Source organism: Streptomyces camponoticapitis (assembly GCF_014646115.1).
GTDB classification, from domain to species: Bacteria; Actinomycetota; Actinomycetes; order Streptomycetales; family Streptomycetaceae; genus Streptomyces; species Streptomyces camponoticapitis.
Map to the genome: position 1 here is coordinate 114,847 of NZ_BMMV01000002.1, position 56,642 is coordinate 171,488.

A 56,642-nucleotide genomic window follows, 5' to 3' on the forward strand; every position below is an offset into this window, starting at 1 on the left:
GGTGACGGTGCGGGAGACGCGTACGTCGTCGAACGACGCGGTGACCGTCACGCGCTGCTCGGCCGTGTCGGCGTTGCGCACCGGGACGACGATCGTCACCTCGGCGGTGCCGGTGTCCGGCAGACCGGGCAGGGTGGTGTCCACGCGCGGATCGCCGATGACGGCGTGACCGGTCGAGCGCAGCCGTACGTGGTTCCAGATGCCGGAGACCCGGTCGCGTACGGCCGGCATCCAGTCCCACCCCGAAGCGGCCAGATACGTGGGCGAGTTGCGGTTCATCATGTTGGCGCCGGCGTCCACGAAGGCGAGGCCCGCCTCGCTCTTGTCACCGGGGCTGCCGGGGAAGGGCATGGGCGTGATGCGTACGGCCAGCGTCTGATCGCCGTCGGCCGCCAGCAGGGGCGTGATGTCGTGCGAGGACCGCGCGAAGGGGTACGTCACCCCGCCGACCCGCTCGCCGTTGAGCCAGATGTCCGCCTGGTGGTTCACACCGTCGAACTCCAGCCAGACATGGCGCCCGGAGCCGGTGCGCAGACCCTGCGGCAGCCGGAAACCGCGCCGGTACCACCAGGAGTGGCGCGACAGCGCCTCCGGGATGTGCAGGTTGTTCATTCCCGAGACGGGGTCGGGCAGATGACCCTGTTCCACCAGTGAGCCGAGAACGGTGCCGGGGACGGTCGCGGGCAGCCAGCGGCTGGTGTCGACCTCCGGCCGGGACAGTTCGGCGCCCTCCGCTCCCGCCCAGTCGTCCATGGTCAGCGTCCAGCCGGACTCCAGCGGTACGGTGCCGTCGTCGGCGACCTTCAGCGCGGGGGCCTTGTGGTCGTGGGTGCCCCAGTCGGTCCATCCGGTGGCGGCCGGGCGGTGGCCCTTGGCCGTGCCGTACACCTCGAAACCGTTGAGACCCAGGGGGTTGGCGTTCGAGCGCTTCGTCACGGTCATCCGCACCCAGCGCGCGGTGGTCGCCTTGTCCAGCTTGATCTCGGCGACTCCGCCGGTGCCGTCCGTGGTGCGGTGGACGGTGGTCCACGTACGGCGGTCCCGGGAGGTCTCGATGGTGAAGGCCACCGCGCAGCTGGAGAGGATCTCCTGCCCGGTGGTGTTGTCACGGGGACTGCCGGTGGGGGACGGGGTGAAGACGGGGTCGTCCGCGGTGGCCTCGAAGGTGAGCCGGACGGAGTCGACGGTGCACTCCGCCTGGAGATCGACGGAGATCCACTGCGGGTCGCCGGCGGCGGCGCGCCAGCCGCTGCCCTTCACGCCGGGGGAGTTGAGCTTGTCGACCACGAACTCGGCCGGGTTGGGCGCGTAGTCGACGGACGACACTTGGACGGGGCGGTACGCGGCGAGTTCGCCCCGGCCGCGGGCGGCGTCAGCGGTGAGCGCGGTTCCGGCGGCGTGGCCCGTTCCGGGGAGCGCGACCCCGAGGCCGAAGCCCGCGAGCAAGGTCGAGCCGGTTGCGACAACTGCCCTGCGGGAAGGGCGGGATGACTGGTTCGGCATGAGTGACGTGATCCATTTCAGGCGAGCCCTCAAGAGCAAACGGCCTGCACAGACCGTCTGACAACGTTGCCATAGGCTGTAATCCCGGACCGGTTCTGTCAAGAGCCGGGGCATTTCCCGCAGTCGGGAGGCGGTCGCGAGCGGCGGCGTCGGCGGGGACGGCGGTCGGCTTTCGCCGCCGCCGATCCGCCGCCGATCCGCCGCCGATTCAAGGTGACCCGCTGACCCGCCTCCCTCACCCGCTGACCCGCTGACCGCTGGACCACGGACGCCCGGGTCCACACCGCCGGGGCGGAGCGGGCCGGTCTCGCCGGCGCTGCTCAGTAGCGCGCGTCGTTCGCCCGAAGCAGCGGGGACACCACCGACGGGCGCCCGTCCACGGTGGCTCCCGCGAACTGGAGCATGGGTGCGAGGGTCCTGTTGTTCACGGCGGGGAAGTTCAGGGCCGGGGCGGACACCTCGTCCAGCGTGGTGCGCTGGGCGTCGGTGAGCGTGAGGTCGAGGGCGCGCAGGTTGGCCTCGAACTGGTCCATGCGGCGCGCGCCGACCAGCGTCGATGTGACACCCGGACGGCCCTGCACCCAGGCGAGCGCCACGGCCGCCGGACTGGCGTCCGCCTCACGCGCGACGGCGTTGAGCGCGTCGATCACGACGTAGTCCGCCTCGCTCGGCGCTCCGACCAGCTGCGCGCGGGTGGTGTCGACCGGGCCGGTGGCCGAGCTGGCGTACTTGCCCGACAGGAAGCCGCTCTTGAGCGGACCCCACGGCATCACGCCCATCCCCATCGCCTGGGCCATGGGGATCAGCTCGCCCTCCGAGGTCCTTTCCAGCAGGGAGTACTCCAGCTGGAGCGCGATGATCGGAGCCCACCCGCGCATACGGGCGACGGTCGCCGCCTCGGCCGTCGCCCACGCCGGTACGTCGGAGAATCCGACGTAGCGCACCTTGCCGTCGCGGACCAGATCGTCCAGCGCGCGCAGGGTCTCCTCGGCCGGTGTGGTCGGGTCGAAGTTGTGGAGCCAGTAGATGTCGACGTAATCGGTCCGGAGGCGTCGCAGCGAGTTCTCCAGCTGTTGCACGATCGCCTTACGGCCGGGACCGCCGCCGTTGGGGTCGTTCGCGTACAGGTTGGCGAAGAACTTCGTACCGATCACGACCCGGTCGCGCAGCGCCCCCCGGTCGGCGAAGTAGTCCCCGATGATCTTCTCGGAGTGGCCGTTGGTGTAGATGTTCGCGGTGTCGATCGCGTTGCCGCCGCGGTCGAGGTAGGCCGAGAGGATGTTCCTGGCCTCCTCCGGGCTGCTGCCCCACCCGTGATCCTCGCCGAAGGTCATGGTCCCCAGCGTGAACGGGCTGATGCGCAGGCCCGAGCGGCCCAGCGTGACGTAGGAAGTGAGCGACATGGTTCGAATCCTCGGTTCTATGGCGTTCGGGACCCTGTGTGAGGTGGTCCCGCTGCTCCGTCCACTCAAGTGCACGGGGTCGGGATCTCCTAGACCGATGCGCGCGGATCAGTGCACGATCCGCTCAATTTCCAGTCGGCTGCGTTCGGCTCGGGCGCCCACCCGTGGTTCACTGGAACGATGGACCGATCGGACGAACTGCGCAGCCGGATCGCACGGCTCGCCGCCGGCAGCCCGCGGCCGGTGTGGATCGACGGAATGAACGTGTTCGCGACCGACCGTGTGACCGAACCGCTGGGCTCGACCACGGAGCCGGTGTTCGCCCTGGTCGTGCAGGGGGCGAAGCGATCGGCTCTCGGCGAGCACATCTTCGACTACCACGCGGGCCAGTTCCTCGTCGTCGCGGTCGACCTCCCCCTGACCTCGCAGATCACCCGTGCCACGCCCGCCGAGCCGTTTCTCGCCTTCGGTCTGCCGCTCCAACCCGCGCTCATCGCGCAGCTGTCCCTCGAAGAAGGACCCACCGAGGTCCGCCCCCACGACGGACCGGGCATCGCGACCAGCGACGCCGACGACAGGCTTCTCGACGCGGTCCTGCGGCTCCTGCGGCTGCGTGACGACCCGCGAGAGGCATCGATGCTGGCGGCCGGTGTACGGCGTGAGATTCACTGGCGCCTGCTGAGCGGACCACAGGGTGCCCTGGTCAGACAGATCGGGCAGGCCGGGAGCCGTCTCGCGCTGGTCACGAAGGCCGTCGAGTGGATCAAGACCCACTTCGACCGGGTGATCCGTATCGCCGACCTCGCCGACGAGGTCGGCGTGAGCGTCGCCTCGCTCAACCGGCACTTCCGCGCGGTGACCGCCATGAGTCCGCTCCAGTACCAGAAACAGCTACGGCTCCAGGAGGCCCGTGTCCGGCTGATGGCGGCGCCGTCCGACGTGGCGGCGGTCGGCCATGCCGTGGGCTACGACAGCGCGTCCCAGTTCAGCCGGGAGTACCGGCGCATGTTCGGCGCCCCGCCGGGGCAGGACGCGGTACGCCTCCAGACCGTCCCGACGGTGGAGGAGTAGCCGGCCCCGGAGTACCCGTGCGGCGGCGAGATCCAGGTCGCATCCGGCCGTGACACACGATCCGGCGCGGGGTGACCGGCGCCGGGGGGCGGCGGGCCGCGAAGTCCCGCCCGGCCCGTGACGCCCGGCCCGTGACGCCCGGCCCGTGACGCCCGGCACGCGGGCTCTCCGTAGCCCTTCGGGCACGGGAGGTGCCCCCTTCGTCGTCGGGTTGCCCGAAGACGTCGGGTCCGAGACCGATCCTCCGCCGTGCGCGCCCACGCACCACCGCCCCCGCCACCGGGTCGGCGTCCGCCACCGCGCGAGCCCCGCCACCGGCGGCCCGGCGGCTTTGCCATTCCTTTACAACCCGCCGCGCCCCCGCCTCGTCTCTCCTCCCGATCTGTAGCCCCGCCCGCCGAGTCCCCGGGCAGGCGGACGACGAAAGAGAGCGACACATGCGCCGAACTGTCCTCAGCGCCATGGCACTCGCGAGCACCGCCGTGCTCGCGACCACGGTGCCCGCGTTCGCCGACGACGCGACCCCGACCCCGGTCCCCAGCACCCGCCCGACCGAGGAAGCCGCCCCCGCCCCCGCCGAGCCCTCGCAGGCGACCCGGACTCCGAGTTCCGCCCCCGCCCCGGCCAGGACCCCCGGCCAGGTCGCCGTCGTACCGGAGGGCGCGCCCGACACCGGAGTTGCCCCCGCGGCCTCCCGGTCCGGTACCGGCGGCATGCTGATCGGAACCGGCGCCGCGGCCCTCGCCGCGAGCGGTGCGGCGGTCTTCGTCGTACGCCGCCGGCGAGTGACCGGGGCGTGACCCCGCCCTCCAGGCGCGCCTTCGCCGCCGCCGCGCTGGCCTCGCTGCTCGTGGGCTGCGGCGGCCCCGCCGCCGACCGGGCCACGAACGAGGGCCGCTCCAGCCGTACGCCACCTCCCGCCGCGAAGGCGAACGGGGAGCGGGCGGCCGAGGCTCTCGGGCGCTCCGTTCCGGCCCGGCTGCTGATCCCCGCCATCGGGGTCGACACCCCGGTCATGGGGCTGGGGCTGGCCTCGGACGGCACCATGCAGGTGCCCCCGATCACGCCGGACGACCGCGCGGGCTGGTACCGGCACTCGCCGACGCCCGGTCAGGTCGGCCCGTCGGTGATCATCGGCCATGTCACGGTCGGTTCCTACGGAGACGGCGTCTTCCGGGACCTCGCCCGTCTGCGTCGGGGCGACACGGTCACGGCGCGCCTGGAGAACGGAGCCGCGGCGGAGTTCGCCGTCAGCTCCGTGCGGAAGGTCGCCAAGGCGGACTTCCCGGCGGACGACGTGTACGGGGACGTGGACCGCGCGGAGCTGCGGCTCATCACGTGCGGTGGGACCCGTACCGGTGACGGTTACCTCGACAACGTGATCGTCTTCGCCACGATGACGTCCGCGCGTGGCGCCTGACGCGCCACCGGATCCGGACCGAGGGAACGTACGCCCTCGGTCCGGACTCCTTCCCTGTGGGCCGGGCCGGTGAGCCCTGCCGACCCCCCACTGCGGCCACGACCATGGAGAGCGTTGAAACGGTCCCGCGACAAGGCAGCGTCCGAGCTGTTCGCCGCCCTCTACCCGCGCCTCGCCGGCTGGTGCCGTCGACTTGTCGACGACGACGAGACGGCGCACGAGATCGCCTCCGAGGCGTTCACGCGGCTCTGGGCGCGGTGGACATCCGTGCAGGAGCCGCGCGGCTTTCTCTATGTCACCGCCGCCAATCTCGTACGGGACCACTGGCGCGGACTGGAGCGCGAACGCAAGGCCATGCGCCGGGTCACCTCCGAAGCCGCGGTCAGCCCGCACACCGAGCAGGCGGACCCTTCGGTACGTCTGCTCGTACAGTCACTGCCGGAACGGTTGCGCGTCCCGATCCTGTTGCACTATTACGCCGACATGCCGATCCGGGAGGTGTCCGTGCTGACCGGGCGCAAGGAGGGAACCGTCAAGGCCGATCTCCACGCGGCCCGCGAACTGCTCCGCGCCCATCTGAGGAGAAGCCTTGACCACACGCGCTGACGACCGGCCGGAGTTCGACCCCGACGACCCCATCGCCGTCATCCTGCGGCCCACGTCCGACCTCCTCGGCCCGCCGCCCCGCCGGTACGAGGCGATCCGCCGCACCGCCGCCCGCCGCCGGCTGCTCCGGGCCGCCGCCGGAGTCGGCCTCTCGTGCGCCGCCCTCGCCCTCGTCGCGCTGCCGTTCCACCTCGCGACGACGTCCGACGGCCCCGCATCCCCGGCGACCCCTCTCGCCCCACCGTCGGCGACCCACCCGTCCCCGGACCCGGATCCTGCCCCCCGCCCCGGCGGGACCGCCACCCCGGAGAGCTCGCCCACCCCGAGTGCCCGCGTCCCCGAGACCGTCCCCACCCCCCGCGCCCCGTCGGTACCCGGCCAGGCCCCCGACGAACGCACCCCGCTCCGCGACGGGTCGGCCCCCGGGCCGGACACCCCGCTCCGGCAGTAGGCGGGAACCTCGGAGGGGCGCGCGGAAGCGCGACGAGAAGGCCGCGCACGGAGGCGGGCGGCGGCTCGCGGCTGCACACCGGTTCAGCGCGCGCTCAGCAGCGTGCGCGTCTCCTTGTCGATCTGGCGGGCCTCGCCGGTCGGTACGACGACCACCGGGACCTCCGCCTCCGCCGCGCTGACCGGGTAGGCAGCCGCGTCCTCGTCCTCCGTGGGCATCCGCAGACCGCCCCTGACGCCCAGGATGCCCAGCCCCGCGCAGATCTCCTCGCGCACCTCCGGCTGGTCCTCGCCGATCTCGCCCGTGAACACCAGCGCGTCGAGGCGGTCCAGAGACGCGGCCATCGCCGCGATGCCGCTGCGGCAGTGGTGGGTGAAGACGTCCATCGCCAGAGCCGCCCGTTCGTCGCCCGCCGCGCGGGCGCGGACCAGGTCGCGGGTGTCGCCCGACGTACCGGACAGGGCCAGCAGCCCCGAGCGGTGGTCGAGGGCGTCGTCGATGTCCCGTGCGGAGAGACCGTGCCGGGTCTGGAGCCAGGTCAGGGCCCCCGGGTCGACGGCGCCGCTGCGACGGCTCATCACCAGGCCGTCCAGCGGAGTGAAACCCATGGTGGTGTCCACGCTCGTGCCGTCACGCACCGCGCAGGCCGAGCAGCCGCCGCCGAGGTGGGCGATGACGATCCGCAGGCTCTCCGGCCGCCGCCCGAGCAGCTCGGCCGTGCGGGCCAGCGCCCACGCGTAGGACAGGCCGTGGAAGCCGTAGCGCCGCACACCGAACTCGCCGCGCCATGTCTCGGGTACGGCGAACTCCCGGGCCGCCGCGGGCAGACCGGTGTGGAAGACGGTGTCGAAGCAGGCGATGTGCGGCACGTTGGGCAGCAGCTCGCGGGCCGCGTCGAGTACGCGCAGAGCGGGCGGGACATGCGAGGGCGCCAGGTCGGACATGCGCTGGAGGGCGTCCCTGACCTCGTCGTCGACCAGGGTGTGGTGCCGTAGCTCGGGGCCGCCGTGCACGATCCGGTGCCCGACCGCGGTGGGCGCCGGCGCGTAACGGAGCAGATCGCGGAGCTGCCCGGCCGTGTTGTCGCCGGGCGCCGACGTGTCGTCGTACGAGGCGATCGCCGAGCCGTCGTTCGCGAAGACGGTCAGGTGCACGCTGGAGGACCCGGCGTCCGCCACCAGCACGGGTTCACGCTCGCGATCGGCCACGACATGCCCTTCCTTTCGGGACTCTCTCCGGGTACGCCTCAGCCCGGGTCACCGGTGGTGCGCCCGGTCGGCAGCAGCGAGCCGATGTCCACAGGCAGCGCGGCGGCGATCTTGTTCATCAGCTCGGGGGCGAGTGCGGCGTCGAGCACCTCCAGCACGGCGGCCGCCTCCCGGAGAGCCGCGTCCTCCGTGGTCCCCGCCCGGTCCGCGATCCGGCCCGTGAACGCGACCAGGTCGAACCGTTCGCCCGAGCCCGCGTCCCGGCCCTCCGCGAGAGCGAATTCCGCCGGCCGCCGCAGATCGGCCGCGAGCTCCGGCGAAAGCTGCGCCGCCACGTGGTCGGCGAGCCCCGCCGGCAACCGTTCGCCCAGCGTCCGCAGCACCGCCTGTGTCGCCCGCTCGGTGGATCCACGGTCCGGCAGTTGGGCGAGTGCCTGAATCTTGCCGATCATCTCGTCGTGGTGCATGGCGTGATCCTCTCCGGACGTCACGGGTCCCGGCGCCTGCCCCCGGACCCACGGGCGGGTCGCGTACGAGGGTGTCGACCGGGCCCCGCGCGGCGGCCGCACACGGGCGGTCTCCTTCGGCGTCGGGTGTGGCCCGCAGCCTCAGGGTGAGTCCGGGCCCGCGTTCCGGCAAGTTTGGGGCGGCGCCATTCGGCTACCCATGGAGGCGACCCGTACGAGCGGGACCACGGGCCCACGACCCCGCAGGCAGGAGAGGCACCATGCGTATCGGAATCATCGGAGCGGGCCGTATCGGCTCCACCCTGGCCCGGCACTTCGCCGGCATCGGCCACGAGGTGGCCCTCGCGAACTCGCGCGGCCCCGAGACTCTGGCGGAGCTGGTCGCGAGCATCGACGGTCCTGTCCGGGCGGTCACGGCCGCGGAAGCGGCCCGCTTCGGCCAGGTGGTCGTCGTGGCGATCCCGTACGGGCACATCGGCGATCTGCCCCTCGCCGAGCTGCGCGACAAGGTCGTCATCGACACGGGCAACTACTCCCCGGGACGTGACGAGCACGAGCCGGACCTGGACGACGACTCCACCACCTCCAGCGAGAAGCTGCGGAACGCGACGGACTCGAATCTGGTCAAGGCGTTCAACTCCATCTTCTGGGAGGTCCTGCGCGACCGCGGCCGCCCCAAGGGCGACCCCGAACGACTGGCCATCCCGATCTCCGGCGACGACGAGGAGGCCGTCGCCGTCGTGGCCGGACTGATCCGCGACATCGGCTTCGACCCGGTGAACGCCGGCCACCTCGGCGGCGGAGGCCGCAAGCACCAGCCCGGCACCGACGTCTACGCCGCGAAGCTGTCCGCCACCGAGCTGGACGCGCGGCTGCACAGCGCGTGACCCGCTGTCGCCGGGAGCGATGCCCCGTCCCCGTCCCCGTCCCAGGCGCCTCCGTCCACGTCGGAGCAGTACCGTGTGTGGCAGAGGAGGGACTAAAAAATGGCTACGGATACGGCTACAGAGAAGGCAATCCTCGCGGGCGGCTGCTTCTGGGGCATGCAGGATCTGATTCGCGGTCTGCCGGGGGTGATCTCCACCCGGGTCGGTTACACCGGTGGTGACGTGCCGAACGCGACGTACCGCAATCACGGAACGCACGCCGAGGGCATCGAGATCATCTTCGACCCCGAGAAGACCAGCTACCGGCAGATCCTGGAGTACTTCTTCCAGATCCACGACCCCACGACGCTCAACCGCCAGGGCAACGACATCGGCCTCAGCTACCGGTCGGCCATCTACTTCGTCGACGACGAGCAGAAGCGCGTCGCCGAGGACACCATCGCCGACGTGGAGGCCTCCGGTCTCTGGCCCGGGAAGGTCGTCACCGAGGTGGCCGAGGCCGGGGCCTTCTGGGAGGCCGAGCCCGAGCACCAGGACTATCTGGTCCGCTACCCCGAGGGGTACACGTGCCACTTCGTCCGGCCGAACTGGAAGCTGCCTGTACGCAGTGAGCGGTAAGCGGCGCCCGGCGCTCTGATCGTTCGTCCTCGATCGCGGGAAGGGCCGATGGCGGCCCGGCCGGCGATCGAGGACAGCGGCGGCGGGTGCCGTTGCCCACCGGCCGGACTCAGCCGGCGAACACCTGCGCGTCGTCGGCGAACGCCTTGAACTCCAGCGCGTTGCCCGCCGGATCGAGCAGGAACATCGTCCACTGCTCCCCGGGCCGCCCCTCGAAACGCAGGTAGGGCTCGATGACGAACGTCGTCCCCGCCGCACGGAGCCGGTCGGCCAAGTCGTGGAACTCCGGCGGGGTCAGCAGCAGCCCGAAGTGCGGTACGGGCACGTCGTGCCCGTCGACCTCGTTGTGTGCGTCATCGCCCCGCCGCGGGGCCAGATGCGTCACGAACTGGTGGCCGTGCAGATTCCAGTCCACCCAGGTGTCGGAGCTGCGGCCCTCCGCCAGACCGAGTACGTCGCCGTAGAAGCGGCGCGCGGCGGCGAGGTCGTCGACGGGCACGGCGAGATGGAAGCGCGGTATGCGGGGGCCGGGGGTCGTCATGGGGGTGGATCCGCCCTTCGTCACGGTCACTGGTCGCGTCGCTGTTCTTCTGCGCGGGACTCTCACGGGCACTGTACGGATGGCCCATACGGTCGTCACGTGGGTCTCTCCCGCACCACGTCCGCCGGCTTCTTGTCATCCCGCAGCCCCAGGAAACGCGGGTGGCGAAGCATCCCGTCCCGTGTCCACTCGGTGAAGGCGATCTGGGCGACGAGCCGGGGCTCCGACCAGTGCGGGGCCCGCTCCTTGACCACATCGGCGAACGGGGAGCGGGGCATCGGGGCCTCGTCGAGCCGGTGGCGGAGGTCCAGGAGTGTCGCGCGGTCGTAGCCCGTCCCCACCTTGCCCGCGTACCGGAGCCGCCCGTCCTCGTAATGGCCGAGGAGCAGCGCGCCGAAACCGACGCGGGAGCGGGACGGTTCCGTGTAACCGCCGATCACGAACTCCTGCCCCTGCTCGCACTTGAGCTTCAGCCAGCCCGTTGAGCGCCGGGCCTCGTACCGGCCCGCCGCCCGCTTCGCGATCAGCCCCTCCCAGCCGTTGGCGCAGGCCCGGTCCAGCAGCTCCTGACCGCCCGCGTTGCGGTGCGGGGTGAAGCGCAGCGGCGCCCGGTAGGTCAGGGCCCTGCGCAGCAGCGACTTGCGCGAGCGCAGCGAGATCGCGGTGAGATCGGCGCCGTCGAGCCGCAGCAGATCGAACAGGTAGTAGGTGACGGCCACCCCGCTGGCGCGCGCCCGGCGGGCGTCGCTGATGCCCATCCGCTGCTGGAGCCGGGCGAAGTCGGTACGGCCGTGGGAGTACGCGACGATCTCCCCGTCCACCGTGAAGTCGCCGCGTTCCTGGGCGGCGAGGGCGTCGACGATCTCCGGATAGGTCGAGTCGAGCCGGCGCCCGGTGCGCGACAGCAGCCGTACGCCCGACTCGTCGCGCACCGCGAGCACCCGGACGCCGTCCAGTTTGCGCTCGAAGATCCAGCCGTCGCCGAACATCCGCCGGTCGGTCAAGGTGGCGAGCATCGGCGCGGACGCAAGCAGGGCACCGGACCGGGCGGAGCGCACTCTGCGCCGCTCGTCGGTGGGCAGTGTGTCCAGGAGGCTGCTCATCGGCCTCGCCTCTCTCCGTGTCAGGGGCTACGGGTGGAGGCTCCCCGGGAAGAGGTGCGGGGTGCGCCTGCGGGCGCGGCTGATCACCCGTTAGGGGCGGACGGGGCAGCCGGACGAGCGGCCCGGCCGCCTTGCGGTGCGGCGAGCGGGTGTACGCCGGGCGCGGCCGGGGCCGCGCCCGGTACCGTCACCGTCCGCGGGAGCGCGATCTGTCCGGTGACGAACGAGCTGTCCCGCGGAGGCGCGGCGGACACCGGCGGGATCTCGTCGAGCGCCCACTCGCAGCCGCGCTCGCGGTACCCGGGAGTGACACGCTCCCAGGTCAGCTCCAGGAGCGCGTCCGAGTCGGGGTCGCGCGACGGACGGCTCCGTGCGACGCAGGGCCATCTGTTCGACAACCCCGGGGCCCAGGCGCGGGTCGCCGTGGTCGACCTCGACGACGAGCTGACGAGCGGACGCCTTGTGACCGGCCTGGTGCGGCCGGAGGGGTCCCGGCACCCGAACGCGATCGACGACTCGGCCGGCCGGGGCGGCGCGCGGGGAAGAGGAGCCGACTCCTCGTGGTCGACGGCCGGTTCAACCGCTGGGAGGCCGGACCGCCGCCGTTCACGATCGCCGCTGGGCCGCCCCCCGAGAAGTAGCCGGCCCCGAACGGGTCGTACCGACACCCGAACGGTCGCGGACACCGACGGCCTCAGCGGGCCGGCGGTGACACCAGCCCCAACTCGTACGCCATGATGACGAGTTGGACCCGGTCACGGGCGTCGAGCTTGCTGAACAGCCGCGCCACATGCGCCTTGGCCGTCGCCACGCTGATGAAGAGCTGGTCCGCGATCTCCCTGTTGGACATGCCGCGTCCGACGAGGACGAGCACCTCGCGCTCCCGCCCGGTGATACCGGCCACCGCCCTGGCGGGCGGGGCCGGTTCGGGCCGGGCCGCGAACTCCTCGATCAGCCGCCGGGTGACGCTCGGGGCGAGGAGGGCCTCGCCGGCGGCCACCACCCGGATCGCCGACAGGATGCCTTCGAGGGCCATGTCCTTGATGAGGAAGCCGCTCGCCCCGGCGCGCAGCGCCGCGTACACGTACTCGTCGTCGTCGAACGTCGTGAGGACCACGACCCGCGCCGCCCCGGGACCGGCGGTGATCAGCCCCGTCGCCTCGATACCGTCCATGCCGGGCATCCGGATGTCCATCACGACGACGTCCGGCCGCAGTTCCCGGACCAGCCGCACCGCCTGGGCGCCGGTCCCGGCCTCACCGACGACGTCCAGGTCCGGGTGGTCCGCGATCAGCACGCGCAGTCCCGAGCGGATCAGCGGCTGGTCGTCGACGAGTACGACACGGACCGGAGCCGTGGCCGCCGGGCTCCCGTCCGCCGACTCCGCCGTCATCGGGCCGCGTCCGGCCGCGCGGGGGCACCGGCCCGCGGCGCGGGTCCCGGCAGCGGCAGTCGCACCGCCACGCGGAAACCGCCCTCCGGACGCGGTCCCGCCTCCAGCCGCCCGCCCAGCAGACCGACCCGCTCACGCATCCCCACAAGGCCCCAGCCCCCGGCCCGGTCGATGTCGGCCGGCTCGCACCCCCGCCCGTCGTCGACGACCTCGACGGACACCTCCTCGTGCCCGTACTCGACACTCACCCGGCAGGACAGGGTCCCCGCGTGCCGTACGACATTGGTGACCGCCTCCTGGACGACGCGGTACGCGGACAGGTCGATGTCCGCCGGAATCGCCCGGCGCCGGCCACGCCACCGCAGCTCGACCCGGACTCCCGCGCCCGCCACGGTCGACGCCGCCAGCCGCTCGACATCCGCGAGCCCCGGTGCCGGATCGAGGGATACGGGCTCCGCGCCGGGAACCGGTTCCGTACGCCGCAGGGTCCCGAGCGTCCGCCGCAGCCCGGCGAGCGTCTCCCTGCTGGTGGCCTCGATGCTCACCAGCGCCTTGCGGGCCTCGTCCGGCTGGGTGCCGATGACCCGGCTGCCCACCCCCGCCTGGATGGCGATCACCCCGACGCTGTGGGCGATCATGTCGTGCAACTCCCGTGCGATCCGCAGCCGTTCGGCGGCGACAGCCCGGGCCGCCACTTGGCTCCGCTGCTCCACGGCGTGTTCGCGGCGCTCCCGGACCGACATCCCGATCATCCAGGCGGCCACCAGAGCGAGGAAGAGGATGACGAGCGTCCGCACGTAGACGTCGGAACCGGACGTGAAGTAGGTGGCGGACGCGATGTGCACGAGGAGCGTCGGGACGGCGACGGCGAGCGCGACACGGCGGGTGCGGGAGGCCACGACGGACAGGACGGTGAGATCGTTCGCCAGCACCAGCAGATAAACGACCTCCCACGAAGGCCGCTGCGCCGAGACGGCGAACGTGCCGACGAGCATCACCGCCGTACCGGGCAGCGGGTGGCGCCGCAACAGAGCGAGCGGCAGCACGGTGACCAGCGCGAGGAGCGCGAACCGCGCGCCGGCGGCGTTGTCCGGACCGCCCCACACCGCGAACCACAGCGCGAACGGATAGGCCGTGCCACCGCACCAGGCCGCCAACGCCGAGGCGGTACGACGCGCCCGTCCCGCTTCTGAGCCCGTCCGGGACAAACGCCTGAGCTGCGGAAAGAGTGGAGTGGCCGACATGCGCCGATCGTAACGGTCCCCTCTCCGCCGGGGTATTGGCCGAGAGGTGTACGCCCGCGGGCCACCCTCACCACCACCGGTGTGGCCGACCGCCCGATGCCGAACGGGCAGGTGCCCGGCCACTGTTGGCCGCGTGATCGAAGTCAACGAACTGACCAAGCGCTACGGCGGGACCACCGCCGTCAAGGACCTCAGCTTCACCGTCCGCCCCGGCCGGGTCACCGGGTTCCTCGGCCCCAACGGGGCCGGCAAGAGCACCACCCTCAGGCTGCTGATCGGACTGAACCGGCCCACCGGCGGCACCGCCACCATCGACGGCCGGCCCTTCCGGGACCTCCCGCGCGGACTGCGGCACGTCGGCGCGCTGCTCGACGCGCACGACATCCACGGCGGGCGCACCGCGCGCGCCCATCTCTCCGCGCTCGCACGGAGCAACGGTCTGCCCGGGAGCCGGGTGGACCATGTCCTGGACGAGGTGGGACTGGCCGCCGCCGCCCGGCGCCGTATCGGCGGATTCTCGCTCGGGATGAAGCAGCGGCTCGGGATCGCCACCGCGCTGCTCGGCGATCCGCCGGTGCTCCTCTTCGACGAGCCGATCAACGGCCTCGACCCGGAGGGAGTGCTGTGGGTACGCGGGTTGTTCCGGCGGCTCGCCGCCGAGGGCCGCACGGTGTTCGTCTCCAGCCATCTCATGAGCGAGATGGAGAACACCGCGGACGATCTCGTCGTCATCGGCCGCGGCCAGCTGATCGCCGCCGAGAGCGTGACGGAGTTCGCGGCCCGTGGCACCCGGTCGAACGTGACCGTACGGACACCGGACCCCGCGGCGCTCACCGATCTGCTGACCGCCGAAGGCGCCGACGTGACGACGCGGCCGCCGGCCGGAGACCTGCTCGTGGTGACCGGCCTCGGCGCGACCCGCATCGGTGAGGTCGCCCATCAGCACCGCATCAGGATCAACGAGTTGACGACAGGCTCCGCCTCGCTCGAAGAGGCGTTCATGGAACTGACCGCCGACAGCGTCGAATACGGCACAGGAGACCCGCGATGACCGCACCGGCCGAACCCCGCGCCCGCTTCCGCGATCTGGTCGCGGCCGAGTGGATCAAGATGTGGTCGCTCCGCTCGCCCCCCTGGGCCCTCGCGGTGAGCGCGCTGCTCGTCGTCGCGATCAACACGAACGCCGCCGTGGCCGACCACAACAACTGGCCCGGCTACCCCGAGGGCATCCGGGAGCTGTTCGTCCCGATCTGGGCCATGCGCGACGCCTTCACCATCGGCGGGGCGATGGTCCTGATGCTCGCCGCCGCGAGCATCGGCGCGCTGACGCTGGTGGGGGAGTACAGCACCGGCCAGATCCGTACGACGTTCGCCGCCGTCCCGGCCCGCCGCTCGGTACTGGCGGCCAAGACGGTCGTGGTCACGGCGGTCACCGCGGTCCTCGGCGCCGTCGCCGCCGTGACGTCGTTCGCGGTGACCCAGGCGGTCCTGTCCGGCCGGCGCATCGGTCTGCCCTTCGACTATCCGGGCGCCACGCGCGTCCTCCTGGCGTCGGCGCTGCTCGCGCCGGTGTGCGCGCTCGTCGGCATGGCCCTCGCGGCCCTGATCCGGCACACCGCGACGACGATCGTCACCCTCACCCTCCTGCTTCTCGTCCTGCCGTCCCTCGTCACCGAGCGCGACCACGCGACGGCCTCGCTCCTGCACGCCCTGCCCCAGGGCGCCTGGGCCGAGCTGGTGACGGTGGGCGACTCACCGGTCCCCGTGACCTACCCGACGACGATCGCCGGCTCGTGGATCGTGTACGGGCTCTGGTCGCTCGCCGCGGTGGTGGTCGCCGTCGTCGCCGTCCACCACCGTGACCCCGCGCCCTGATCCGTCCGGTCCGCCGGCCCCTGGGGCGCGTTTCAGAAGTCCCCTCTGGCCCCCTGCGGGCGGACGACGTCACTTCTCGAACACCCCCTAGGACGCGCGGTGCGCGGGCTGCAGCCCCGCGTACACCCCGCCCCGTGTCATCAGGGACTCGTGCGTGCCGACCTCGGCGATCCGGCCGTGCTCCATCACCACGATGCTGTCCGCGCCCCGGATCGTGGACAGCCGGTGGGCGACGACGAAGACGGTACGGCCGTCGACCAGCCGTGCCAAAGCCTCCTGCACCAGCGCCTCCGAGCGGGTGTCGAGGGCGGACGTCGCCTCGTCCAGGACGAGCACCCGCGGGTCGCGTATCAGCGCGCGGGCGATCGCGAGCCGCTGCTTCTGCCCACCGGACAGGCGCGCGCCGCGCTGTCCGACGACGGTGTCGAGGCCGTCCGGCAGCCGGTCGACGAATTCGATGGCGTTCGCGTCTTGGAGCGCCCGCCGCACGGTCGTCTCGTCCATGCCGTCGAGACCGTAGGTGACGTTCTCCCGGATCGTTCCCTCGAACAGGATCGACTCCTGAGGCACGACCGACAGGAACCGGCGGTAGCTGCGCAGATCGAGGCAGGCCATGTCCGCGCCGTCCAGCAGGATGCGGCCGGAGGTGGGACGGATGAAGCCGATGAGGAGGTTGAGTACGGTCGACTTGCCCGCGCCGGACGCGCCGACCAGGGCGACGGTCTGACCGGGCCGGGCGGAGAGGGTGAAGCCCGCCACGGCGGTGTCGGGCGAACCGTCGTACTGGAAACCGACGTCCTCGAAGTCGATCCGTCCGGCCACCGACCCGACCCGCTCCTTGCCCGCGTTGCTCTCCAGGTCGGGAGCCTGGAGCACCTCGCCGGCCGACCGCACGGACTCAAGTCCCTTGCTGATGACGGGCGCCAGCCCGAGCAGGGTCACCATCGAACTGGTCAGGATGGTGAAGAAGGCGCTCAGCATGACGACGTCGCCCGCCGTGATGGGCAGCAGACCGTGGTACGCGACGAGCGCGGAGCCCGCGAGACAGGCGACGCCAAGGGAGTTGAGCAGGATCCACGCGAGCGCGCCGAAGCGCCCGTTGAGCAGATCGAGCCGCACCCCGGCCGCGAGCACCTGGCGCAGCGAGCCGTCGATACGGACCATGGCCGCGCCTTCGAGGCCGTGGGCGCGGGTGATCGGGATCAGCGACGTCATCTCGCTGACGCGCGACGACATGCGCTCCACCTCGTGGCGGAACGCCGCGTTGTGGCTGTGGAGGCGCCCGCGCAGCCGCACGATCAGGAAACCGGCGGCCGGGACGACGAGCAGGAAGACGGGGAGGAACGACGGTACGCGCACACCGATCACGACGAGACCGCCGACGAGCGTGATGACGGCGGCCAGCCCCATGTCCGAGGACTGCTGCACCATCTGCTCCACCGTCTCCACGTCCCTGACCACCTTGGCCTGGAGGACGCCGGCGCTCACCCGCGAGTGGTAGCCGATCGAGAGCTGCTGCATACGTCGGCAGAGCGCGTCGCGCAGCGCCATGCCCACCCGCCGTACGCTCCCGGCCAGACAGCGCACATAGAGCAGATGCAGGGGGAAGTTGAGCAGCAGGACCACGAGCAGCACGCCCGCGTTGATCCAGATGTCGGAGACCGGACCGTGCCGCACGACGGTGTCGATGATGTTGGCGGTGATGAGGGGAAGCAGCCAGATCGGGCTGTGCTTGCCGATGAACGCGAGGACGGCGAGCGCCAGACGAGGGCGGTCGGGACGGAAGAGATAGCCGAGGGTCCGAACGGGATGTTCACCCCGGTAGCGGTGGTCGAGCGCCGCGGATGACGGGATGGAGGAGACCGGTCGCTGCATGGGCCAAGCAAATCCCGCCCCCCGCGGGCGTGCAACCCCCTTCTTACCTGCGGGTTTACGGTCGCCGGGCCGATGTACCGAGGCCGAGTGGCCGGCCCGGGTGCCCGGTCCGGGCGACCGGCCGCGTAGCGGACGTCTCAGCCGGCGAACGGCGTGTCCGGGACACCCTGCCCCGCGTCCGGCAGGACGAGCAGCGAGCCGGTGAGGGGGTGCGGGCCGACGACTCCGACGCGGGCGGTGGTGATGTAGAGGTCGCGCAGCCCGGGGCCGCCGAAGGCGCAGGACGTGGGGCGGAGTACGGGCAGTTCGACCGTGCGGTCCAGCTCGCCGTCCGGCGTGTAGCGGCGGATCGCCGCGCCGTCCCACAGCGCCACCCAGACGCACCCGTCCGCGTCGACGGTCAGTCCGTCCGGGTACCCGGTGCCGGGTTCGATCGTCGCCAACGGGCCCTGGTCGACGAGCGGTTCGCCGGGGGAGTGCCTGTCGGCGCGGAACCGGTCGATACGGCCGGTGGGGGTGTCGATGTAGTACATCGTGCGCCCGTCCGGACTCCACCCGGTTCCGTTGCCGACGGTGACGGCGCGCGTGTCGGTCACGGCCGCCGACCCGCCCGAGGGATCGCGTACCACCCGGATCAGTGTCCCGCCGCCCGGCGCCTCGTCGTACCTCATGCTGCCCGCCCACAGCGCGCCGTCGGGCGCGACGGCCGCGTCGTTGCCCCGCCGGCCGGGCACCGGGTCGTGCACCAGCCACGAGAAGTCGCCACCGGGGCCGTACAGACCGATGCCGTCCCGGAGGTTGACCACCAGCCCGCCTCCGGCCCGGGGGAGCGCCGCGCCGACGTGCTGCTCGGTGGCCATGACCGTACGGCGGCCGTCGGCCGGGTCGAAGGTGTGAATCCGTGCGGAGAGGATGTCCACCCAGACCATCCGGCCGGTCGCCGGATCCCACGTGGGCCCCTCACCCAGCTTCGCCCGCTCCCGTACGGCGACCTCGATCCGCCGCCCGGTCCGGGTACTCGCCGCCGTCGGGCTCATCGCTCCCCGCCTTTCGCCGAAAGACTCTGCCAGGTTCCGGTGGGCGGACGCTGCCCCTGACCACTCCTGCTCCAGTCGCAGACCCCGCTCGGGAACGCCGCACGCAGCTCCCGGAGTTCACCGCCGGTGAACGTCACCGCGTAGTCGGCCGGGTCCACCGCCTTGCGGTGACACGCGATCACATCGTCCGCGAGCGGGGCCCCGGCGACAAGCCTCGGCGTCGGGAACGCCGGGTAGAGCGCGCCGCACTCGCCCGCGTTGTCGTAGCCGAGGCGCTGCTCGATCTTCCGGGGTTCCGCGTCCCTGGTCCAGCACGCGTCGGTCAGCTCCGCCGGCTTGTGCGCGACGACGTCCCGGTGTGTCCACGCCGTCCGCGGGCCGTCCGCCGTCAGCGACGTCAGCCAGCCGTCCATCGCGGTGAGGGCGTGACGCAGCGCGGGGCTCTTGAGACTGAACCCGTGGCGGTTGTCCTCCGCGAGCATCACCTGGTTGTCCGCGTCGCCGTTCGCGGCGACCAGCCGGGCGCGGGTGGAGAACCCGTGCACCGCCATGTGGATGTCGCCCCCGGGCAGATCGTCGGTGTAGGAGCGGTGGTCGATGACCGGTGTGGTGGCCAGACCGGCGCCGCCCCACAGGATGCGGCCCGTGCCGTACGCCGCGTCCGTCGCCGTCGCGTCGGCCGCCGTCCGCCCCTCGGTGAACTCGGCGTCCCGGTCGATGCCTCCGACACGGGAGTTGAGGTCGATGAACTGCCGCTTGTCGATGACGCCTTCGTTGAGCGCGTCGAGCCCGTACTGCACGCCGGCGTTGTCCAGCGGGCGCAGCGCGGCGCCGGTGCCCGGGTCGGTCCCGTACACGTTCACGGTGTGGTCGAAGACCGTTCCCCGCGCCCCGTCGGGATTGGTGCGCGCGTCGTAGCGCTGATCCGCCGGCAGCGCGGCGGGGAACTCCGCGTCGGGGTCGAGGCGCTTCGCGCCGTCGCTCAGATTCGGGATGCCGGCCCGCTCACGGAACCCGGCGATCGCGGTCTGCTGCTCGGAGCTGAACTCGCCGGGCGCCGACCGGGCGAAGTAGTGGTCGAGCAGCCGGGAGTCCAGCAGCGTCGTGTTGGTCGCCGACGTCACGTCGGGGAAGCTGCATCCGACGATGATGCCGTCGAGCAGACCGGGGTAGTTGTCGGCGGTCTGATAGCTCTGGTACGAGCCGCCGGAGCACCCCCAGCCGATGGTGAAACGGGGGACGCCGTACCGCTCCACGAAATGCTCCTTGACCATCATCGTGGTCTCTGAGGCCAGCAGGTCGTTGCAGTTGTTGCCGAAGACGTTGAGGGACGAGGAGGCCACGGCGTAGCCGCGGCCCAGCATCTCGGTGTCCAGTACGCCGCCGGTGTCCGCGCCCTGGGTGTACCAGCCGCCCCGGCAGCCACCGCCGAACGTGTACATCAGCCGCCCGTTCCACCCCTGCGAGGGGTGCGCCCGGGTCGGCTCCGGCGCGGCGGGGTCGGCCAGCATGGATATCTGGTACACGCCCCGGTTGAGCGTGCCCGTCTCGACACGGATGAGGAACGGGACGCGCGCGCCGGTGCTCGTGGTGGTCGTCGCCAGGTCCGCCGGGCGGCTCGCCGGATCGGCCAGGGGTTTCACGGTCCCGTCGGTGGACCGGTACGCGTGGTCCACCCGGGTGGTGATCGAACAGTCCTCGTCCAGCGGCGGTCCCAGGGTGGAGCCGTCGACCAGCTTGAACGACTCCGTACCGCACAAAAAGGGGCTCTCGTGCGGACCGCTGATGACGGGGCCGGTCGAGGGATGGTCGCGCACCTGGAGTGTGGCCCGCGCGCCGGGGCGGCCGGGAACGGTCGCGACGAGCCGGTTGGAGCCCTCGCGCAGGGACGTCACCAGACCGGTCAGGGCCCCGGGCGCGGAACCCGCGTCCGTGAAGGCGTCCGTGACGTCCGTGCCGTCGCGGGTGATCCGTACGTCGTCGGGGTCGAGGCTCCGCGGGACCCCCACCCGCACCAGTACGTCACCGCCGGTGACCACGGAGGGTCTGGTCGACAGCGTGCCGATGGTGAGCCGCTCGCCGCCGGGCCGCTCGCCACCGGCGGGCCGTTCGGCGGCGGCGCTGGGCAGACAGGTCAGCAGCAGCGCGCCCGCGGCGATCGAAATGGCGAGAACGGGCCGACGGGACACGGTGAACCCCCATAATCTGTGGACCGGCCGTATCGGTCGGTGAATTCGTGTCACCTACATCACTCGCGAACCCGCAGAATGGTTCATCCGACCTGGTGCGGGGTCAAGACCGCCTGCCTGCCCGCGTGGCTCGCCCACCATCTGAGAGAGGTGTAGAAAGGGTTCATGGCCGGACGCGACGGCCGCCGGCGCTCCGTTCTGAAGATGAGGACAGTCGCAGGCCAGGTCTTTCTCCTTCAGGTGGCGATCGTCGTTCTGCTCGTCGCCGCCGCCTCCGCCGCGCTTGTGCTCCAGGGACGTACCGACAGCGAGCGCGAGGCCCGCAACCGCTCGGTGGCCGTGGCCGCGACCTTCGCGAACTCTCCGGGCATCCAGGCCGCGCTGAAGAACCCCAATCCCGCCGAGGTCCTGCGCAGACCCGCCGAGTTGGCCAGGGAACGCTCGGGCGTGGACTTCATCGTCGTCCTCAACACCAAGGGAATCCGCTACACCCACCCGATTCCCAACAGGGTCGGCAAGAAGTTCGTCGGCAATCTGCAGCCGGCCCTGCGAGGGCATGTCACCACCGAGCAGATCACCGGCACCATCGGTCCCCTGGTGCAGGCAATCGTCCCCGTCACCGACGCGCGCGGCAAGGTGATCGGGCTCGTCTCGGCGGGCATCACCATCAAACGCGTGAGCGCGGTGGTGGAGGACGAGTTCCCGCTGCTGTTCGGCGCCGCGGGCGGTGTGCTCCTCCTGACCATGGGCGGCACGGCCCTGGTGAGCCGACGGCTGCGCCGCCAGACACACGGGCTCGGACCCTCCGAGATGACCCGTATGTACGAGCATCACGACGCGGTCCTGCACGCCGTGCGCGAAGGAGTGATCATCGTCGGCGGGGACGGCAAGCTGTTGCTGGCCAACGACGAGGCCCGCAGACTGCTCGACCTGCCCGCGGACGTGGAAGGCCGCGCGATCACCGAACTCGGTCTCGACCCGGACACGGGGACGCTGCTGGGCTCCGGCCGGACGGCGACCGACGAGGTCCATCCCGTCGGCCAGCGGCTGCTCGCCATCAGCCAGCGCCCGACGGACCAGGACGGCGGCCCGCCCGGCAGCGTGACCACCCTGCGCGACACCACCGAGCTCCAGGCGCTCACCGGAAAGGCCGACGTGGCCCGGGGACGGCTGCGGCTGCTGTACGACGCCGGTACCGAGATCGGTACGACCCTGGACGTGGTCCGCACCTGCGAGGAACTGACCGACTTCGCGGCCGCCAACTTCGCCGACTTCGCGTCCGTCGACCTGGCCGAAGCCGTCCTGCGCGGCGAGGAGCCGACCACCGTCGTGCTGGACATGCGCCGCACGGCCTTCAGCGGCCCGGACGACGAAACCTCGCTCTACCCGCTCGGCGAGCTGATCCACTTCGACCCCGCCGCCCCGATCAGCGACGCCATCATGAACGGCGAGCCCATCCTGGTCCCGGATCTCGCCGCGTTCTCGGGCTGGCACAAACAGCACCCCGAACGCGCCAGGAAGCTCGTGGACGAAGAGGGCATCCACTCGATGATCACCGTCCCCGTGCAGGCGCGGGGCGTCATTCTCGGCGTGGCCACCTTCTGGCGCGCCGGGGGCGCGGAGGCCTTCGAGGGCGAAGACCTCTCGGTCGCCGAGGAACTGGTCGCCAGGGCGGCCGTCAGCGTCGACAACGCCCGCCGGTACACCCGAGAGCACACCATGGCCGTCACGCTCCAGCGCAGCCTGCTGCCGCGCGGCCTTCCCGCCCTGAGCGCCATCGATGTCGCGTACCGCTATCTGCCCGCCCAGGCCGGACTCGGCGGGCTCGGCGGCGTCGGCGGCGACTGGTTCGACATCATCCCCCTGCCCGGCGCCCGGGTGGCGCTCGTCGTCGGCGACGTCGTCGGCCACGGTCTGCACGCCGCCGCCACCATGGGCCGGCTGCGCACCGCCGTCCACAACTTCTCCACCCTGGACCTGCCGCCCGACGAACTCCTCTGGCACCTGGACGAGTTGGTCACCCGCATCGACCAGGACGAGGCCGTCGACGAGGCCGACGCCGAAGTCACCGGCGTCACCTGCCTGTACGCGATCTACGATCCGGTGTCCGGGAACTGCTCCATGGCACGGGCGGGCCACCTCCAGCCCGTCGTCATACACGAGGACGGCACGGCGGTGTTCGCCGACGTGCCCGGCGGCCCGCCCCTCGGGCTCGGCGGACTGCCCTTCGAGACGCTTGAGCTCCACCTGCCGGAGAACAGCCGGCTGGTGATGTACACCGACGGTCTCGTCGAGGACCGGCAGCGCGACATCGACGAGGGCCTGACGCTGCTGCGCAGCACGCTCGCCGCCCAGGCGAACCGGACCCCCGAGCAGGCGTGCGACGCGGTCCTCCAGGCCCTGCTGCCCGAGACCCCGCGCGACGACATCGCCCTGCTGGTCGCCCGTACACGCGTACTGGACAGCGAGCACGTCGCCGACTGGGAGATTCCCGCCGACCCCGCCGCCGTGGGCAGACTGCGGGCCGACGTCACGCGCAGACTGACGGAGTGGGGCCTGGTCGAAGAGGCGTTCACCACCGAGCTGATCCTCAGCGAACTCGTCACCAACGCGATCCGCTACGCGTCCGGGCCCATCCGGGTACGGCTGATCCGCGACCGCAGCCTGATCTGCGAGGTGTCCGACCACAGCAGCACCTCGCCCCACCTGCGCCAGGCGGCCGGCACCGACGAGGGGGGCCGCGGACTCTTCCTCGTCGCCCAGTTCGCGGAGCGCTGGGGCACGCGCTACAGCGCTGAGGGCAAGGTCATCTGGACGGAGCAGCCGATCCTCAATACCTGAGGCCGGCGGGACGGCCCGCCCGTCTGTCAACTCGGACTGGGCCGTACGGGAGCCGACGAGCGAGGTCCGTGCGGACGCCATAGGCTTGCCAATAGTGCGAATCAGGCACGTCAGTGTGAACTCCAACAGACGTGGTATCGCCCGGCATACGTGTGCGAAGCACCGACCGCAAACGACTGCCCGCGTGTTCCACGCGCATCTCAGGTCGGCGTTCTCCCGCCGGCACCGCTCAATCCGGTCGCGCATCCGGCCGGGAAGAGAAAGGGACTGGGTTATGGGGCTGCTGTCGGCCGTACTGATCTCCCTGGTGTTTCCGGCTGTGATGCTGCTGATCACGGTGGGGCTCGGACGCATGGAGGAATTCCTGTTGCCGCATCTGCGCGCGCCACTGCCGGCCGAGGGCGAAGCGACGGACACCCCCTCGGAGGAGTCCCGGGACTCACCGCCCCCTGTGTCGGACACGAAGGCCGACCCTCTCGGTAAAGGTCTCCGCTCCGGCGAGATCCGTGCCGAGGAGATCCGTGCCGAGGAGATCGGGGCGGAGGAGATCCGCCTCGCCAAGGCACGCGCGGAAGCCGTACGGCGCTCCGCCCGGCGCCGTGCCTACGGAACCCCGCGCCCCGTGGGCCGCAACAACACCGGCCCGCCCCGCGGGGCCCGGACGACCCCCCTGAGGTTCCGATGAAACAGCGCACCGTCGTAGACGCACTGCTCCACTCCCACGGCGGCACCTACGCCGCGGACGCCGGCATCAGACTGCGTGACACCCCCCAGCCCCTGTACCAACTGCTCGTCCTGGCCCTCCTGTTGAGCGCCCCCATCCGGGCCGGCACCGCTGTCGCCACGCTGCGCGCCCTGCGCGACGCGGGCCTGCGCAATCCGCGCCGGATGCTCGACGCGACCTGGCAGCAGCGCGTGGACGCCCTCGGACGGGGCGGTTACCGCCGCTACGACGAGAGCACATCGACCCGGCTCGCCGACGGCGCGGAGCTGCTGATCCGGCGATGGCACGGCGACCTGCGCCGCATGCGCGCCGAGGCCGACGGAGATGTGCCGGTCCTGCGCCATCTCCTCCAGGACATGCCGGGCATCGGACCCGTCGGGGCGGACATCTTCCTGCGTGAGGTCCAGGCCGTCTGGCCCGAGGTGGTGCCCTACTTCGACATCAGGGCGCTGCACGGCGCCGAACGTCTCGGACTCGGCAACGACGCGACCAGGCTCGCCCGGCTGGCCGGGGACGAGGGCCCCGCCACCCTCGCGGCCGCGCTGGTACGCGCGTCCCTGGACGATGACATCGTCGAGGACTCCCTGCGGGAGGCCCGACAGGAGGCGAGATCCGCCGCCTGAGGGCTGTCCCGTGATCCCCGGTGGATCACCGGGCGTATTCCGGCGATCCACCAGCCTGCGAGGCGCCGCAGCTGTCGTCGTGCGCCCGCCGGGGATGACGGGACGGCCCTTGGCGACGGGCCCCGCGGACGGTCAGTACTCGCTGTCGATACCCGTGACGAACGCCGGTCCCAGCGGAGCCTCGTCCGCCGAGAAGCCGGCCTCGCTCAGCGCCGCGCCCGCCACCTTCTTCGCCTCGGCCTCGGCGCCCCGCCTGTTGTCCGCCTCGATCTCCAGCCGGACGCTGAACGTGCCGCCCTCGTTGACCGTCAGCATGTCCAGCTCCTCGGCCTCACCCAGAGCCGTGTGCTGTGGATCGGCCGGCCGCAGCGCACGCAGCAGCGCCGCGCGGGAGTCGGCGTCGAGCGTGCGCAGGAAGGTGCCCGGGACGGTAATGACGTACGCGGTCATGCGAACTCCTGGCGTTGACGGCCCCCGCGGTACGGGGTGGGCTGCTGCGCCCCACCCATGTGACCTGCCCCGTTTTCCGCCTCGATCACCTACCGGATCCGGATCACCGTCCGGATTTCCTCCCGCCCGATCCCCGGCGACAAGCCATTTCCGCTTCCATTTTCCGGGAATCGGATTCCGGTGCGTACTTATGCTCCGAACATCTGCCCAGGCAGGCGGGGGAGGTTTCGCTTCCGGGCGGGCGTTCGGTGTGGGATGCTGGAGACTCCGTATCCCCCTTCTCCCTGCCGAGGCACTATGCGCTGCGTCATCGCCCGTTTTCCCTTCGATCTGGTCAAGAGCGAGGTGCAGCTGGCGATGAAGGGCATCAAGCCCGAGCCGGTCGAGGGCGAGTCCGTCATCATCGGCCGCCGTACGTATCCGGTGAAGCAGGTGGGTGAGGTGATCACCCGCCAGGACCGGCGTGACTTCTCCTCCTCCGAGGTGACCCGCGCGCTCACCCGTCTCGGCTTCACCTGCCGCAGCACCGCCCCCGTCCCCGCCCCGGTGGAGGAGTCCACCCCGATGGAGACGGCGTCGGCGATGCTCGGCAGCCCCGCGCAGAACTGACCGGAGCACCCGCACGGCATACGGAGAGGGCCCCGTCACCGACCGGTGACGGGGCCCTCTCCCTGTCCGGACCTCTTGGGCCCGGGTGAACCTACGCGGACCAGCTGCGCGACGACTGGCGCCCCGCGCCCGACCGGCCACCGGACGCGCCGGCCCCCGACGACCTGCGGCCCTGGGCCGGACGGCTGCGGCCACGGCTCCCCGAACCGCTCTTGGCACGCTCCGACACGGGCGTGGAGATGACCACGGGAACACCCGAGGGCGCCTGCGCCCCGGTGATCCGCGTCAGCTCGGCCTCGCCCGAGTGCACCTGGGCGACCTGCGGGACGATGCCCGCGTCGGCCATCAGCCGGGTCATCTCGCGACGCTGGTTGGGCAGCACGAGTGTGACGACGCTGCCGGACTCCCCGGCGCGCGCGGTACGCCCGCCACGGTGCAGATAGTCCTTGTGGTCGCTCGGCGGGTCGACGTTCACGACGAGGTCGAGATTGTCGATGTGAATCCCGCGCGCCGCGACGTTGGTCGCCACGAGCACCGTGACATGACCCGTCTTGAACCGGGCGAGCGTCCGGGTGCGCTGGGGCTGCGACTTGCCGCCGTGCAGCGCGGCGGCGCGTACGCCGCTGTTCAGCAGGTGCTCGGTCAGCCGGTCGACGGCGTGCTTGGTGTCCAGGAACATCAGCACCCGGCCGTCGCGCGCCGCGATCTCCGTCGTGGTCGCGTACTTGTCCGCGTTCTGCACATGCAGGACGTGGTGCTCCATGGTGGTGACGGTGCCGACGGCCGCGTCGACGGAGTGCACCACCGGGTCGTTCAGATAGCGGCGGACCAGCAGGTCGACATTGCGGTCCAGCGTCGCCGAGAACAGCATCCGCTGGCCCTCGGGCCGTACCTGGTCGAGGAGTTCGGTCACCTGCGGCATGAAGCCCATGTCGGCCATCTGGTCGGCCTCGTCGAGGACGGTGATGGCGACCCGGTCCAGCCGGCAGTCACCGCGCTCGATGAGGTCCTTGAGCCGCCCCGGGGTCGCGACGACGACCTCGGCGCCGACACGCAGCGCCCCGGCCTGACGGCCGATCGACATTCCGCCGACGACGGTGGCGAGCCGCAGCTTCAGCGAACGGGCGTACGGCGTCAGCGCGTCGGTGACCTGCTGGGCCAGTTCCCGGGTCGGTACGAGAACGAGCGCCAGCGGCTGCCTCGGCTGGGCACGCTGGCCGGCGGTCCGGACGAGGAGCGCCAGGCCGAAGGCGAGGGTCTTGCCGGAACCGGTGCGACCGCGCCCGAGCACGTCGCGTCCGGCGAGCGAGTTGGGCAGTGTCGCCCCCTGGATCGGGAACGGCTCCGTCACGCCGAGGCCGGTGAGCGTCGTCATCACCGGCGACGGCATGTCCAGCTCGGCGAAGGTCGACACCGCGGGAAGCGCGGGGGTGACGGTGACCGGCAGGGCGAACTCGCCCTGTACGGCGGCGGGACGACGGCCGTAGCCGCCACCCGACCGGCCGGATGAACCGGACCGGCCGCCGGAGCCCGATCCGGGGCGGAAGCGGCTGCCGCCACCGCCGGAGCCGCCGGAGCGGGTACGTGAGTAACGGTCATTCGTGCGAGGCGTGCGGTTCATGCTGAACCTCTCTCGATGCGGCACGTATCGAGGAACTCTTGGGCAGAATGACCGCGCAAAGAATCGCAAGAACGAGCCGGGGGAAAACAAACACAGAACAGTGCCGGGACGTGAAACGCCGTGAATCGGCACCTGATAATTGCTCGGAGTGCACCGGGCGTGAGCCTGTGAGCGACAGGTCGCTCACGTGTGGGGGCCCGGCAGTCCGGTGCGGGGCCGACATCGGTTCAGATGTGTCGGCCGGCCGTCAGGACAGCGAGGAGAAACCTGGTCCCGCGCCACACTCCAATGTGTCACGCGCACCGGGCGGGCCCCGGAGAAAAAGCAACGTAGCCGGGGCCCGCATCGCAAGGTGCGGGCCCCAGCTACGTCTAACGCCTCAACGTCAGGCGGGAACGATGTTCTCCGCCTGCGGGCCCTTCTGGCCCTGCGTGACGTCGAAGTTCACCTTCTGGCCCTCCTGCAGCTCACGGAAGCCCTGGGCGGCGATGTTCGAGTAGTGGGCGAAGACGTCAGCGCCGCCGCCGTCCTGCTCGATGAAGCCGAAACCCTTTTCCGCGTTGAACCACTTGACGGTGCCACTAGCCATTTTGATCTCCTTCAGGGCAATGCTGCCCGGGGGCTCGCACTGTGCGAACCCCACGTCGCCTGAGATGATTGCCCCGTCCGGAAAATAACCGGAAATACAAAAGCGCGCCCACCGACACATAAAGTCGGCGAGAGCACTTGAAGTCTTCGGGAACCACAACTGCAACTGATGACTACAGTAGCACGGTGCATGCGGACGAGTACGGGACGTCTTGTCGATCCTGTGCGGCGTACCAGAAAATCGCGCGGGTCGCCGGAGAATTTTTCCGGAACCACGAACGGGGAATATTTTCCGGTCCTTCACCCCGCGGCTACTCCCGCCGACGTATGCGGGGCACCGCGGGGCCGCCTAGCGTGAACGGCGTGAACCGCGAGATGACCTTCGAACGCGTGCTTCTCCGTGTCAGGGCGGTGCCGCCGCTCGCCGCCGATCTGCTGGTGGCGGCCGGCGTGGGCCTGTTCACCGCGTCCGACGCCGCCGTGAACGATCCCGATTACCGGCAGGCCGACTGGTTCACCTGGCTGCTCGTCGCCGTCTCGGTCCTCGCGCTGGTCGCCAGGCGCCGCAGACCCGTGCTGGTCGTCACGGTCACCGGTGCCGCCTGCGCCGGCTGGGCGCTGTACGGGCACATCGGGGAGCTGCTGAACCTGCCGGTGATAGTGGCGCTCTACACGGTGGCCGTCCTCGGCGACCGGCGGCGCACGGTGTGGACCGGGGCCGTGGCCGCCGTCGTCTCGGGCGCGGTGGCGCTGCGGGTGGGGCACGACGTGGCCAACCCGCAGGGGCTGCCGGTGCTGGAGCTGGTCTGGCCGCTCGTACCCCTGCTGCTCGGCGAAGCGGTCCGTACACGGCGGGAACTGCTGCACGAGTACGAGGCCAGGGCGGCCCGCGCGGAGCGGGACCGGGAGCGGGAGGCGGCGCGTCGGGTCCACGAGGAGCGGGTACGTATCGCCCGCGAACTGCACGACATCGTCGCCCACACGGTGACGGCGATGACCGTTCAGGCGGGCGTGGCCCTCGACGCGCTCGACGGGCGGCCGGAGATCTCCAGGAAGGCGATGCGCCAGGTGCGTGACTCGGGCAGGGAAGCCGTCCGCGAACTGCGCGTGACGGTCACGGTGCTGCGCGAGGGGGACGACGAGCCGACGGCCCCGGTGCCCGGGATCGACAGACTCGGAGAGCTGGTCGAGCGGTTCGACGGCGGTGAGGTCGAACTGGTGATGCGGCAGGAGGGGGAGTTCGACGGGCTGTCGCCGATGGCCGAACTCGCGGTCCACCGCATCGTGCAGGAGGCCCTGACCAACGTCGTCAGACACTCGGGCGCCCGCCGCGCCGCGGTCTCCGTCGTCCGCCGCGACGACCGGCTGATCGTGGAGATCGCGAACGACGGGGCGGCCCGGGGAGCGGGACCGGGCGAACGGCCGGACGGGCATGGCGGGTTCGGGCTGATCGGGATGCGGGAGCGCGCGGTCGCGGCAGGCGGTGGCGTCGAGTACGGACCGGTGCCCGGCGGCGGTTTCCTCGTACGCGCCTGGCTGCCCGCCGGACAGCGCCCCGAGCGGTCGGAGACGCCGTCATGACCGTGCGGGTGGTGCTGGCCGACGACCAGAGCGTCGTACGCGCGGGGTTCCGGGCACTGCTCGATCTGACCGACGACCTCGTGGTGGTCGCCGAGGCCGCGGACGGCATCAGGGCGGTGGAAGCGGTACGCACCACCCGGCCGGACGTCGTGCTCATGGACATCCGGATGCCCGGCATCGACGGCATCGAGGCCACCCGCCGTATCGCCGCGGACCGCGCCCTCGACGCGATCCGGGTCGTCATGCTCACCACGTACCAGGTCGACTCCTATGTCTTCGAGGCGCTGCGGCACGGCGCGGCCGGGTTTCTGCTCAAGGACATCGAGCCCGACGAACTGCGGGCGGCGATCCGCACCGTCGCCGCCGGACAGAGCCTGCTGGCGGCGGCGGTCACCCGCTCCGTCGTCGAGGAGTTCGCCAGACTCAAGGCGCCCGAGGCGCTCGGCGCGGAGCGGCTGGCCCCGCTCACCGACCGGGAGCGCGAGGTGGTGGCGCTGGTCGCGGCGGGCCTCTCCAACGCCGAGATCGGCGCGGCGCTGATCATGAGCCCGCTGACGGCCAAGACGCATGTCAGCCGCGCCATGACCAAACTCGGGGTACGGGACAGGGCGCAGCTCGTGGTCCTCGCGTACGAGACGGGTCTGGTGCGGGCGGGGGAGCGCTGACACCCGTACCCGCCGTCACGAGATGGTGGCCGGCGCCCGGCTACTCCCGCCGGAGTAGTCACCGACTCCGGCTGACGGATGTCGGCCGGCGGGCCGCTCCGTAGCGTCGGGAGCATGATCGAAGCAACGGAACTCACCAAGCGATACGGCGGCAGGAACGCCGTCGACAAGCTGTCGTTCACCGTGCGGCCCGGCAGGGTGACCGGCTTTCTCGGCCCGAACGGAGCGGGCAAGTCGACCACCATGCGGCTGATCCTCGGGCTCGACACTCCGACGGCCGGCCGCGTCACCGTCGGAGGCAAGCGCTACGCGGACCTCCGCGCGCCCCTGCGTACCGTCGGCTCGCTCCTGGACGCCAAAGGCGTCCACGGCGGCCGTTCCGCGCACCAGCATCTCGCCGCCCTCGCGGCGAGCAACGGCATTCCGGGACGCCGTGTCGACGACGTCCTCGACCTCGTCGGCCTGCCCGCCGACACGGCACGCACCCGGACCAAGGGCTTCTCACTGGGAATGGGACAGCGGCTCGGGATCGCCGCCGCCCTGATCGGTGACCCCGAGGTGCTCATCCTGGACGAACCCGTCAACGGCCTCGACACCGAAGGCATCCGGTGGATCCGCGGACTGATGAAGTCCCTCGCCGCGCAGGGCCGTACGGTCTTCCTCTCCAGCCATCTGATGAGCGAGATGGAACTGACCGCGGACCATCTCATCGTGATCGGCCGCGGCAGGCTCATCGCCGACACCACGATGCGCGACTTCATCCGCACCAACTCCCGGTCGCACACGCTCGTCCGCTCCCCGGAGCCCGAGAAGCTGCGGGCGCTGCTGGAGGCCAGGGGCTGGGGTGTCCGGCTGGACCCCGGCGGCGGCTGGCGGGTCGACGGGACCGATGCCACCGCCATCGGCGACCTGGCGCGCGACCACGGGCTCGCGGTCCATGAACTCACCCCGGCCCACTCCACGCTGGAGGAGGTCTACACGGCGCTCGCGGGCGACTCGGCCGAGTACCGCGCCGGCGAGGCCGCGTCCGGGAAGGAGGCGGTCCGATGACGAACGACATCATCGGCGCGCGGGCCGGATTCCGGCAGGCCCTCGCCGCCGAGTGGATCAAATTCCGCAGCGTGCGCTCCACGGTGTGGACGACGGCAGCCACCGCCGTGGTCCCGATCGCCGGGGCGGTGTTCGTCGCCGCGACCGGGAGCCTCCAGGACGACGACACGGTCATCGGCGGCAGCCTCACCCTGGCCGTCGTCGCTCAGATGCTCGCCGCCGTCGTCGGCGCGATGACCATCACCGGCGAGTACGGCAGCGGCACCATCCGTACGACAATCGCGGCCAACCCGGGCCGCGCCACGGTCGTCGCCGCCAAGGCGACACTCGTCGCCGGCCTGCTGTACGTGATCGCCCTGGTCTCCTGCTCGCTCGCCGTCCTGGCCGGGGACGCGCTCCTGCCCGCCCGGTACGCGACGGGGGAGCCGCTGCCGGCCCTCTTCGGCATCGCGGGCTCCTTCGCCGTCGCGGGTCTGCTGGGGCTGGCCGTCGGCACGCTCGTACGGCACTCGGCCGGCGCCGTCACCACCGTCATCGGCCTGCTCCTGCTGCCGTCCCTCTTCGGTCCGCTGTTCGGGGACGCGCGGCGCTGGATCGCCGGCCTGTCGCCGACCGCCGCGCTGGAGAAGCTGACGCAGACCTCGGACGCGACGGCCGAAGCGGTCGGCAGTCTCGGGCCCTGGCCGTCGCTGTGGCTGGTGGCCGGCTGTACGGCGGCGCTGCTCCTGGTGGCCGTCGGGGCGCTGCGCCGCCGCGACGTCTGAGCGGTCCGCGGGCGCGGCGGGTCAGGGTGTGTGGACGTACGGCGTGGTCGTGCTCAGCTCCTCGAAACCGAGCCGCCGCAGGATGGGGCGGCTCTGGTCCGACGCGTCGACCTGGAGATAGCGGTAGCCGCGTTCGGCGGCCAGACGCGTACGGAAGGCGACCAGGGCGCGGTAGAGACCCCGGCCGCGCCAGCCGGGGACGGTGCCGCCGCCCCAGAGACCGGCGAACTCGGTGCCGGTGGGCAACTCCATCCGCGCGGCGCTCACCGGCACGTCACCGGCCATGGCGACGGCCGCCGCGACGCTCCCCGGCGCCGCGCCGAGCTGGGCCAGCAGCCGCTCGCGGATGTGCGAACGGTCCGTACCGAAGGCCCGCTCGTGGACCTCGGCCAGCAGCTCGACGCCCGCCGCGTCGGTCACCGCGACCAGCCGCACCCCGTCGGGCACCTCGACCTCGCTCGGCAGACCGGCGGCCTCGGCGATCATCAGCGCCTCCGGCGGTTCGGGAGTGAACCCGGCGGCGGTCAGCCGGCGGGCGAGGTCGTGGGGCGTGTCATGGGAGTAGAGCTTCCACTCGAACTCCAGGCCGAGGGAGGTGAAATGACGTATCTGCTCCGCGATCGCGGCATCCGCCGACTGTTCGTCCAGATCCGACCACAGGACCCCGTTCCAGCCGCCGTCGGCTTCCGGGGCCGGTCCGGGTGCGCCGGGTCCGCCGACGCCGGCCGCCGTCTGGCGGACCACGGCGCCGACCCGTTCGACCACTGCCCCGGGGCCGTCGGCGGGGGCCTCTCTGCGCATCTGGCGGTCGAACAGGGCGCGTACGGCTTCGTTGTCCATCCGCCCACCTCAGCGGAGCGCCGCCGGCGACGCAACCGGATTTTTCGCGTCGCCGCCGGTCAGGCCGCCTTGCGGGTCTCGGTGAGACGGGCGAAGGCGACGACGTTGCCCTGATACCCGGTCTTCTCGCTGAAGGCGCCGCCGCAGGTGATCAGGCGCAGCTCGGGCGCCCCGGTCAGGCGGTAGACGCTCGCGGCCGGGAAGCCGCGCTTGGTGAAGCCCTTGACGCCGTAGACGGTGAACACGGCCGTGGTGCCGTCGGCGCGCGCCACCTCCACGCGGCTGTTCCTGGCGAGCCGGCCCAAGTCGTAGAAGACGGCGGGGCCTCGGCCGGTGTCGACATGGCCCACGATCACCGAGGTGCCCTGCTCGCCGGGTGTCACCGACCCCCGGAAGTGGCCCGCCAGATCCGGTCTGCCGGGCGGCGGCGCGTCGATCCAGCCCTCCGGGTCCAGCGACACGCGCGTCATGGGCGCGTCGACGTGTACCGAGGGGATACGGATCCGGGTCGCGGTGGAGCCCGGCAGGGGAGGCGCGGCCCTCGCGGCCGTGCCGGCCGGGCGTGGCATCGGGACGGAGTCCGCGTCCCGGTCGGCGTCGGACACGGCGGATCCCGCGCCTGCGGGCTGCGGCGGGAGGACGAGCTCCCCCTCGCTGCTGAGCCGCACCACGAAGATGCCGACCAGCAGGAGCAGTACCACCGTCGACCACCGGGAGGCCCGGAGCCTTTCCGTTTCCGTCATCACGTGTCCTCGGGCACCGCGATCGGGCCCGTGGGTACGGCCGCGCGGCGAGACGCGCCCGTACCCACGGGCGGGGACGTGGTCAGGAGCCGTTCACCGGCCGGCTGCGGACGAGACGGACCGCGCCGCCGATGGCGACCGCGATGACGGCGGCGCCGACCGCCAGCCCGGCGGTGTTCGGCCCGCCGTCGGTGCTGCCACCGATGCCGGCCTTCACGCCCTTGTGGGCGCCGTCCGCCTGGGGCTCGTGCGGCTTGTGGGGCCGGGTTTCCCGGGGTTCCGGCCGGAGTGGCTCCAGCGGCTCCAGGGGCTCCAGAGGGTCGAGGGGGTCGAGCGGCGCAGCCGAGTGGGAGGGCTTGCTCGGCTTCCCCGGCTTGTCTGGCTTGTTCGGCTTGTTGGTCGTGCCGGTCGTGGCGGACTTGATCATCAGCGGCACCGAGCGGATCACACCGCCGCAGTCGAAGGTGATCTCGTACTCGGCCTCCGCCTTCACGTCGTCGAAGACCGTGGCCGACTTCTCCTCGCCCTCGGTGAGGGTGACGGTCTCGAACACTCCCGACGACACGGTCACCGTCGACGCCTGGCATCCGCTGCTCCGGATCGTCACCTCACCGCCGGGCGCGACCGCCTCGGGGGAGACGCTGAAGTCGAACTCGGCCTCGTCGCCCGCGAACGCGGCCGACCCCGTTCCGAGAACGAGGGCCGCGGCGCCCGCGATCGCGGCCGAGGCCCTGGGGCCTGTCTTGCGCATCGGATCTCCACTTGTGAGGGGGTCCCGGGACGTCGGAGGCGCGCCACGGCGGGAATTCCGAAGGCGCCACACAGCGCTCCCGACGCTAGAAGTGATGAATTGTCAGCGCACCCCGGGGACCCGCTCCTGCCCGCCAGTCGGGTTGTCGGGACGGGCACTCGGGTTACGGCGCCGGCGCTGAGGCGGCTCTGCCGGCGAGCACCTGTGCTGGTGAGACGGCTGCGGCAGGTGTTGCGACTGTGGCGAAACGGGCGGGAGTAAACCGTCGCAGGTTCGAACGTATGAGCTGGCGAGGGCGCGTGGCGCGATTTCCGTGACGTACGGCTCCGGGATTTCGCGGAATCCGACCGGCGGGCAGGCCGTGCGTGCCATGCTCGGTAAGCACTCTTACCGGTGACTCCGCCATGGGGCCATGGCGTGACGCGGGCATGGCGTGATTCGGGCATGGCGTGATTCGGGGAGAGCGGATGGAGTCGACTGATGACCCCGCCAACGGCACGGACGGTTTCGACGGAGCGGAGACCGGCGCCGGCCACGTGCGCAAGGCGCAGCGCCGTGAGCGGCTGCTGACAACCGCGACCGACCTTTTCACGACGCGCGGCTATGTGGGCACGTCGATCGAACGGATCTGTGCCACGGCGCACGTGTCGATCCGCGCGTTCTACCAGGAGTTCGAGGGCCGCGAGGCGCTGTTGATCGCGCTGCACAACGAGGTCGCGCGAGCCGGCATGGAGGCGACGCTCGCCGCCCTCGGCGGTCCCGACATGGACACGGCCGACACCCGTACGAGGGTGACCGCGCTGGTGCGCGCGTACGTCGGCGCGGTGACCGCCGATCCGGCGTCCGCGAAGGTCGCCTTCGTCGAGGTGATCGGTGTCAACCGCGCCGTGGAGGACCACCGGGTGGTCTGGCGCAGTCTGTGGACGGACTTCCTGACCGGCGAGGCCGACCGAGCCGTCGGCCGCGGCGAGGCGGTGCCGCGTGACTACACCCTGGCGATGGTCGCCCTGATCGGCGCCATCAACGAACTGATGGCGCACTGGGCCCGCAGCGGCGGCGCGGTGCCCCGTGAGGTCGTGGCGGACGAGATGATCCAGCACGTGCTCGCCACGATCGGTCATCGCACCGGGCCGGGAGCCGGCCCCGTACGGGCGGACGAGGGAGCGTGAGGGCATGAGCGGGCTCTGGCACCAGGTCATGCGCAGCATGTCCCAGCCGGACGCGTCGCCGGACGACGACATCCTCGCGCTGGCGGCGGCCGACATCGCGCTGCGCAACCATCCTGAGCCGCCCGCCGACGCGGACGTCGTCCTGGACATCGCGCGGTCCGAGTTCGCCGCCGTACTCACCGTGCGGCAGGCCAGGGCGGCGCTCCAGCGCGCCCGCGAGATGGCCAGGGAACAGGCGGCGCAGGACCGGGAACGAACCGACGGGAACGGCTGAACGGCAGTTCAGCGGGTTACGCCGACGCGGGGGCGGCCCGCGCGCTCGGTTAGCCTGAGCGGACGATGAACCGTTTGACGACGCCCTGGGGCGATCTCGACCTTGCCCGCTTTCCCGAGCAGCCCCGCGACACGCTCCGGGCCTGGGACGCGGCCGACGAGTATCTGCTGCGGCATCTCGCCGAGGCGGAGGCCGAGGCGGAGGAGGCCGCCGCCGGCAGCGGCGGCGCCGAGGACGGCGTCGACGGCGGCGTCGATCTGTCCGGCACCGTGGTCGTCGTCGGCGACCGGTGGGGCGCGCTCGCCACCGCGCTCGCGCCGCACCACCCCGTACAGATCACCGACTCGTACCTCACCCAGCGGGCGACCCGCGCCAACCTGCTGCGCAACGGCATCGACACCGATGCCGTGCGGCTGCTGTCGGCGCGGGACACACCGCCAGGGCGGATCGACGTCCTGCTGATCAGGGTGCCCAAGAGCCTCTCCCTTCTGGAGGACCAGCTGCACCGGCTGGCGCCCGCCCTGGGGCCGGAGACCGTGGTCGTCGGCACCGGCAAGGTCACCGAGATCCACACCTCCACCCTGCGGCTCTTCGAGCAGATCCTCGGCCCCACCCGGACCTCGCTCGCCGTGAAGAAGGCGCGTCTGATCTTCTGCGCGCCGGCCACCGACCGCACCCGGGGCCGGGGCGGTGACGGCGGCCGGTCCGCCGACCGCGCGGCGGCGGGCCCCTGGCCGATCTCGTACACCGTGCCCGAGGGCGTGGGCGCCGCCTCCGGGCTGACCGTCACCAGCCACGCCGGTATCTTCTGCGCCGAACGGCTCGACATCGGTACGAGGTTCTTCCTACGCAATCTGCCCGAGCGGCGCGGCCGGGAGCATGTCGTCGACCTCGGCTGCGGAAACGGTGTCGTCGGCACGGCCGTCGCCGTGGCCAATCCGGAGGCCCGGCTGACGTTCATCGACGAGTCCTTCTCCGCCGTGGCGTCCGCCGAGGCGACCTTCCGCAAGAACGTCGACACCGGCAATCCGGCGGAGTTCGTCGTCGGTGACGCCCTGGCCACGGTGGCCCCCGGGTCGGCCGATCTCGTCCTCAACAATCCGCCCTTCCACACCCATCAGGCGACCACCGACGCGACCGCCTGGCGGATGTTCACCGGGTCGCGCGAGGCGCTGCGCTCCGGCGGCGAGCTGTGGGTCGTCGGCAACAGGCATCTCGGCTACCACACCAAGCTGCGGCGGCTCTTCGGCAACTGCGACGTGATGGCGAGCGATCCGAAGTTCGTGGTCCTGCGCGCCGTCCGGCGCTGACCGTCACGGCGCCCGGGGTCCGGTCCCGACCCGCTGACCGGCCCGAACTTGCCTTCTTGGACGTCCCGTTGGGCACACTGTGCCTGTGACGTCACTGCCGCAACTCCCGTCCCAGGTCCCACACGGCTCGCAGCCCGGCCATATGATCGTGTGCGGCGACGACGCGCTCAGCCACCGGCTGGCCGGTGAACTGCGTGAGGTCTACGGAGAACAGGTGACCCTCGTCGTCCCGCCGGTACGCGCGGAACGCCGGGACCCGGCGCCCCTCACCGGCCGTGGCAGGGCGTCCGCCCTCATCGGCCGGATGTCGGCGGTCATGGCCCGCACATACGGCCCCGCGACCGGCACTCCGGAAGGCCGGACGGGCGATGCCGCGCTCCCGCGGCTCATCGAGGCCGCGGAACTCGACACAGACGTCCTCGTCGAGGCGGGAGTCGCCGAGGCGGCGGCGCTCGCGCTCGTCCACGACGACGACGAGGTCAACATCAGGACCGCCCTCGCCGCACGCCGTCTCAACCCCCAACTGCGCCTGGTCATCAGGCTCTACAACCGCAAGCTCGGCCAGCATCTCGAAGAGCTGCTGGACCAGGCGGCGGCCGTCGCCGTCCCCGGCCTGGACGTCGCCGCGCTCGACGCGTCCACCACCGTGCTCTCGGACGCCGACACAGCCGCCCCCGCGCTGGCGGCCACCGCCGTCGCCGGCACCAGCAAGATCGTCCGCGCCGACGGGCTGATGCTGCGGGCCGTGGAGCGCAATCCGCCGGGCCCCGGCGAGGTCGCCGACCCCGGTCTGTGCACCCTCGCCCTGCTGTCGTCCACCACCAACGACCCGGCGGGCGCTGAGGGTTCGGACAGCAGCGGGCACGACGGGCCCCGGCTGCTGCCCGACGACGCCAGCACCGCGGCGGCCACCGGCCGGGGGACCGTCGTCCTGGAGGCCGTCTCCCACGAGGGCGAGCCGCTGTCACGGCGGCGGACCACGGGGCGCGGCGCACCGCTGGGCTCGCTCTTCTCGCGCCGGCTGCGCTGGTCCTTCGCGGGTATCGCCGCCGCCGTACTGGCCCTGGCCGTCGCCTCCTGGATCACCACCGACGACCATCCGCTGCACGCGACGTACATCGTCCTGCTCGATCTGTTCGGCATCGGAGACCCCGCCACCGGCGAGGATCTGGACCGTCAGCTGGTCCAACTCCTCTCCGGAGTGGCCGGGTTGCTGCTGCTCCCGGTCCTGCTGGCCGCCGTACTCGAAGCGCTCGGCACGTTCCGCAACGCCTCGGCCCTGCGCAGGCCGCCCCGCGGACTCTCCGGCCACATCGTGCTGCTCGGTCTCGGGAAGATCGGCAGCAGGGTCCTCGTACGGCTGCGTGAACTCGACATACCCGTGGTGTGCGTGGAGGAGGACCCCGAGGCCCGGGGCATCGCCCTCGCGCGGAGCCTGCGGGTGCCGACGGTGGTCGGCGACGTGACGCAGGAAGGGGTCCTGGAGGCGGCCAAGGTGCACCGGGCGCACGCCCTTCTCGCCCTCACCAGTGTGGACGTGACCAACCTCGAAGCTGCCCTGTACGCGCGTTCGGTCAAGCCGGACCTGCGGGTCGCACTGCGGCTGTACGACGACGAGTTCGCCACCGCCGTCTACCGGACGCTCCGCGCGGCCCACCCCCGGGCCCTCACCCGGAGCCGCAGCGTCTCCACGCTCGCGGCACCGGCCTTCGCCATCGCCATGATGGGGCGTCAGATCCTGGGAGCCATCCCGGTGGAGCGGAAGGTGCTCCTGGTCGCCGCCATCGATGTGGCCGGACATCCGAGGCTCGAAGGGCGCACCGTCGCCGAGGTGTTCAGACCGGGCGCCTGGCGGATCATCGCGCTGGACACGGCGGCGCCGGGGGACCGGCTGCCCGATCTCGCCGACACCCGCCGTGACCACGACGAGGACCGCACCACCGGCCTGGTCTGGGACCTGCACCCGGGGTACGTGCTGCGCCCCCAGGACCGTGTCGTGCTCGCCGCCACCCGGCGGGGTCTGGCCGAGTTGATGGGCCGCCAGTCGACGCCGCCCCGGCCCTCCGTGCCCTGAGGGCTCTCGCGCAGGCCCTGGCGCCGCGACGCGGATATCGGCCACGGATGCGTCTGTTCCCGCCGTACTGCGAACAGTGCCGGATCACGTAAGCCCCTGTCCCCCCGTACGTCACACGACTGCCCTACTGTTCCCGTCACTTCACTCGTATGACGGGAAGGCCGGGAACATGGGAAGACTCATGCGTACGACAGTTGCCGCGAGCGCGGCCGGGGCACTGGCCCTGGTGGGCGCCCTGAGTCAGGCGGGCACCGCCGCCGCCGACGACCAGCTGCCGTACTCCTCTTCCACCGGGGTCGGGGTCCACAACGCGTACGAGAAGACGACCTTCCCGTACTTCGCCGACGCGCTGGACTCCGGCGCCGGGATGCTCGAACTCGACGTGTGGACCAATGTGTTCGGTGCCTCCTGGCGGGTCTCGCACAGCAACCCGCTGGGCAGCAACAGCAACTGCGTGAACGCCGCCAACGCCGGTGAACTGCGCACCAAGGCACGCGACCAGGGCCTGCCCGGCTGCCTCAAGGACATGAAGGCCTGGCACGACGCCAACCCCGGCCACCGGCCCATCCTCGTCAAGGTCGAGCTGAAGGACGGCTTCCAGGGCAAGGCCGGACGCGGTCCCGCCGCGCTGGACGCGCTCCTCGGCTCCACCCTCGGCGACGCCCTCTTCCGCCCCGCCGACCTGGTGGGCGGCAGCGCGAACCTCGACACCGCAGTCCAGGAGCGGGGCTGGCCGGCGCGCTCCGCGCTCGCGGGCAAGTTCATATTCGAGCTGATCCCCGGCACCGTCGAGCAGCAGAACCCCCTCGACACCTTGTGGACCGACCGCGAGTACGCGACCCATCTGCGGGACCTCGCCGCCGCCGGCCGGCTCGGCGAGGCGGCGGCCTTCCCCGCCGTGCTCGGCGCCACCGCCGGGGACCCCCGTACCAGGTACACGGACGCCTCGCTCCGGCCGTGGTTCGTCGTCTTCGACGGCTCCGCGTCCATCTACGCCGCCGAGGGCTTCGACACCGCCTGGTACGACCAGCGGCACTACCTGGTCGTCATGACGGACGCCCACTCGGTGGCGCCCGCCATCGACGGCACGAACCCGACCGAGGCGCAGGCGCGGGACCGCGTCGCGCTGCTTGCGCGTAAGCACGCGAGCATCGCGTCGGCGGACTGGTACCCGCTGCCGTCCGTCCTCGCGACCGTCGTGGAGCGCGGCGCGGCCCAGTAGCCGCCGTCCCCGCGCCGTACGCCGGGTTGCGCGGTCCCCCGGGCCGCGCAACCCGCGCGCAGCGACCGCGTGCTCACGCGCCGGACGGGCCGTGGGCCCCGAGGACCGTCTCCAGCGTGTCCGCCTCCGACGCCGGTTTGTCCTCACGGTGGCGCAGCACCCGCGCGAACCGCAGCGTCACTCCCGCCGGATAGCGGGACGAGCGCTGGAGCCCGTCGTACGCGATCTCCACCACCAGCTCAGGACGCACCCGTACGGTGAAGCCGTCGTCGTCCACGGCCAACTCCCGCAGACGCGCCGTCTGCCACTCCAGCATCGCGTCCGTCAGGCCCTTGAACGTCTTGCCCAGCATCACGAACGAGCCGTCCGGCCGCCGGGCGCCCAGATGCAGATTCGACAGGCGGCCGGTGCGCCTGCCGTGACCCCACTCGGCGGCCAGCACCACCAGGTCCAGCGTATGGACGGGTTTGACCTTCACCCATCCGGCCCCGCGCCTGCCCGCGCTGTACGGGGTGTCGAGCGCCTTGATCACGACGCCTTCGTGGCCCCGCTCCAGCGTGACCCGCAGGAACTCCACCGCCTCGGCGGTGTCCGGCGCCGAATCCTCACCCGCGTCGTCCCGCCCCGGCACCACGACCCGCCGGACGCGCATCGGCGCCGGGACCAGCCGGTCCAGCGTCGTACGGCGCTCGGCGTACGACAGGTCCAGCAGTTCTTCGCCGTCGGCGGCGAGCACGTCGAAGAAGACGGGCGACAGCGGCAACGCGACCGCCGCCGCCCGTACATCGGTACGCGAGCCGACCCGCCCCGCGACCTCCTGGAACGGGCGGGGCCTGCCGTCCGCGTCCAGGGCGATGACCTCCCCGTCCAGGATGAAGCGGTCACCGTCCAGGGCCAGCGCGGCGGCCGTCACCTCCGGCAGCCGGTCGGTGATGTCGTCGAGGGTGCGGGTGTAGACCCGTACCGCGTCACCCTCCCGGTGGACCTGTACGCGGATCCCGTCCAGCTTCTCCTCCACGGCGCACGGCCCGAGCCGCTCCACGGCCTCGGCCACGCCCGCCGCCGTCCGCGCGAGCATCGGCAGCACCGGGCGGCCGACGGTCAGCCGGAACTCCTCCAGCGCCCCGGGACCGTCCGCCAGCAGCCGCTCGGCGACGCTCTGGAGCGACCCGGCCAGCATCACCGCCCGCCGGACGGCGGCGGGCGGCGCCTCCGTCGCCTGCGCGAGTGCCTCCCCGGCGACGGCGTCCAGCGCGCCCTGGCGCACCTCACCGGAGAGCAGCGCGATCAGGAACCGCTGTTCCTCCCCGGTCGCCGCGCCCAGCAGGGCCTGGACCAGCCGTCTGCGCTCGGCCTGCGAGCCGGGACCGGCGACGGCGGCGAGAGCGGTGACCGCCTCGTCCGCCTCGTGGATGGTCAGCGTGGCCTCGTCCGCCGCAGGCACCGGGTCCTTCAGCGAGTGCCAGCCGACCCCGATCCGCCCCTGCGGCAACCGGCCCGCCAGCCAGGGGATGACGACCGGCACATCGGCGGGCCCGGCCGCGCGGAAGAGTTCGGCCAGCAGGGCGATCTTCCGGGACCGCGCCGACGTGGCGGCGACCTCCTGCGAGACATGGGCGAGGGTGGCCAGCAGCATGCGGCCATCCTGCAACGCCCCGCGCCCGCGCGCTTCCCCGGAGCCCGCCGGAGCCCGCCCGGTCCCGTGCCGGACGGCGGGCCCGGGAGGGCTAACCTGGCGGTCCGGCGGAGAAGCAGCGGAGGGGTGAGCGAGCGTGAGCCACGGAGACACCCACGCGGACGCCCGCCGGCAGACCCTTCCTCCCGGTGCTTCCCGAGCCGACCCAGGACTCTTCGGCCCCGACTCGGTCACCTGGCAGCTGCACGGCGACCCGATGATGTGGATCGCCGGAGTCCGCGCGCTCTACCTCCAGGCGCTGCACCCGCGTGCCGTACGCGGCGTCATACAGAACAGCGACTTCAGGAAGGACGCCTGGGGGCGGCTGAGACGGACGGCCAACTTCGTCGGCACCATCAGCTACGGCACCACGGAGGCCGCCGAGAGGGCCGGCGCCCGCGTCCGCCGCATCCACACCCGCATCAAGGTCACCGACCCCGTGACGGGCGAGCGCTACGGCGTCGACGAACCCGACCTGCTGCTCTGGGTGCACTGCGCCGAGGTCGACTCCTACCTGCACCTCCTGCGCCGCTCAGGACTCCCCGTCACCGACGCCCAGGCCGACCTCTACATCGACGAACACCGGGCGGGCGCCCGCCTCGTGGGCCTCGACCCGGCGCTCGTGCCCGCCAACAGGGCCGAACTCGCCGCGTACTTCGAGCGGGTACGACCGGAGCTGGCCGGCGGCCCGGAGGCGCGCGAGGTGGACGACTTCCTGCGCCGTCCCCCCGTCCACCCGCTGCTCGTCCCCGCCCGCGCGGTGCTGTGGCGGCACGTGTCGGCCCTCGCGTACGACTCACTGCCCGGCTACGCCCACGAGTTGTACGGCAGAGCGGCCCCCGGCCCACGGCGGGTCACCCGCCGACTCGTCGTCACCGGGGCGGTCCTGCGGGCCGTCCCCGGGTGGCTGCGCCGGCGCGTCCCACCGGGCCACATCAGAGGCGCGATGGCCAGGCTCGGACGCGAGACCCGGCCCGGCCCACGCAAACTCAGGCGACAGGCTGCCAAACTCCGCAGACAGGCGGCCATACTGGACGGGCCGGGGAGGGCGCAGCGAGGTGACGGGGGCGACAGCAGGCGATGGCGGAAACCAGTCTGATCCAGGGCCGGTACCGGCTGCTCGATCTGATCGGGCGCGGTGGCATGGGCGAGGTGTGGCGGGCCCAGGACGAATCGCTGGGCCGGCACGTCGCCGTCAAATGCCTCAAGCCGCTCGGTCCGCAGCAGGATCAGTCGTTCACCCGGGTGCTCCGCGAACGGTTCCGCCGGGAGGCGCGTGTCGCGGCGGCCCTCCAGCACCGGGGCGTCACCGTCGTCCACGACTTCGGCGAGCACGACGGTGTGCTGTATCTCGTGATGGAGCTGCTCGAAGGGCGTAACCTCAGCCAGCTCCTGGAGGACAACAGCCAGGGTCCGCTCGATGTGCCGGACATCGTCGACATCGCCGAGCAGGTCGCGGACGCGCTCGCGTACACGCACGAACAGGGCATCGTCCACCGGGACTTGAAGCCAGCCAATATCGTGCGGCTGACCGACGGCGCGGTGAAGATCTGCGACTTCGGCATCGCCAGGCTCGGCCACGACATCGGCTTCACGTCCAAACTCACCGGCACCGGCATCGCGATGGGCACGCCGCACTACATGTCGCCCGAGCAGATCGGCGGCGGACACATAGACCATCGCAGCGATCTGTACTCGCTCGGCTGTGTGCTCTACGAGATCGCCACCGGCGCCCCGCCCTTCGACCTGGACGACGCGTGGGCCGTCCTGGTCGGTCACCGGGACACCGCGCCCCAGCCGTTGCGGAGCCACCGGTCCGAACTTCCCGAGTTCCTCGACCGGATCGTCCTCGACCTGCTGGCCAAGACGCCCGACGAGCGTCCGTCGGACGCCACCGCGCTGCGGCACCGGATCATCGCGGCCCGGTCCATCTCGGAGCACCCCGAAACGACCGGACGCTACGGCCGTTACGGGCGGGAAGGGCGGATGGGCCGTCCGCCGGCCCTGTCGCCCATGCTCGCGCACCCGCCGTCGGCCGCCGGCTCCACGTCCCACGGGCACGCCGCCGGCGGTCAGGACCCGAGGGCGTCCCGGCTGCCCTCCTGGACGTACGGCATGACCGTCGGCCACAAGGCGACCGGCTCCTCCGCCCTGCGCACCACGCCGCCCGACCACACGGCGGGACTCACCGGTGAGTGGACCACGCCGTCGGGACCGGCCGGGACCTCGGCTGGCGGCTACGCGTCCCGTGAGCGCCCCACGCCCTCGCCCGAGCAGATCGCCGTGCTCAACAGCCGGCACAGCGCGGGCCTCAGCCTGGGCAGGCTCGGGCGCTGGGACGAGGCGGGCGAGGTGCACCGCTCGGTCGCGGCCGAGCGGGAACACATGCTCGGGCCCGATCATCCCGACACCCTCGGCAGCCGCTACGAGGTGGGCTTCACGCTCAGCCGGACCGGCCGGACGTCGGACGCGCTGCGGGAGTTCGTACGCGTCACGGAGGGCCGCGAACGGGCCCTCGGCCCCGACCACCCGGAGACCCTGGCCGCGCGCCAGGAGACCGCGTACGTCCTGGGCCAGCTCGGCAGGCACTTCGAGGCGCACGAGGTGTACGCGGCGGTGCTCGCCTCCCGTGAACGCACCATGGGGCCCGACCACCCCGACACCCTGCGCTGCCGCCACAACCTCGCCTTCAACCTCAGCCGGCTCGGCCGGATCGAGGACTCGTACCGGATGGCGCTGGAGGTGGCGGAGGCGCGCGGCAGGGTGCTGGGCGCCAACCACCCCGACACGCTGGTCACCCGGTACGAGGTCGCGTACGCGCTCGGCATGCTGGGCCGCTGGACGGAGGCGCTCCAGACGTACCGCGACGTCGCGGCAGGCCGCACCCACGCGCTGGGCGGGGACCACCCCGACAGCCTCGCGGCGCGCTACGAGGTCGGCATAAGCCTCGGCCGCCTCGGCCGCAGCGCCGAGGCCCTGGATCTCTACCGGGGCCTCGTCGACGACCGCACCCGTGTCCACGGCCCCACCGACCCCGAGACGCTGCGCGCCCGCCACGGCCTCGGGGTGAACCTCGGCCGCCTCGCCCGCTGGGAGGAAGCCCTGGCGGAGTCCCGCGACGTCTGCGCGATCCGCGAACGAGTGCTGGGCCCGGACCACCCGGACACCCTGGTCAGCCGCCGCGAGGTCGCCGTCGGCCTGGGCTGGCTGAGCCGCTGGTCCGACGCCCTGGCGGTCTACCGCAGTGTGGCGGAGTCCCGCGAACGCGTCCTGGGCCCGGACCACCCGGACACCCTGGCCAGCCGCAACGACGAGGCGCACTGCCTCGAACAACTGGGCAGGGGCGGCGAGGCGGTGGAGCTCTACCGCCGGGTGGCGGCCCTGCGACAGCAGCGCGAGGCGGGCCGGCCCTAGGGCGTGTCCGCAAAGTCCCGCCTGGCCCAGCGCGTCTGGTACGGCGCCTCGCCGCGTTGTCGAAGTCGGCCGAGTACGCCCGGTACGAGGCCGATTCTCCGCCTTGCGATGCACCGCACCAGACGCCCCGGGCCCCGCCCTGCGGGCGGACGGCGCTACTTTGCGGACACGCCCTAGGGTCTGTCGTGTCTTCACAGCAGCGCCGTCCGCCCGGAGGCCGGGCGGGACCTTGAAGACACGGCCCAAGGGCTGTCCCGTCGCCCTCGTGGGCCGGTCGGACGGGGCGGGGTCCCGTCGTGGGCGCGGACGTGTTACCAAGAGCCATGCCCGCACTCGCCTCTCCCGCCCGCGCCTCCTACGACGCCGTGATCGTCGGCGGCGGTCACAACGGACTCGTCGCCGCCGCCTATCTCGCCGGGGCCGGGCGCTCCGTCCTCGTTCTGGAGCGTCTCGGACACACCGGTGGGGCCGCCGTCTCCACCCGCCCCTTCGCCGGTGTCGACGCGCGTCTCTCCCGCTACTCGTACCTCGTGTCGCTGCTGCCCCGGAAGATCGTGGACGAGCTCGGGCTGCGGTTCGCCGTGCGGAAGCGGACCGTCTCCTCGTACACACCCGCCGAGCGCGGCGGGGGGCCGACCGGACTGCTCGTGGGCGGTGGGGCCGACCGTACGAGGGAGTCCTTCGCCCGACTGACCGGAGGCGACAGCGAGTACGCGGCCTGGCAGTCCTTCTACGGCTCGACCCTCCGCGTCGCCGAGCGCGTCTTCCCGACCCTCACCGAACCGCTGCCCGAGCGCGCCGAGTTGCGCGCCCGGATCGACGACGAGGCCGCCTGGCGCATGCTTTTCGAGGAACCGATCGGTGTCGCGATCGAGGACCGCTTCGCCGACGACCTCGTACGCGGAGTCGTCCTCACCGACGCGCTGATCGGCACCTTCGCCGATGCCCACGACCCGTCCCTCCCGCAGAACCGCTGCTTCCTCTACCACGTGGTGGGCGGTGGCACCGGTGACTGGGACGTGCCGGTCGGCGGCATGGGCGCGCTCACCGACGCGCTCGCCGGCGCGGCACGCGCGGCCGGGGCGGAGATCGTCACCGGCCACGAGGCGACCCGCGTCGAGACGGACGGCGGCCACGCCGAAGTCTCCTTCCGTACGGAGGCGGGCGACACCGGGAGCGTCGCGGCCCGCCACGTTCTCGTGAATGCGTCCCCGCGGGCGCTCGCCGGGCTGCTCGGCGACGCGCCGCCCGCCCCACCCGCCGAGGGCGCCCAGCTGAAGGTCAACATGCTGCTGCGCCGGCTGCCGCGGCTGCGTGACCGGAGCGTCGACCCGCGCGACGCGTTCGCCGGGACGTTCCACATCGCGGAGGGCTACCGGCAGTTGGCGACGGCGTACGAGGAGGCGGCCGGCGGCAGGCTGCCGTCCGCGCCGCCCTCCGAGATCTACTGCCACTCGCTGACCGACCCGTCGATCCTGTCCCCGGAGCTCGCCGAGCAGGGCTACCAGACCCTCACCCTCTTCGGACTGCACACCCCCGCCCGGCTGTTCGCCGATGCCAACGACACCGTGCGCGACGAACTGCTCAGGGCGACCCTGGAGCAGCTCGACGCCCATCTGGCCGAGCCGATCGCCGACTGCCTCGCCGTGGACGCCGAAGGAAGGCCCTGCATCGAGGCGAAGACGCCCGTCGACCTCGAACGTGAACTGCGGCTGCCCGGCGGCCACATCTTCCACCGTGATCTCGCGTTCCCCTACGCCACGCCCGGCACGGGCCGGTGGGGCGTGGAGACCGCCCACGCGAACGTGCTGCTGTGCGGGGCGGGCGCCGTGCGCGGTGGCGGCGTCAGCGGAGTGCCAGGTCACAACGCAGCCATGGCCGTGCTGGAGGCGGTCCGGGGCGCGACGAGCTGAGCCCGGCCCGCGTACCCGGTGCCGCCCATCGGTCCGTACGGCCCTTGCGCCGTACGGACGATGCCCCGTTTGTCTTCTTTGGGCCCCGGGTACACGGAGTCGGGGCGTCAGCCGCGCCGAGGGCGCCGCCGCCAGCGAGGAGGCAGAGCATGAGCCAGAGCGGAGCCCCGGCCCTCGGGACGGTCACCACGGAGGTCCCGGCGCGACTCGACCGGTTGCCGTGGTCACGGTGGCACTGGATGATCGTGATCGGCCTCGGCACCGTATGGATTCTGGACGGCCTCGAAGTCACCGTCGTCGGCAACATCGCGAGCCGCCTCTCCGAGGACGGCAGCGGCCTGCCGATCAGCGCGGCCGAGGTCACCGGCGCGGCCGCGGCCATCTATGTGGCCGGCGCGTGCTCGGGGGCGCTCTTCTTCGGCTGGCTCACCGACCGGTTCGGCCGTAAGAAGCTCTTTCTCGTCACCCTCGCGGTCTATCTGATCGCGACCGCGCTGACCGCTCTCTCGTACACCGTCTGGTGGTTCTGCGTCTTCCGCTTCTTCACCGGCTTCGGCATCGGTGGGGAGTACGCGGCGATCAACTCCGCCATCGACGAACTCATCCCCAGCAAGTACCGCGGCCGCGTCGACCTCATCATCAACGGCAGCTTCTGGCTCGGCGCCATGGCCGGGGCCCTGCTCTCCGTCCTCGCGCTCAACACGAGCATCTTCCCCAAGGACGTCGGCTGGCGGCTGACGTTCGCGCTCGGCGTCGTCCTCGGATTCGTCATCCTGCTGGTCCGCCGGCATGTTCCGGAGAGCCCGCGGTGGATGTTCATCCACGGACACGACGAAGGAGCCGAGGAGATCGTCTCCGGCGCGGAGCGCCAGATCGAACAGGAGACCGGGAAGAAACTGCCGGAGCCCGGGGGGTCCATCACCATCGAACAGCACAGGAGCATCGGGTTCGTCGAGATCGCGAAGACGCTGTTCCGCGTCTACCCCAAGCGCGCGACGCTCGGCTTCTCCCTCTTCATCGGCCAGGCGTTCCTGTACAACGCGATCACCTTCGGCTTCGGCGCCATCCTGGTGAACTTCTTCGACGTGTCCAGCGGCTCGACCGGTTACTACTTCGCCGCGATCGCTTTCGGCAACTTCCTCGGACCACTGCTGCTCGGGCGGCTGTTCGACACGGTGGGGCGCAGGCCGATGATCGCGGGGACGTACATCGTCTCGGGGCTGCTGCTCTTCCTCACCGCCTGGTTCTTCAACGAGGGCTGGCTCGACGCGACCACCATGACCGTCTGTTGGGCCGTGGTGCTCTTCTTCGCGTCCGCCGGAGCCAGCTCCGCCTATCTGACCGTCAGCGAGATCTTCCCCATGGAGACACGCGCCATGGCGATCGCGTTCTTCTACGCCATCGGTACGGCGGCGGGCGGGATCTCCGGACCGCTGCTGTTCGCGAGCCTCACCGACAGCGGGGTCGTCGGCGACGCCGTCATCGCGTTCTGCGTCGGAGCGTCGCTGATGGTCGCCGCCGGCGTGGTCGCCGTGTTCTTCGCGGTGGCCGCCGAGGGCAGGTCCCTGGAGGACATCGCCACCCCGCTGTCGGTCCGCAAGTGACGCTCCCGCCCGGCGCGAACGCCTACCCGGAGACGTTCTTCATCTCGACGGAGGCGATCCGGCCCGCGTCGTCGAACAGCACCTGGGCCGTGGCGCCCCCCGGCAGCTCGGCGCTCACCCGGTCCGCCTCCTGACGCGGCGTCAGCCCGTGATGGCCGAAGTATCCCGTGACCACGGCGCGGGCCGAACTCCCGGCGAGCAGGCCCGCACCCGTCAGCAGGACACGCGGCAGCGTGATGCCGTCGGGCACGGCACGCGGCACCCGCGGGTCGTCCGGCACCATGTACAGACGGCCCTCGGGGGAGGCCTGGACGCCGAGGTAACCGGCCGCGCCGAGCGCGCCCATCGCCCCGAAGGCGAGGGTCTCCACCGCGAACCGGGGGTCGTCGAACGCCGACAGGTCGACCAGGTCGGTGGTGAACTCGGGGATGCCGTGGGCCTCACCCAGCCGCCGTATCTCGTTCGCCGCGCCGACGACGGGCGATTCGCCGAAACCGGGGTTCGCCCATCCCCACAGCCAGGACCCCTCCGAGGTGTCGAAGCTGCCCAGCACGGAGATACGCAGATCGCGGCCCGCCTGGCGGTAGAGCCGCTGGTCGAGATCGGCGGTCCACGGCCCGGTCGGCATGAACTCGTTGAAGGCTTCGAGCTGTTGGGCACCCCAGGCGGCGTGCGGCTCGGTCATCCGGAGGAACGGGTCGCTGAAGGCGGTGGTCGCGGTCACGCGATGACCCTAGTGCGCTCCTCTTCGACCGTCGCACAAGGGTACGAAGGGCGGCCGACCGCGACGGCGGTTCGTGAGAGCGGGACGCGCCAGGACTCAGTCCGGGGACACGCTCCAGCCGGCCGGCTCGACGCGCGCCGCGTCCTCGCGCCGCGAGTCGTCGAACACCGTACGGTCGCCGTCCTCGACCCGCAGCCCTTCCACATACGCCCCACGGCCGACGCAGGCGCCCCCTGTCGTGTACCGCCACCGCAGCCGCACCTCGCGCCCCCGCCAGGCGGCGAGGCGGGCATGGAGCCGGTGCCACACGCGCCCCGACCAGCCCGAGACCGAGCCCGTGGGACGCGCGGTGCCGGCCTGCTCACCGGAGCGCGTCGTCGTGAAGGGGACAGGCACCCACTCGGCTCCCGCGGAGCAGTCGGCCGCCTCCAGGACCAGGACATCGGTACCGGGCTCCGTGTCCCACCACAGCGAGCAGCGCACCCGCCCCCGCCCGGTGGCGACGCGCAGCGCGGGCAGCGTGAGCGTGGCCGTGGCGCCGGTGGCCATGCCCGAGAACCACGCGCTCCGGCCCCTCCCGGGCGAGACGGGCACGGCGCGCGCCAGGCTGTCGGCGGCGGCGACCCGCGGAGCACTGCTGGATCGCCAACTGCGCACCGGATGAACGGAGTTGCCGAGCACGACGAGGAACGAGTCGGTCGTCGGATCGAGCACCAGACTGGTCCCGGTGAAGCCGGTGTGCCCCGCCGTACGCGGCGTGGCCATGGCCCCCATGTACCAGTGCTGGTAGAGCTCGAAGCCCAGACCGTGCGCGTCACCGGGGAAGCCGGTGTTGAAGTCGGTGAACATCAGCTCGACCGACGCCGGACGCAGAATCCTCGCCCCGCCGTACGCGCCGCCGTTCAGGAGCGTACGGCCCAGCACCGCCAGGTCCCAGGCGCACGAGAAGACGCCGGCGTGACCGGCGACCCCGCCGAAGCCGTACGCGTTCTCGTCGTGCACCTCTCCCCACACCAGCCCGCGGTCGAGCTCCGACCACGGCCTCCGCATGTCCTCCGTGGCCGCGATCTTCGGCCGCCAGGACGGGGGAGGGTTGAAGCGGGTGCGGTGCATGCCCAGGGGGGCGGTGATGTCCTCACGCAGCAGCACGTCCAGCGCGCGCCCGGTGATCTCCTCCAGGACGAGCTGAAGGGAGATCAGGTTGAGGTCGGAGTACCGGTAGACACTGCCCGGCGGACTCGTGGGCGCCTCGTCCCACAGCATCCGGAGCTTTCCCTCCCGCGTGGGCTCCTTGTGGAGCGGGATCCAGGCGACGAAGCCCGAGGTGTGCGTGAGCAGTTGACGGACGGTGATGTCCTGCTTGCCCGCGCCGCCGAAGCCGGGAAGGTACGACGCGACGCGCCCCTGAAGGGCCAGCGCCCCGCGCTCGATCTGCTGCACGGCCAGGATCGAGGTGAAGAGCTTGGAGACGGACGCCAGGTCGAAGACGGTGTCCTCGGCCATCGCGATCTGCCGGCCGGCCGGCAGCTCCACCCCGGTGTCGGTCGCCTCGTCGTACGCCGAGTAGCGCACCGCCTTGCCGATCGCCCGATGGAGGGCGACGGTGCCACCGCGCCCGGCGAGCAGGACCGCGCCCGCGTACCAGGGGTGCTCCGGCGAAGGCGCCAGGAACCGCTCGGCATCCGTGACCAGCCGCTCCAGCGGCCCCGGCAGCAGCCCGGCGCGCTCGGGGGAGCCCCGCCGCAGCGTCAGGGACGGCCGCCCGGAGCCCGGCCCCGCGGGGCCGGGCGGCCCCGCTCCCGCGCTCATGGCGGTGGACGCGTCGGCGAACGGTACGGGCGCCGGCGCGCCTGCGAGCGCCGGCCCGCCGCCCGGCCTCCGCCGGCCGATCCCGTCACCCGCGGCCGTGTCCGCCCGCATCCGGCACCCCTCTGACGCTCCGTCCGAAACCGCTCGCCGCCCGAGGCTACCGCCCGCGTGCCGGACGGGCGACGACGCCGCGGCTCACCGCGCGGGTGCCGGGGACCTCTGGCAGCGTGAGGCGTATGACGACGCGTGACGGGATCCGTTCGCTGTGGTCCCGCTGGACCGTGGTCGTACCGCTGCTCGCCCTGGCCGCGCTGGTGCTCAGCTGGGGACGCGACCTGCCCGGCTACGCGGTCGGCCTCGTGGCCCTGCTCCTCGGGGGCGGCGTACTCGCCGCCGTGCACCACGCCGAGGTCGTCGCGCACCGGGTCGGCGAGCCGTTCGGCTCACTCGTGCTCGCCGTCGCCGTCACCGTCATCGAAGTGGCCCTCATCGTCACCCTGATGGTCGACGGCGGCGACAAGAGCGCGACCCTCGCGAGGGACACCGTCTTCGCCGCCGTCATGATCACCTGCAACGGCATCGTGGGCCTCTCCCTCATCGTCGGCGCCATCCGCAGCAGGGTCGCCGTGTTCAACGCCGAGGGCACGGGCGGCGCGCTGGCCACGGTCGCCACACTCGCCACGCTCAGCCTGGTGTTTCCGACCTTCACGACGAGCAGACCGGGGCCCGAGTTCTCCACGGCTCAGCTCACGTTCGCCGCCCTCGCCTCCCTCGCGCTCTACTTCCTCTTCGTCGCCATGCAGACGGTCCGTCACCGCGACTACTTCCTGCCCGTCACCCAGGAGGGCGAGATCAAGGAGGTGGACGACCACGCGCCGCTGCCCACCCGGCGTGCGACGACACTGAGCGCGGTGCTGCTCCTCGTGGCGCTGGTCGCCGTCGTCGGCGACGCGAAGGCGGTGTCGCCCACGATCGAGTCGGGCGTGGAGGCGGCCGGGATGCCGCACGCCGTGGTGGGTGTGATCATCGCCCTGCTCGTCCTGGCGCCGGAGACCCTGGCCGCCGTCCGGGCCGCGCGCCGCGAGCGGGTCCAGACCAGCTTCAACCTGGCGCTCGGTTCGGCCATGGCCAGCATCGGCCTGACGATCCCGGCCATCGCGCTCGCCACCGTCTGGCTGGAAGGACCGCTGGTCCTCGGCCTGAACGCCACCCATATGGTGCTGCTCGCCCTCACCGTGGTCGTGGGGGCGCTCACCGTCGTGCCGGGGCGCGCGACGCTCCTTCAGGGCGGTGTCCACATGGCGGTGTTCGCGGCTTTCGTCTTCCTCGCGGTGAGCCCGTAGACCCGCGGTCACCCGTCAACTTGGCGACCCTCCACGACAGTTGCCGGGACCGCCCGTCGACCACCCCTAATACGGGGCCGCCGTAGGGGTGTACTCAGCAACACCCCCTATCTGGGTCGTACGCCCAATGTGCCGCCGTCCGATTCTGCGTAACTTCTCGTGTCGTGGCACAGAGAGTGTCCGACCGGAGGGGCGACGCACGGCGCTGGTGCTCCGCCCGTCCGACCCGCGGCCGATCTCACCCCACGGCACGGCGCGGTAGTGCGCCGAGCCCCTTCCCCATGTCCTGATCCCCCCCAGACCGGGAGTACGCCTCGTGGCCACGTTTCTCTACAAACTCGGACGGTTGGCGTTCCGCCGCCGGATCTACACCGCTCTCGTATGGGTGGCGCTGCTGGCCCTCTCCGGCATCGGCGCCTCCGCCGCCGCCAGCGCGGGCTCCAGCTTCTCCATTCCGGGGACGGAGGCCCAGAAGGCCTTCGACCTGATCGACGAGCGTTTCCCCGGCAGCAGCGTCGACGGGGCGGTCGCACGGGTCGTCTTCAAGGCGCCGGAGGGCCAGACGATGGCCTCGCCCGAGAACAGGGCGACGGTCGAGGAGGTCGTCAAGGCGCTGCCGGCCGGTTCGGACCAGATCGGTCAGGTCGTCGACCCTTACAAGGCCAACGCGATCTCCCAGGACGGCTCCACGGCCTATGTCGCGGTCTCGTACAAGGTCACCACGCTGGAGCTGACCGACGACACCCGCACCTCGCTGGAGGACATCGGGGCCGACGCGCGGAAGAGCGGACTGACGGTCGAGATCGGCGGTGACGCACTCCAGGCCATCCCGGCCGCCGGAGTCACCGAGGTCATCGGCGTCGCCATCGCCGCCGTCGTGCTCGTCATCACCTTCGGCTCGCTCATCGCGGCGGGCCTGCCGCTCGTCACCGCGCTCATCGGCGTCGGGATCAGTGTCTCCGTCATCGCCTCCCTGGCGGGGGCGATGGACTTCGACTCCACCACCAGTGTTCTGGCGATGATGATCGGCCTTGCCGTCGGCATCGACTACGCCCTGTTCATCGTCTCCCGCTACCGGTCGGAGCTGGCGGACGGGCACGAGCCGGAGGAAGCCGCCGGACGGGCGGCGGGCACGGCGGGATCCGCGGTCTTCTTCGCGGGGCTCACCGTCGTCATCGCCCTGGTCGGGCTCGCCGTCGTCAATATCCCGATGCTCACCAAGATGGGCCTCGCGGCGGCCGGAACGGTCGTCGTCGCGGTCCTCGTCGCGCTCACCCTCGTCCCGGCCGTGCTGGGCTTCGCCGGCAAGCGTGTGCTCGGCAAGAAGGCGCGCAAGAAGCTGGAGCGCGAGCGGGTCGCGTCCACCCCCGGCAAGCCCAACATGGGCACCCGCTGGGCCCGCTTCGTCCTGCGCCGTCCCGCCGTCGTGGTCCTCGTGGGAGTCGTCGGCCTGGGCGTCGCGGCCGTCCCGGCCGCCTCGCTGGAGATGGGCCTTCCCGACAACGGCTCGCAGCCGACCAGCACCACGCAGCGCAAGGCGTACGACATTCTCTCGGACTCCTTCGGGCCCGGCTTCAACGGCCCGCTCGTGGTCGTCGTCGACCTCAAGGGCGCCGACAACGGCGAGGCGACGGTCGGGCAGGTCTCCGACGCCGTGAAGGGCGTGAAGGACGTCGTCGCCGTCACCCCCGCCACCTACAACGAGGCCGGCGACACGGCGATGATCACCGCGGTCCCGAAGGACCGTCCCTCGTCGGTGGACACCGAGAACCTGGTCCACTCGGTCCGCGACGCGGGTGGCGAGGTCGCCTCGGACGCCGGGGTGAAGGTCCTGGTCACCGGCGCCACCGCGCTGAACACCGACTTCTCGCAGAAGATGAACGACGCGCTGCTGCCCTACCTGGCGGTCGTCGTGGGTCTGGCGTTCCTGCTGCTGATGCTCATCTTCCGGTCGGTCCTCGTACCGCTCAAGGCCGCCCTCGGCTTCCTGCTGTCGGTCGTCGCCGCGCTCGGCGCGGTGGTCGCGGTCTTCCAGTGGGGCTGGCTCTCGGACTTCTTCGGTATCGAGCAGACCGGTCCGGTCATGTCGATGGTGCCGATCTTCATGGTGGGCACGGTCTTCGGTCTCGCCATGGACTACGAGGTCTTCCTGGTCACGCGCATGCGTGAGGCGTACGTCCACGGGGAGCAGCCGCGGGAGGCCGTCGAGACCGGCTTCCGGCACGGTGCCCGGGTCGTCACCGCGGCCGCGGTGATCATGATGGCGGTCTTCGCGGGCTTCGCCGGATCGGGCGAGTCCATGATCAAGCTGATCGGGTTCTCGCTGGCCGTCGCGGTCTTCTTCGACGCCTTCGTCGTCCGGATGGCCATCGTGCCCGCCGTCCTCGCGCTGCTGGGCGACAAGGCGTGGTGGCTGCCGCGCTGGCTCGACCGGCTGCTGCCGAACGTGGACGTGGAGGGGGACCAGCTCCGCAAGACGCTGGAGCGGAACACGCACGGTTCCGGCCGCGGGCCGGACTCCGACACGGACTGGAACAAGCCGATGGCGCGCGTCTGACATGTGGTGACCCGGTCGCCGGACGGGCCCGGAAGGTCTGCCCGGCGACCGGGACGACGAACAGGACGGGTGCGCGGCTCACCGGCCGCGCACCCGTCCTGTCACGTCCGCGGCCACCCCCGAGCACCGCCGGGCCGCTCACGGCGTCCTGAGGTCCACGATCCGCTTGATCTTGCCCACCGAACGCTCCAGCGTCTCCGGGTCCACCACCTCGACCGCGACCGAGACCCCGATCCCGTCCTTCACCGCCGTCGCGATCGCCCGCGCGGCGTCCGCGCGCTGCTCGGCCGTCGCCCCGGTCCGCGCCTCGGCCCGTACCGTCAGGGCGTCCATCCGGCCCTCGCGGGTGAGCCGCAGCTGGAAGTGCGGGGCGACCCCCGCCGTACGCAGCACGATCTCCTCGATCTGGGTCGGGAAGAGATTCACCCCGCGCAGGATCACCATGTCGTCGGTGCGCCCGGTGACCTTCTCCATCCGCCGGAACACCCGTGCCGTGCCCGGCAGCAGCCGCGTCAGGTCGCGTGTGCGGTAGCGGATCACCGGCATCGCCTCCTTGGTGAGGGAGGTGAAGACCAGCTCGCCCTCCTCGCCGTCGGGCAGCACCTCACCGGTGAACGGGTCGACGACCTCCGGATAGAAGTGGTCCTCCCAGATGTGCAGGCCGTCCTTCGTCTCGACACATTCCTGTGCCACACCGGGGCCCATGACCTCGGAGAGGCCGTATATGTCCACCGCGTCGATCGCGAACCGCTCCTCGATCTCCCGCCGCATCTCCTCGGTCCAGGGCTCGGCGCCGAAGATGCCCACCTTCAG

50 protein-coding genes (2 of these 50 only partly in view) are annotated in these 56,642 nt (G+C 71.9%); 28 read left to right on the plus strand and 22 right to left on the minus strand.

Features of this window, described 5'->3' with window-relative positions:
• Both IEY79_RS03190 and IEY79_RS03195 read right to left on the minus strand, forming a co-directional pair.
• Positions 1–1,503, minus strand: partial view of a discoidin domain-containing protein gene (locus IEY79_RS03190; RefSeq protein ID WP_189105726.1) — the 5' portion only. 2,574 nt of this gene lie to the left of the window's left edge; the window shows 1,503 of its 4,077 coding nt (coding positions 1–1,503); it begins with the start codon at positions 1,501–1,503; its stop codon lies beyond the left edge, outside the window.
• Between the two features lie 320 nt (positions 1,504–1,823).
• Positions 1,824–2,906, minus strand: coding sequence for an aldo/keto reductase (locus IEY79_RS03195; protein ID WP_189105727.1), 1,083 nt, complete (start codon positions 2,904–2,906; stop codon positions 1,824–1,826).
• A 180-nt stretch (positions 2,907–3,086) separates the two neighbouring features.
• On the opposite strand from IEY79_RS03195, the gene IEY79_RS03200 reads away from it, so the two are divergent.
• The 5 genes from IEY79_RS03200 (at position 3,087) to IEY79_RS03220 (ending at position 6,454) form a co-directional block, all read left to right on the plus strand.
• The gene (locus IEY79_RS03200) at positions 3,087–3,977 is read left to right on the plus strand and encodes an AraC family transcriptional regulator (RefSeq protein WP_229700592.1); all 891 of its coding nucleotides are present in this window, start codon (positions 3,087–3,089) and stop codon (positions 3,975–3,977) included.
• Positions 3,978–4,414: 437 nt separating this feature from the next.
• Positions 4,415–4,777 carry a RodZ family helix-turn-helix domain-containing protein gene (locus IEY79_RS03205; RefSeq protein ID WP_189105728.1) on the plus strand — a complete coding sequence of 121 codons (363 nt, stop codon included), beginning with the start codon at positions 4,415–4,417 and terminating at the stop codon, positions 4,775–4,777.
• Positions 4,774–5,397 (plus strand): class F sortase, encoded by a 624-nt coding sequence (locus IEY79_RS03210; protein ID WP_189105729.1) that lies wholly within the window; start codon positions 4,774–4,776, stop codon positions 5,395–5,397. Before IEY79_RS03205 ends, IEY79_RS03210 begins: the two co-directional genes overlap by 4 nt.
• Before the next feature lie 114 nt (positions 5,398–5,511).
• The gene (locus IEY79_RS03215; protein WP_189105730.1) at positions 5,512–6,003 is read left to right on the plus strand and encodes an RNA polymerase sigma factor; all 492 of its coding nucleotides are present in this window, start codon (positions 5,512–5,514) and stop codon (positions 6,001–6,003) included.
• Positions 5,987–6,454, plus strand: a complete 468-nt coding sequence (locus IEY79_RS03220; RefSeq protein WP_189105731.1) for a hypothetical protein — start codon at positions 5,987–5,989, stop codon at positions 6,452–6,454. The genes IEY79_RS03215 and IEY79_RS03220 overlap by 17 nt, the downstream gene beginning before the upstream one ends.
• An 83-nt stretch (positions 6,455–6,537) precedes the next feature.
• Here IEY79_RS03220 and IEY79_RS03225 read toward each other — a convergent pair whose 3' ends face one another.
• On the minus strand, positions 6,538–7,662 hold the full coding sequence (locus tag IEY79_RS03225) for an acetate/propionate family kinase (RefSeq protein WP_189105732.1): 1,125 nt from the start codon (positions 7,660–7,662) through the stop codon (positions 6,538–6,540).
• Between the two features lie 38 nt (positions 7,663–7,700).
• Positions 7,701–8,129 (minus strand): DUF2267 domain-containing protein, encoded by a 429-nt coding sequence (locus IEY79_RS03230; protein ID WP_189105733.1) that lies wholly within the window; start codon positions 8,127–8,129, stop codon positions 7,701–7,703.
• 260 nt (positions 8,130–8,389) lie between these two features.
• On the opposite strand from IEY79_RS03230, the gene IEY79_RS03235 reads away from it, so the two are divergent.
• The gene (locus tag IEY79_RS03235; protein WP_189105734.1) at positions 8,390–9,016 is read left to right on the plus strand and encodes an NADPH-dependent F420 reductase; all 627 of its coding nucleotides are present in this window, start codon (positions 8,390–8,392) and stop codon (positions 9,014–9,016) included.
• 99 nt (positions 9,017–9,115) lie between these two features.
• On the plus strand, positions 9,116–9,634 hold the full coding sequence (msrA, locus tag IEY79_RS03240; RefSeq protein ID WP_189105735.1) for a peptide-methionine (S)-S-oxide reductase MsrA: 519 nt from the start codon (positions 9,116–9,118) through the stop codon (positions 9,632–9,634).
• Positions 9,635–9,743: 109 nt separating this feature from the next.
• Here msrA and IEY79_RS03245 read toward each other — a convergent pair whose 3' ends face one another.
• From IEY79_RS03245 to IEY79_RS03265, 5 genes are all read right to left on the minus strand, one after another.
• The gene (locus IEY79_RS03245) at positions 9,744–10,175 is read right to left on the minus strand and encodes a VOC family protein (protein WP_189105736.1); all 432 of its coding nucleotides are present in this window, start codon (positions 10,173–10,175) and stop codon (positions 9,744–9,746) included.
• A gap of 95 nt (positions 10,176–10,270) precedes the next feature.
• Positions 10,271–11,278 carry a non-homologous end-joining DNA ligase gene (gene ligD / locus IEY79_RS03250; protein ID WP_189105737.1) on the minus strand — a complete coding sequence of 336 codons (1,008 nt, stop codon included), beginning with the start codon at positions 11,276–11,278 and terminating at the stop codon, positions 10,271–10,273.
• Positions 11,279–11,361: 83 nt separating this feature from the next.
• On the minus strand, positions 11,362–11,676 hold the full coding sequence (locus IEY79_RS03255) for a hypothetical protein (RefSeq protein ID WP_189105738.1): 315 nt from the start codon (positions 11,674–11,676) through the stop codon (positions 11,362–11,364).
• Positions 11,677–11,972: 296 nt separating this feature from the next.
• Positions 11,973–12,671, minus strand: coding sequence for a response regulator (locus IEY79_RS03260; protein WP_189105739.1), 699 nt, complete (start codon positions 12,669–12,671; stop codon positions 11,973–11,975).
• Positions 12,668–13,915: a sensor histidine kinase gene (locus tag IEY79_RS03265; RefSeq protein ID WP_189105740.1), complete on the minus strand. Its 1,248-nt coding sequence runs from the start codon at positions 13,913–13,915 to the stop codon at positions 12,668–12,670. Before IEY79_RS03265 ends, IEY79_RS03260 begins: the two co-directional genes overlap by 4 nt.
• Before the next feature lie 133 nt (positions 13,916–14,048).
• Between IEY79_RS03265 and IEY79_RS03270 the strand changes: the two genes are divergently transcribed.
• Both IEY79_RS03270 and IEY79_RS03275 read left to right on the plus strand, forming a co-directional pair.
• Positions 14,049–14,966 (plus strand): ABC transporter ATP-binding protein, encoded by a 918-nt coding sequence (locus tag IEY79_RS03270; RefSeq protein WP_189105741.1) that lies wholly within the window; start codon positions 14,049–14,051, stop codon positions 14,964–14,966.
• Positions 14,963–15,790 carry an ABC transporter permease gene (locus tag IEY79_RS03275; protein WP_189105742.1) on the plus strand — a complete coding sequence of 276 codons (828 nt, stop codon included), beginning with the start codon at positions 14,963–14,965 and terminating at the stop codon, positions 15,788–15,790. Before IEY79_RS03270 ends, IEY79_RS03275 begins: the two co-directional genes overlap by 4 nt.
• An 87-nt stretch (positions 15,791–15,877) precedes the next feature.
• On the opposite strand, the gene IEY79_RS03280 is transcribed toward IEY79_RS03275, so the two are convergent.
• The 3 genes from IEY79_RS03280 to IEY79_RS03290 form a co-directional block, all read right to left on the minus strand.
• Positions 15,878–17,665 carry an ABC transporter ATP-binding protein gene (locus tag IEY79_RS03280; protein ID WP_189105743.1) on the minus strand — a complete coding sequence of 596 codons (1,788 nt, stop codon included), beginning with the start codon at positions 17,663–17,665 and terminating at the stop codon, positions 15,878–15,880.
• A gap of 137 nt (positions 17,666–17,802) precedes the next feature.
• Entirely contained in the window at positions 17,803–18,702 is a 900-nt protein-coding gene (locus IEY79_RS03285) for an SMP-30/gluconolactonase/LRE family protein (protein ID WP_189105744.1), read from the minus strand.
• A complete protein-coding gene (locus tag IEY79_RS03290) occupies positions 18,699–20,891 on the minus strand; it encodes a DUF6351 family protein (protein ID WP_229700593.1) in 2,193 nt (730 codons plus the stop codon). The genes IEY79_RS03285 and IEY79_RS03290 overlap by 4 nt, the downstream gene beginning before the upstream one ends.
• Before the next feature lie 165 nt (positions 20,892–21,056).
• Between IEY79_RS03290 and IEY79_RS03295 the strand changes: the two genes are divergently transcribed.
• The 3 genes from IEY79_RS03295 (at position 21,057) to IEY79_RS03305 (ending at position 25,079) form a co-directional block, all read left to right on the plus strand.
• Complete coding sequence (locus IEY79_RS03295) at positions 21,057–23,732, plus strand: SpoIIE family protein phosphatase (protein WP_189105745.1); 2,676 nt, start codon at positions 21,057–21,059, stop codon at positions 23,730–23,732.
• A 274-nt stretch (positions 23,733–24,006) separates the two neighbouring features.
• Positions 24,007–24,417, plus strand: a complete 411-nt coding sequence (locus tag IEY79_RS03300) for a hypothetical protein (protein WP_189105746.1) — start codon at positions 24,007–24,009, stop codon at positions 24,415–24,417.
• The gene (locus tag IEY79_RS03305; protein WP_189105747.1) at positions 24,414–25,079 is read left to right on the plus strand and encodes an endonuclease; all 666 of its coding nucleotides are present in this window, start codon (positions 24,414–24,416) and stop codon (positions 25,077–25,079) included. Before IEY79_RS03300 ends, IEY79_RS03305 begins: the two co-directional genes overlap by 4 nt.
• A 132-nt stretch (positions 25,080–25,211) precedes the next feature.
• Here IEY79_RS03305 and IEY79_RS03310 read toward each other — a convergent pair whose 3' ends face one another.
• Entirely contained in the window at positions 25,212–25,529 is a 318-nt protein-coding gene (locus IEY79_RS03310; RefSeq protein ID WP_189105748.1) for a hypothetical protein, read from the minus strand.
• Between the two features lie 297 nt (positions 25,530–25,826).
• Here IEY79_RS03310 and IEY79_RS03315 point away from each other — a divergent pair, with 297 nt between their 5' ends.
• Positions 25,827–26,138: an SCO5918 family protein gene (locus IEY79_RS03315; protein ID WP_189105749.1), complete on the plus strand. Its 312-nt coding sequence runs from the start codon at positions 25,827–25,829 to the stop codon at positions 26,136–26,138.
• Between the two features lie 91 nt (positions 26,139–26,229).
• On the opposite strand, the gene IEY79_RS03320 is transcribed toward IEY79_RS03315, so the two are convergent.
• Positions 26,230–27,759: a DEAD/DEAH box helicase gene (locus tag IEY79_RS03320; protein WP_189105750.1), complete on the minus strand. Its 1,530-nt coding sequence runs from the start codon at positions 27,757–27,759 to the stop codon at positions 26,230–26,232.
• Between the two features lie 385 nt (positions 27,760–28,144).
• On the minus strand, positions 28,145–28,348 hold the full coding sequence (locus IEY79_RS03325) for a cold-shock protein (protein WP_014061102.1): 204 nt from the start codon (positions 28,346–28,348) through the stop codon (positions 28,145–28,147).
• Between the two features lie 374 nt (positions 28,349–28,722).
• Here IEY79_RS03325 and IEY79_RS03330 point away from each other — a divergent pair, with 374 nt between their 5' ends.
• The 4 genes from IEY79_RS03330 to IEY79_RS03345 all read left to right on the plus strand — a co-directional run bounded on the left by IEY79_RS03330 (position 28,723) and on the right by IEY79_RS03345 (position 32,407).
• On the plus strand, positions 28,723–29,928 hold the full coding sequence (locus tag IEY79_RS03330; RefSeq protein WP_189106018.1) for a sensor histidine kinase: 1,206 nt from the start codon (positions 28,723–28,725) through the stop codon (positions 29,926–29,928).
• Positions 29,925–30,593, plus strand: coding sequence for a response regulator (locus tag IEY79_RS03335; protein WP_189105751.1), 669 nt, complete (start codon positions 29,925–29,927; stop codon positions 30,591–30,593). The genes IEY79_RS03330 and IEY79_RS03335 overlap by 4 nt, the downstream gene beginning before the upstream one ends.
• Positions 30,594–30,707: 114 nt before the next feature.
• The gene (locus tag IEY79_RS03340; protein ID WP_189105752.1) at positions 30,708–31,643 is read left to right on the plus strand and encodes an ATP-binding cassette domain-containing protein; all 936 of its coding nucleotides are present in this window, start codon (positions 30,708–30,710) and stop codon (positions 31,641–31,643) included.
• Positions 31,640–32,407 (plus strand): ABC transporter permease, encoded by a 768-nt coding sequence (locus IEY79_RS03345; protein WP_189105753.1) that lies wholly within the window; start codon positions 31,640–31,642, stop codon positions 32,405–32,407. Before IEY79_RS03340 ends, IEY79_RS03345 begins: the two co-directional genes overlap by 4 nt.
• A 21-nt stretch (positions 32,408–32,428) precedes the next feature.
• Here the strand turns inward: IEY79_RS03345 and IEY79_RS03350 are convergent, their stop codons facing one another.
• From IEY79_RS03350 to IEY79_RS03360, 3 genes are all read right to left on the minus strand, one after another.
• Positions 32,429–33,247 (minus strand): GNAT family N-acetyltransferase, encoded by an 819-nt coding sequence (locus IEY79_RS03350; RefSeq protein ID WP_189105754.1) that lies wholly within the window; start codon positions 33,245–33,247, stop codon positions 32,429–32,431.
• Positions 33,248–33,306: 59 nt separating this feature from the next.
• Positions 33,307–33,990 (minus strand): class F sortase, encoded by a 684-nt coding sequence (locus IEY79_RS03355; protein ID WP_189105755.1) that lies wholly within the window; start codon positions 33,988–33,990, stop codon positions 33,307–33,309.
• Between the two features lie 82 nt (positions 33,991–34,072).
• Positions 34,073–34,741, minus strand: a complete 669-nt coding sequence (locus IEY79_RS03360; RefSeq protein ID WP_189105756.1) for a hypothetical protein — start codon at positions 34,739–34,741, stop codon at positions 34,073–34,075.
• A gap of 467 nt (positions 34,742–35,208) precedes the next feature.
• On the opposite strand from IEY79_RS03360, the gene IEY79_RS03365 reads away from it, so the two are divergent.
• The 5 genes from IEY79_RS03365 to IEY79_RS03385 all read left to right on the plus strand — a co-directional run bounded on the left by IEY79_RS03365 (position 35,209) and on the right by IEY79_RS03385 (position 40,790).
• Positions 35,209–35,910: a TetR/AcrR family transcriptional regulator gene (locus IEY79_RS03365; protein WP_189105757.1), complete on the plus strand. Its 702-nt coding sequence runs from the start codon at positions 35,209–35,211 to the stop codon at positions 35,908–35,910.
• 4 nt (positions 35,911–35,914) lie between these two features.
• Positions 35,915–36,184 carry a hypothetical protein gene (locus tag IEY79_RS03370; protein ID WP_189105758.1) on the plus strand — a complete coding sequence of 90 codons (270 nt, stop codon included), beginning with the start codon at positions 35,915–35,917 and terminating at the stop codon, positions 36,182–36,184.
• A gap of 65 nt (positions 36,185–36,249) precedes the next feature.
• Complete coding sequence (locus IEY79_RS03375; RefSeq protein ID WP_189105759.1) at positions 36,250–37,494, plus strand: methyltransferase; 1,245 nt, start codon at positions 36,250–36,252, stop codon at positions 37,492–37,494.
• Between the two features lie 142 nt (positions 37,495–37,636).
• Positions 37,637–39,568, plus strand: a complete 1,932-nt coding sequence (locus IEY79_RS03380) for a potassium channel protein (RefSeq protein ID WP_189106019.1) — start codon at positions 37,637–37,639, stop codon at positions 39,566–39,568.
• A gap of 169 nt (positions 39,569–39,737) precedes the next feature.
• Positions 39,738–40,790, plus strand: coding sequence for a phosphatidylinositol-specific phospholipase C domain-containing protein (locus IEY79_RS03385; RefSeq protein ID WP_189105760.1), 1,053 nt, complete (start codon positions 39,738–39,740; stop codon positions 40,788–40,790).
• Between the two features lie 73 nt (positions 40,791–40,863).
• Here IEY79_RS03385 and IEY79_RS03390 read toward each other — a convergent pair whose 3' ends face one another.
• Positions 40,864–42,426 carry an ATP-dependent DNA ligase gene (locus tag IEY79_RS03390; RefSeq protein WP_189105761.1) on the minus strand — a complete coding sequence of 521 codons (1,563 nt, stop codon included), beginning with the start codon at positions 42,424–42,426 and terminating at the stop codon, positions 40,864–40,866.
• Between the two features lie 136 nt (positions 42,427–42,562).
• On the opposite strand from IEY79_RS03390, the gene IEY79_RS03395 reads away from it, so the two are divergent.
• The 4 genes from IEY79_RS03395 (at position 42,563) to IEY79_RS03410 (ending at position 49,396) form a co-directional block, all read left to right on the plus strand.
• Entirely contained in the window at positions 42,563–43,564 is a 1,002-nt protein-coding gene (locus IEY79_RS03395; RefSeq protein ID WP_373292457.1) for an oxygenase MpaB family protein, read from the plus strand.
• Entirely contained in the window at positions 43,546–45,879 is a 2,334-nt protein-coding gene (locus IEY79_RS03400) for a serine/threonine-protein kinase (protein WP_189105762.1), read from the plus strand. The genes IEY79_RS03395 and IEY79_RS03400 overlap by 19 nt, the downstream gene beginning before the upstream one ends.
• A 323-nt stretch (positions 45,880–46,202) precedes the next feature.
• Positions 46,203–47,792 carry a phytoene desaturase family protein gene (locus tag IEY79_RS03405; protein WP_189105763.1) on the plus strand — a complete coding sequence of 530 codons (1,590 nt, stop codon included), beginning with the start codon at positions 46,203–46,205 and terminating at the stop codon, positions 47,790–47,792.
• A gap of 149 nt (positions 47,793–47,941) precedes the next feature.
• Positions 47,942–49,396 carry an MFS transporter gene (locus IEY79_RS03410; protein ID WP_189105764.1) on the plus strand — a complete coding sequence of 485 codons (1,455 nt, stop codon included), beginning with the start codon at positions 47,942–47,944 and terminating at the stop codon, positions 49,394–49,396.
• Between the two features lie 22 nt (positions 49,397–49,418).
• On the opposite strand, the gene IEY79_RS03415 is transcribed toward IEY79_RS03410, so the two are convergent.
• Positions 49,419–50,120: a DUF6882 domain-containing protein gene (locus IEY79_RS03415; protein WP_229700594.1), complete on the minus strand. Its 702-nt coding sequence runs from the start codon at positions 50,118–50,120 to the stop codon at positions 49,419–49,421.
• A 96-nt stretch (positions 50,121–50,216) separates the two neighbouring features.
• Positions 50,217–52,040 (minus strand): serine hydrolase domain-containing protein, encoded by a 1,824-nt coding sequence (locus IEY79_RS03420; RefSeq protein WP_189105765.1) that lies wholly within the window; start codon positions 52,038–52,040, stop codon positions 50,217–50,219.
• Between the two features lie 125 nt (positions 52,041–52,165).
• On the opposite strand from IEY79_RS03420, the gene IEY79_RS03425 reads away from it, so the two are divergent.
• Both IEY79_RS03425 and IEY79_RS03430 read left to right on the plus strand, forming a co-directional pair.
• Complete coding sequence (locus tag IEY79_RS03425; protein ID WP_189105766.1) at positions 52,166–53,272, plus strand: calcium:cation antiporter; 1,107 nt, start codon at positions 52,166–52,168, stop codon at positions 53,270–53,272.
• Positions 53,273–53,588: 316 nt separating this feature from the next.
• On the plus strand, positions 53,589–55,829 hold the full coding sequence (locus IEY79_RS03430) for an MMPL family transporter (RefSeq protein ID WP_189105767.1): 2,241 nt from the start codon (positions 53,589–53,591) through the stop codon (positions 55,827–55,829).
• 138 nt (positions 55,830–55,967) lie between these two features.
• On the opposite strand, the gene paaK is transcribed toward IEY79_RS03430, so the two are convergent.
• On the minus strand, positions 55,968–56,642 hold the 3' portion of the coding sequence (gene paaK, locus IEY79_RS03435) for a phenylacetate--CoA ligase PaaK (protein WP_189105768.1). 612 nt of this gene lie beyond the right edge of the window; the window shows 675 of its 1,287 coding nt (coding positions 613–1,287); its start codon lies off the right edge, out of view — the gene reads right to left on this strand; the stop codon is at positions 55,968–55,970.

What these genes read in the sequence shown, in the direction of transcription:
- IEY79_RS03195 (WP_189105727.1), bottom strand. Translation starts at nt 2,906, where the DNA reads ATGTCGCTCACTTCCTACGTCACGCTGGGCCGCTCGGGCCTGCGCATC.
- IEY79_RS03200 (WP_229700592.1), top strand. Translation starts at nt 3,087, where the DNA reads ATGGACCGATCGGACGAACTGCGCAGCCGGATCGCACGGCTCGCCGCC.
- IEY79_RS03205 (WP_189105728.1), top strand. Translation starts at nt 4,415, where the DNA reads ATGCGCCGAACTGTCCTCAGCGCCATGGCACTCGCGAGCACCGCCGTG.
- IEY79_RS03230 (WP_189105733.1), bottom strand. Translation starts at nt 8,129, where the DNA reads ATGCACCACGACGAGATGATCGGCAAGATTCAGGCACTCGCCCAACTG.
- IEY79_RS03235 (WP_189105734.1), top strand. Translation starts at nt 8,390, where the DNA reads ATGCGTATCGGAATCATCGGAGCGGGCCGTATCGGCTCCACCCTGGCC.
- msrA (WP_189105735.1), top strand. Translation starts at nt 9,116, where the DNA reads ATGGCTACGGATACGGCTACAGAGAAGGCAATCCTCGCGGGCGGCTGC.
- IEY79_RS03245 (WP_189105736.1), bottom strand. Translation starts at nt 10,175, where the DNA reads ATGACGACCCCCGGCCCCCGCATACCGCGCTTCCATCTCGCCGTGCCC.
- ligD (WP_189105737.1), bottom strand. Translation starts at nt 11,278, where the DNA reads ATGAGCAGCCTCCTGGACACACTGCCCACCGACGAGCGGCGCAGAGTG.
- IEY79_RS03260 (WP_189105739.1), bottom strand. Translation starts at nt 12,671, where the DNA reads ATGACGGCGGAGTCGGCGGACGGGAGCCCGGCGGCCACGGCTCCGGTC.
- IEY79_RS03265 (WP_189105740.1), bottom strand. Translation starts at nt 13,915, where the DNA reads ATGTCGGCCACTCCACTCTTTCCGCAGCTCAGGCGTTTGTCCCGGACG.
- IEY79_RS03275 (WP_189105742.1), top strand. Translation starts at nt 14,963, where the DNA reads ATGACCGCACCGGCCGAACCCCGCGCCCGCTTCCGCGATCTGGTCGCG.
- IEY79_RS03280 (WP_189105743.1), bottom strand. Translation starts at nt 17,665, where the DNA reads ATGCAGCGACCGGTCTCCTCCATCCCGTCATCCGCGGCGCTCGACCAC.
- IEY79_RS03285 (WP_189105744.1), bottom strand. Translation starts at nt 18,702, where the DNA reads ATGAGCCCGACGGCGGCGAGTACCCGGACCGGGCGGCGGATCGAGGTC.
- IEY79_RS03295 (WP_189105745.1), top strand. Translation starts at nt 21,057, where the DNA reads ATGGCCGGACGCGACGGCCGCCGGCGCTCCGTTCTGAAGATGAGGACA.
- IEY79_RS03300 (WP_189105746.1), top strand. Translation starts at nt 24,007, where the DNA reads ATGGGGCTGCTGTCGGCCGTACTGATCTCCCTGGTGTTTCCGGCTGTG.
- IEY79_RS03305 (WP_189105747.1), top strand. Translation starts at nt 24,414, where the DNA reads ATGAAACAGCGCACCGTCGTAGACGCACTGCTCCACTCCCACGGCGGC.
- IEY79_RS03310 (WP_189105748.1), bottom strand. Translation starts at nt 25,529, where the DNA reads ATGACCGCGTACGTCATTACCGTCCCGGGCACCTTCCTGCGCACGCTC.
- IEY79_RS03315 (WP_189105749.1), top strand. Translation starts at nt 25,827, where the DNA reads ATGCGCTGCGTCATCGCCCGTTTTCCCTTCGATCTGGTCAAGAGCGAG.
- IEY79_RS03320 (WP_189105750.1), bottom strand. Translation starts at nt 27,759, where the DNA reads ATGAACCGCACGCCTCGCACGAATGACCGTTACTCACGTACCCGCTCC.
- IEY79_RS03325 (WP_014061102.1), bottom strand. Translation starts at nt 28,348, where the DNA reads ATGGCTAGTGGCACCGTCAAGTGGTTCAACGCGGAAAAGGGTTTCGGC.
- IEY79_RS03330 (WP_189106018.1), top strand. Translation starts at nt 28,723, where the DNA reads ATGACCTTCGAACGCGTGCTTCTCCGTGTCAGGGCGGTGCCGCCGCTC.
- IEY79_RS03335 (WP_189105751.1), top strand. Translation starts at nt 29,925, where the DNA reads ATGACCGTGCGGGTGGTGCTGGCCGACGACCAGAGCGTCGTACGCGCG.
- IEY79_RS03340 (WP_189105752.1), top strand. Translation starts at nt 30,708, where the DNA reads ATGATCGAAGCAACGGAACTCACCAAGCGATACGGCGGCAGGAACGCC.
- IEY79_RS03345 (WP_189105753.1), top strand. Translation starts at nt 31,640, where the DNA reads ATGACGAACGACATCATCGGCGCGCGGGCCGGATTCCGGCAGGCCCTC.
- IEY79_RS03350 (WP_189105754.1), bottom strand. Translation starts at nt 33,247, where the DNA reads ATGGACAACGAAGCCGTACGCGCCCTGTTCGACCGCCAGATGCGCAGA.
- IEY79_RS03355 (WP_189105755.1), bottom strand. Translation starts at nt 33,990, where the DNA reads ATGACGGAAACGGAAAGGCTCCGGGCCTCCCGGTGGTCGACGGTGGTA.
- IEY79_RS03360 (WP_189105756.1), bottom strand. Translation starts at nt 34,741, where the DNA reads ATGCGCAAGACAGGCCCCAGGGCCTCGGCCGCGATCGCGGGCGCCGCG.
- IEY79_RS03365 (WP_189105757.1), top strand. Translation starts at nt 35,209, where the DNA reads ATGGAGTCGACTGATGACCCCGCCAACGGCACGGACGGTTTCGACGGA.
- IEY79_RS03370 (WP_189105758.1), top strand. Translation starts at nt 35,915, where the DNA reads ATGAGCGGGCTCTGGCACCAGGTCATGCGCAGCATGTCCCAGCCGGAC.
- IEY79_RS03375 (WP_189105759.1), top strand. Translation starts at nt 36,250, where the DNA reads ATGAACCGTTTGACGACGCCCTGGGGCGATCTCGACCTTGCCCGCTTT.
- IEY79_RS03380 (WP_189106019.1), top strand. Translation starts at nt 37,637, where the DNA reads ATGATCGTGTGCGGCGACGACGCGCTCAGCCACCGGCTGGCCGGTGAA.
- IEY79_RS03385 (WP_189105760.1), top strand. Translation starts at nt 39,738, where the DNA reads ATGGGAAGACTCATGCGTACGACAGTTGCCGCGAGCGCGGCCGGGGCA.
- IEY79_RS03390 (WP_189105761.1), bottom strand. Translation starts at nt 42,426, where the DNA reads ATGCTGCTGGCCACCCTCGCCCATGTCTCGCAGGAGGTCGCCGCCACG.
- IEY79_RS03400 (WP_189105762.1), top strand. Translation starts at nt 43,546, where the DNA reads ATGGCGGAAACCAGTCTGATCCAGGGCCGGTACCGGCTGCTCGATCTG.
- IEY79_RS03405 (WP_189105763.1), top strand. Translation starts at nt 46,203, where the DNA reads ATGCCCGCACTCGCCTCTCCCGCCCGCGCCTCCTACGACGCCGTGATC.
- IEY79_RS03410 (WP_189105764.1), top strand. Translation starts at nt 47,942, where the DNA reads ATGAGCCAGAGCGGAGCCCCGGCCCTCGGGACGGTCACCACGGAGGTC.
- IEY79_RS03420 (WP_189105765.1), bottom strand. Translation starts at nt 52,040, where the DNA reads ATGCGGGCGGACACGGCCGCGGGTGACGGGATCGGCCGGCGGAGGCCG.
- IEY79_RS03425 (WP_189105766.1), top strand. Translation starts at nt 52,166, where the DNA reads ATGACGACGCGTGACGGGATCCGTTCGCTGTGGTCCCGCTGGACCGTG.